Annotated in this window: 64 protein-coding genes (2 of these 64 only partly in view); 4 read left to right on the forward strand and 60 right to left on the reverse strand. The window is 43.5% G+C overall.

Going from position 1 to position 57,671, the window contains the following annotated elements:
• A protein-coding gene (locus NSU16_RS10995) for a DUF2515 domain-containing protein (protein WP_339190820.1) crosses the window boundary here: on the reverse strand, positions 1–826 show its 5' portion. The gene continues 137 nt to the left of window position 1, outside the view; only the first 826 of its 963 coding nucleotides appear in the window; its start codon is at positions 824–826; the stop codon falls past the left edge of the window.
• A 40-nt stretch (positions 827–866) separates the two neighbouring features.
• On the opposite strand from NSU16_RS10995, the gene recU reads away from it, so the two are divergent.
• Both recU and NSU16_RS11005 read left to right on the forward strand, forming a co-directional pair.
• Positions 867–1,487, forward strand: coding sequence for a Holliday junction resolvase RecU (recU, locus tag NSU16_RS11000; RefSeq protein ID WP_010334705.1), 621 nt, complete (start codon positions 867–869; stop codon positions 1,485–1,487).
• A gap of 21 nt (positions 1,488–1,508) precedes the next feature.
• On the forward strand, positions 1,509–4,256 hold the full coding sequence (locus NSU16_RS11005) for a PBP1A family penicillin-binding protein (protein WP_339190823.1): 2,748 nt from the start codon (positions 1,509–1,511) through the stop codon (positions 4,254–4,256).
• A 73-nt stretch (positions 4,257–4,329) separates the two neighbouring features.
• On the opposite strand, the gene NSU16_RS11010 is transcribed toward NSU16_RS11005, so the two are convergent.
• The 18 genes from NSU16_RS11010 to NSU16_RS11095 all read right to left on the reverse strand — a co-directional run bounded on the left by NSU16_RS11010 (position 4,330) and on the right by NSU16_RS11095 (position 20,558).
• The gene (locus NSU16_RS11010) at positions 4,330–4,824 is read right to left on the reverse strand and encodes a YpoC family protein (protein WP_339190827.1); all 495 of its coding nucleotides are present in this window, start codon (positions 4,822–4,824) and stop codon (positions 4,330–4,332) included.
• Entirely contained in the window at positions 4,821–5,480 is a 660-nt protein-coding gene (nth, locus tag NSU16_RS11015) for an endonuclease III (protein ID WP_010334708.1), read from the reverse strand. Before nth ends, NSU16_RS11010 begins: the two co-directional genes overlap by 4 nt.
• Positions 5,481–5,498: 18 nt before the next feature.
• Entirely contained in the window at positions 5,499–6,197 is a 699-nt protein-coding gene (gene dnaD / locus NSU16_RS11020; RefSeq protein ID WP_168748110.1) for a DNA replication protein DnaD, read from the reverse strand.
• 96 nt (positions 6,198–6,293) lie between these two features.
• Complete coding sequence (asnS, locus tag NSU16_RS11025) at positions 6,294–7,586, reverse strand: asparagine--tRNA ligase (protein ID WP_229147101.1); 1,293 nt, start codon at positions 7,584–7,586, stop codon at positions 6,294–6,296.
• Between the two features lie 140 nt (positions 7,587–7,726).
• On the reverse strand, positions 7,727–8,908 hold the full coding sequence (gene aspB / locus NSU16_RS11030; protein WP_010334711.1) for an aspartate transaminase AspB: 1,182 nt from the start codon (positions 8,906–8,908) through the stop codon (positions 7,727–7,729).
• Between the two features lie 22 nt (positions 8,909–8,930).
• Positions 8,931–9,416, reverse strand: coding sequence for a cell wall elongation/penicillin-binding protein regulator TseB (gene tseB, locus NSU16_RS11035; RefSeq protein ID WP_010334712.1), 486 nt, complete (start codon positions 9,414–9,416; stop codon positions 8,931–8,933).
• A gap of 8 nt (positions 9,417–9,424) precedes the next feature.
• Positions 9,425–9,595 carry a YpmA family protein gene (locus tag NSU16_RS11040; protein WP_003225588.1) on the reverse strand — a complete coding sequence of 57 codons (171 nt, stop codon included), beginning with the start codon at positions 9,593–9,595 and terminating at the stop codon, positions 9,425–9,427.
• 141 nt (positions 9,596–9,736) lie between these two features.
• Positions 9,737–12,532: an ATP-dependent DNA helicase DinG gene (dinG, locus tag NSU16_RS11045; RefSeq protein ID WP_339190829.1), complete on the reverse strand. Its 2,796-nt coding sequence runs from the start codon at positions 12,530–12,532 to the stop codon at positions 9,737–9,739.
• A 125-nt stretch (positions 12,533–12,657) separates the two neighbouring features.
• Entirely contained in the window at positions 12,658–13,041 is a 384-nt protein-coding gene (gene panD, locus NSU16_RS11050; protein WP_168749453.1) for an aspartate 1-decarboxylase, read from the reverse strand.
• A 2-nt stretch (positions 13,042–13,043) separates the two neighbouring features.
• Positions 13,044–13,904: a pantoate--beta-alanine ligase gene (gene panC / locus NSU16_RS11055; protein WP_339190832.1), complete on the reverse strand. Its 861-nt coding sequence runs from the start codon at positions 13,902–13,904 to the stop codon at positions 13,044–13,046.
• A gap of 1 nt (position 13,905) precedes the next feature.
• A complete protein-coding gene (gene panB / locus NSU16_RS11060) occupies positions 13,906–14,739 on the reverse strand; it encodes a 3-methyl-2-oxobutanoate hydroxymethyltransferase (RefSeq protein ID WP_010334716.1) in 834 nt (277 codons plus the stop codon).
• A 240-nt stretch (positions 14,740–14,979) separates the two neighbouring features.
• Positions 14,980–15,963 carry a biotin--[acetyl-CoA-carboxylase] ligase gene (locus NSU16_RS11065; RefSeq protein WP_101860376.1) on the reverse strand — a complete coding sequence of 328 codons (984 nt, stop codon included), beginning with the start codon at positions 15,961–15,963 and terminating at the stop codon, positions 14,980–14,982.
• Positions 15,948–17,141, reverse strand: coding sequence for a CCA tRNA nucleotidyltransferase (locus tag NSU16_RS11070; RefSeq protein ID WP_286058383.1), 1,194 nt, complete (start codon positions 17,139–17,141; stop codon positions 15,948–15,950). The genes NSU16_RS11065 and NSU16_RS11070 overlap by 16 nt, the downstream gene beginning before the upstream one ends.
• A gap of 4 nt (positions 17,142–17,145) precedes the next feature.
• Entirely contained in the window at positions 17,146–18,279 is a 1,134-nt protein-coding gene (gene bshA / locus NSU16_RS11075) for an N-acetyl-alpha-D-glucosaminyl L-malate synthase BshA (protein WP_168748115.1), read from the reverse strand.
• Positions 18,276–18,986: a bacillithiol biosynthesis deacetylase BshB1 gene (gene bshB1 / locus NSU16_RS11080; protein ID WP_168748116.1), complete on the reverse strand. Its 711-nt coding sequence runs from the start codon at positions 18,984–18,986 to the stop codon at positions 18,276–18,278. The genes bshA and bshB1 overlap by 4 nt, the downstream gene beginning before the upstream one ends.
• Positions 18,979–19,392: a methylglyoxal synthase gene (mgsA, locus tag NSU16_RS11085; protein ID WP_010334719.1), complete on the reverse strand. Its 414-nt coding sequence runs from the start codon at positions 19,390–19,392 to the stop codon at positions 18,979–18,981. The genes bshB1 and mgsA overlap by 8 nt, the downstream gene beginning before the upstream one ends.
• Positions 19,393–19,407: 15 nt before the next feature.
• A complete protein-coding gene (gene dapB / locus NSU16_RS11090) occupies positions 19,408–20,211 on the reverse strand; it encodes a 4-hydroxy-tetrahydrodipicolinate reductase (RefSeq protein ID WP_168748117.1) in 804 nt (267 codons plus the stop codon).
• An 11-nt stretch (positions 20,212–20,222) separates the two neighbouring features.
• Positions 20,223–20,558 carry a nucleotide pyrophosphohydrolase gene (locus tag NSU16_RS11095; RefSeq protein WP_004398044.1) on the reverse strand — a complete coding sequence of 112 codons (336 nt, stop codon included), beginning with the start codon at positions 20,556–20,558 and terminating at the stop codon, positions 20,223–20,225.
• Between the two features lie 139 nt (positions 20,559–20,697).
• Here NSU16_RS11095 and NSU16_RS11100 point away from each other — a divergent pair, with 139 nt between their 5' ends.
• Positions 20,698–21,570 (forward strand): YitT family protein, encoded by an 873-nt coding sequence (locus tag NSU16_RS11100; RefSeq protein ID WP_010334721.1) that lies wholly within the window; start codon positions 20,698–20,700, stop codon positions 21,568–21,570.
• A gap of 43 nt (positions 21,571–21,613) precedes the next feature.
• Here NSU16_RS11100 and ypjB read toward each other — a convergent pair whose 3' ends face one another.
• The 36 genes from ypjB to NSU16_RS11280 form a co-directional block, all read right to left on the reverse strand.
• Positions 21,614–22,408, reverse strand: a complete 795-nt coding sequence (ypjB, locus tag NSU16_RS11105; RefSeq protein WP_339176947.1) for a sporulation protein YpjB — start codon at positions 22,406–22,408, stop codon at positions 21,614–21,616.
• Positions 22,409–22,476: 68 nt separating this feature from the next.
• Positions 22,477–23,070, reverse strand: a complete 594-nt coding sequence (locus NSU16_RS11110) for a DUF1405 domain-containing protein (protein ID WP_268449419.1) — start codon at positions 23,068–23,070, stop codon at positions 22,477–22,479.
• Positions 23,071–23,180: 110 nt separating this feature from the next.
• Positions 23,181–23,948 carry a menaquinol-cytochrome c reductase cytochrome b/c subunit gene (locus tag NSU16_RS11115; RefSeq protein ID WP_010334724.1) on the reverse strand — a complete coding sequence of 256 codons (768 nt, stop codon included), beginning with the start codon at positions 23,946–23,948 and terminating at the stop codon, positions 23,181–23,183.
• A 32-nt stretch (positions 23,949–23,980) separates the two neighbouring features.
• The gene (gene qcrB / locus NSU16_RS11120; protein ID WP_003225560.1) at positions 23,981–24,655 is read right to left on the reverse strand and encodes a menaquinol-cytochrome c reductase cytochrome b subunit; all 675 of its coding nucleotides are present in this window, start codon (positions 24,653–24,655) and stop codon (positions 23,981–23,983) included.
• A 1-nt stretch (position 24,656) separates the two neighbouring features.
• Complete coding sequence (locus NSU16_RS11125) at positions 24,657–25,160, reverse strand: ubiquinol-cytochrome c reductase iron-sulfur subunit (RefSeq protein ID WP_010334725.1); 504 nt, start codon at positions 25,158–25,160, stop codon at positions 24,657–24,659.
• Between the two features lie 141 nt (positions 25,161–25,301).
• Complete coding sequence (locus tag NSU16_RS11130) at positions 25,302–25,748, reverse strand: YpiF family protein (protein WP_010334726.1); 447 nt, start codon at positions 25,746–25,748, stop codon at positions 25,302–25,304.
• A gap of 58 nt (positions 25,749–25,806) precedes the next feature.
• The gene (locus NSU16_RS11135) at positions 25,807–26,346 is read right to left on the reverse strand and encodes a ReoY family proteolytic degradation factor (protein WP_003225551.1); all 540 of its coding nucleotides are present in this window, start codon (positions 26,344–26,346) and stop codon (positions 25,807–25,809) included.
• A 69-nt stretch (positions 26,347–26,415) separates the two neighbouring features.
• Positions 26,416–27,687: a tetratricopeptide repeat protein gene (locus tag NSU16_RS11140; protein WP_326217932.1), complete on the reverse strand. Its 1,272-nt coding sequence runs from the start codon at positions 27,685–27,687 to the stop codon at positions 26,416–26,418.
• A 351-nt stretch (positions 27,688–28,038) separates the two neighbouring features.
• Positions 28,039–29,325, reverse strand: a complete 1,287-nt coding sequence (gene aroA, locus NSU16_RS11145; protein ID WP_339190839.1) for a 3-phosphoshikimate 1-carboxyvinyltransferase — start codon at positions 29,323–29,325, stop codon at positions 28,039–28,041.
• A gap of 11 nt (positions 29,326–29,336) precedes the next feature.
• A complete protein-coding gene (locus tag NSU16_RS11150; RefSeq protein ID WP_029441341.1) occupies positions 29,337–30,452 on the reverse strand; it encodes a prephenate dehydrogenase in 1,116 nt (371 codons plus the stop codon).
• A gap of 47 nt (positions 30,453–30,499) precedes the next feature.
• Positions 30,500–31,582 carry a histidinol-phosphate transaminase gene (gene hisC / locus NSU16_RS11155; protein ID WP_286058379.1) on the reverse strand — a complete coding sequence of 361 codons (1,083 nt, stop codon included), beginning with the start codon at positions 31,580–31,582 and terminating at the stop codon, positions 30,500–30,502.
• Between the two features lie 11 nt (positions 31,583–31,593).
• Complete coding sequence (trpA, locus tag NSU16_RS11160; RefSeq protein ID WP_010334730.1) at positions 31,594–32,397, reverse strand: tryptophan synthase subunit alpha; 804 nt, start codon at positions 32,395–32,397, stop codon at positions 31,594–31,596.
• Complete coding sequence (gene trpB / locus NSU16_RS11165; RefSeq protein WP_339190843.1) at positions 32,390–33,592, reverse strand: tryptophan synthase subunit beta; 1,203 nt, start codon at positions 33,590–33,592, stop codon at positions 32,390–32,392. The genes trpA and trpB overlap by 8 nt, the downstream gene beginning before the upstream one ends.
• Entirely contained in the window at positions 33,573–34,226 is a 654-nt protein-coding gene (locus NSU16_RS11170) for a phosphoribosylanthranilate isomerase (protein ID WP_168748128.1), read from the reverse strand. Before NSU16_RS11170 ends, trpB begins: the two co-directional genes overlap by 20 nt.
• A gap of 4 nt (positions 34,227–34,230) precedes the next feature.
• A complete protein-coding gene (trpC, locus tag NSU16_RS11175; RefSeq protein WP_168748129.1) occupies positions 34,231–34,983 on the reverse strand; it encodes an indole-3-glycerol phosphate synthase TrpC in 753 nt (250 codons plus the stop codon).
• Entirely contained in the window at positions 34,976–35,992 is a 1,017-nt protein-coding gene (trpD, locus tag NSU16_RS11180) for an anthranilate phosphoribosyltransferase (RefSeq protein ID WP_339190844.1), read from the reverse strand. Before trpD ends, trpC begins: the two co-directional genes overlap by 8 nt.
• On the reverse strand, positions 35,964–37,511 hold the full coding sequence (trpE, locus tag NSU16_RS11185) for an anthranilate synthase component I (protein WP_339190847.1): 1,548 nt from the start codon (positions 37,509–37,511) through the stop codon (positions 35,964–35,966). The genes trpD and trpE overlap by 29 nt, the downstream gene beginning before the upstream one ends.
• Before the next feature lie 216 nt (positions 37,512–37,727).
• Positions 37,728–38,111, reverse strand: coding sequence for a chorismate mutase (gene aroH, locus NSU16_RS11190; RefSeq protein ID WP_339190850.1), 384 nt, complete (start codon positions 38,109–38,111; stop codon positions 37,728–37,730).
• Positions 38,108–39,196 carry a 3-dehydroquinate synthase gene (gene aroB, locus NSU16_RS11195; RefSeq protein WP_168748132.1) on the reverse strand — a complete coding sequence of 363 codons (1,089 nt, stop codon included), beginning with the start codon at positions 39,194–39,196 and terminating at the stop codon, positions 38,108–38,110. The genes aroH and aroB overlap by 4 nt, the downstream gene beginning before the upstream one ends.
• The gene (aroC, locus tag NSU16_RS11200) at positions 39,196–40,368 is read right to left on the reverse strand and encodes a chorismate synthase (RefSeq protein WP_268449433.1); all 1,173 of its coding nucleotides are present in this window, start codon (positions 40,366–40,368) and stop codon (positions 39,196–39,198) included. The genes aroB and aroC overlap by 1 nt, the downstream gene beginning before the upstream one ends.
• A gap of 74 nt (positions 40,369–40,442) precedes the next feature.
• A complete protein-coding gene (locus tag NSU16_RS11205) occupies positions 40,443–41,213 on the reverse strand; it encodes a protein-glutamate O-methyltransferase (RefSeq protein WP_339190854.1) in 771 nt (256 codons plus the stop codon).
• 226 nt (positions 41,214–41,439) lie between these two features.
• On the reverse strand, positions 41,440–41,889 hold the full coding sequence (ndk, locus tag NSU16_RS11210) for a nucleoside-diphosphate kinase (RefSeq protein ID WP_168748134.1): 450 nt from the start codon (positions 41,887–41,889) through the stop codon (positions 41,440–41,442).
• 115 nt (positions 41,890–42,004) lie between these two features.
• Positions 42,005–42,967, reverse strand: a complete 963-nt coding sequence (gene hepT, locus NSU16_RS11215) for a heptaprenyl diphosphate synthase component II (RefSeq protein WP_024121868.1) — start codon at positions 42,965–42,967, stop codon at positions 42,005–42,007.
• Between the two features lie 24 nt (positions 42,968–42,991).
• A complete protein-coding gene (gene menG, locus NSU16_RS11220; protein ID WP_029441346.1) occupies positions 42,992–43,693 on the reverse strand; it encodes a demethylmenaquinone methyltransferase in 702 nt (233 codons plus the stop codon).
• 5 nt (positions 43,694–43,698) lie between these two features.
• Positions 43,699–44,454, reverse strand: a complete 756-nt coding sequence (gene hepS / locus NSU16_RS11225) for a heptaprenyl diphosphate synthase component 1 (RefSeq protein ID WP_268449435.1) — start codon at positions 44,452–44,454, stop codon at positions 43,699–43,701.
• Positions 44,455–44,620: 166 nt separating this feature from the next.
• Positions 44,621–44,848 (reverse strand): trp RNA-binding attenuation protein MtrB, encoded by a 228-nt coding sequence (mtrB, locus tag NSU16_RS11230; protein ID WP_024121871.1) that lies wholly within the window; start codon positions 44,846–44,848, stop codon positions 44,621–44,623.
• A 21-nt stretch (positions 44,849–44,869) separates the two neighbouring features.
• On the reverse strand, positions 44,870–45,442 hold the full coding sequence (folE, locus tag NSU16_RS11235; protein WP_010334745.1) for a GTP cyclohydrolase I FolE: 573 nt from the start codon (positions 45,440–45,442) through the stop codon (positions 44,870–44,872).
• Between the two features lie 174 nt (positions 45,443–45,616).
• Positions 45,617–45,895, reverse strand: coding sequence for a non-specific DNA-binding protein Hbs (gene hbs, locus NSU16_RS11240; RefSeq protein WP_003153447.1), 279 nt, complete (start codon positions 45,893–45,895; stop codon positions 45,617–45,619).
• A 370-nt stretch (positions 45,896–46,265) separates the two neighbouring features.
• Complete coding sequence (gene spoIVA, locus NSU16_RS11245; RefSeq protein WP_010334746.1) at positions 46,266–47,744, reverse strand: stage IV sporulation protein A; 1,479 nt, start codon at positions 47,742–47,744, stop codon at positions 46,266–46,268.
• A gap of 182 nt (positions 47,745–47,926) precedes the next feature.
• The gene (locus NSU16_RS11250; RefSeq protein ID WP_339190858.1) at positions 47,927–48,661 is read right to left on the reverse strand and encodes a hypothetical protein; all 735 of its coding nucleotides are present in this window, start codon (positions 48,659–48,661) and stop codon (positions 47,927–47,929) included.
• A 21-nt stretch (positions 48,662–48,682) separates the two neighbouring features.
• On the reverse strand, positions 48,683–48,886 hold the full coding sequence (locus tag NSU16_RS11255) for a DUF2768 domain-containing protein (RefSeq protein WP_024121873.1): 204 nt from the start codon (positions 48,884–48,886) through the stop codon (positions 48,683–48,685).
• 337 nt (positions 48,887–49,223) lie between these two features.
• Positions 49,224–50,261 carry an NAD(P)H-dependent glycerol-3-phosphate dehydrogenase gene (locus tag NSU16_RS11260; protein WP_339190859.1) on the reverse strand — a complete coding sequence of 346 codons (1,038 nt, stop codon included), beginning with the start codon at positions 50,259–50,261 and terminating at the stop codon, positions 49,224–49,226.
• A 17-nt stretch (positions 50,262–50,278) separates the two neighbouring features.
• Positions 50,279–51,589 (reverse strand): ribosome-associated GTPase EngA, encoded by a 1,311-nt coding sequence (gene engA / locus NSU16_RS11265; RefSeq protein ID WP_010334750.1) that lies wholly within the window; start codon positions 51,587–51,589, stop codon positions 50,279–50,281.
• A 153-nt stretch (positions 51,590–51,742) separates the two neighbouring features.
• Positions 51,743–51,937: a hypothetical protein gene (locus NSU16_RS11270; protein WP_010334751.1), complete on the reverse strand. Its 195-nt coding sequence runs from the start codon at positions 51,935–51,937 to the stop codon at positions 51,743–51,745.
• Positions 51,934–52,827, reverse strand: coding sequence for a YIEGIA family protein (locus NSU16_RS11275; protein ID WP_010334752.1), 894 nt, complete (start codon positions 52,825–52,827; stop codon positions 51,934–51,936). The genes NSU16_RS11270 and NSU16_RS11275 overlap by 4 nt, the downstream gene beginning before the upstream one ends.
• On the reverse strand, positions 52,824–53,426 hold the full coding sequence (locus NSU16_RS11280) for a hypothetical protein (RefSeq protein WP_339190861.1): 603 nt from the start codon (positions 53,424–53,426) through the stop codon (positions 52,824–52,826). The genes NSU16_RS11275 and NSU16_RS11280 overlap by 4 nt, the downstream gene beginning before the upstream one ends.
• Positions 53,427–53,503: 77 nt before the next feature.
• On the opposite strand from NSU16_RS11280, the gene NSU16_RS11285 reads away from it, so the two are divergent.
• Positions 53,504–53,635 (forward strand): YpzI family protein, encoded by a 132-nt coding sequence (locus NSU16_RS11285; protein ID WP_010334754.1) that lies wholly within the window; start codon positions 53,504–53,506, stop codon positions 53,633–53,635.
• 49 nt (positions 53,636–53,684) lie between these two features.
• Here the strand turns inward: NSU16_RS11285 and fni are convergent, their stop codons facing one another.
• The 5 genes from fni to NSU16_RS11310 form a co-directional block, all read right to left on the reverse strand.
• Entirely contained in the window at positions 53,685–54,734 is a 1,050-nt protein-coding gene (gene fni / locus NSU16_RS11290) for a type 2 isopentenyl-diphosphate Delta-isomerase (RefSeq protein WP_339190864.1), read from the reverse strand.
• A gap of 12 nt (positions 54,735–54,746) precedes the next feature.
• Positions 54,747–55,895 carry a 30S ribosomal protein S1 gene (rpsA, locus tag NSU16_RS11295; RefSeq protein ID WP_268505042.1) on the reverse strand — a complete coding sequence of 383 codons (1,149 nt, stop codon included), beginning with the start codon at positions 55,893–55,895 and terminating at the stop codon, positions 54,747–54,749.
• A gap of 236 nt (positions 55,896–56,131) precedes the next feature.
• A complete protein-coding gene (gene cmk, locus NSU16_RS11300; RefSeq protein WP_010334757.1) occupies positions 56,132–56,806 on the reverse strand; it encodes a (d)CMP kinase in 675 nt (224 codons plus the stop codon).
• Between the two features lie 78 nt (positions 56,807–56,884).
• Positions 56,885–57,061 (reverse strand): YpfB family protein, encoded by a 177-nt coding sequence (locus tag NSU16_RS11305; RefSeq protein ID WP_010334758.1) that lies wholly within the window; start codon positions 57,059–57,061, stop codon positions 56,885–56,887.
• Positions 57,062–57,107: 46 nt separating this feature from the next.
• Positions 57,108–57,671, reverse strand: the 3' portion of a protein-coding gene (locus NSU16_RS11310; protein WP_268505041.1) for a flagellar brake domain-containing protein. Its footprint extends 93 nt past the window's final position; the window shows 564 of its 657 coding nt (coding positions 94–657); the start codon falls outside the window, past its right edge; it ends in the stop codon at positions 57,108–57,110.

Below are 57,671 nucleotides of genomic sequence, written 5' to 3' on the forward strand. Positions count from 1 at the left end.
AATCTGTTTTCTTTCCGTCTAATGAGTGAGTTAATTCAGGGTAGCATGTCCTTAGCATAGGAGATGTTCTTTTTGTGATTCCGATCATTTTTTCCATATCAAAACGGGAGCCCGTATGCGGCACTGTGTGCAAAAAGTCATAAAAAGAAGAAAACAGTTCCGGGCTGAACAGCAATTGTGACAGCTGTTTACCGAGCTTAATCCTCTCTTCGGTTTTAGAAAAACGCTTGGCCGAAACACCGTAAAGAATGCCGTCTGAAGATGGAAAAATAACGGTGTTAAAATGAAACCAGTCACTTAAATAAAAAGGAATCGTGCCAAAAACGTTCTTTTTGAACGAAGGATTTTGTATAATAGGTGTTTGGATAGTGTTTTGTTCATTTATAATGAGAGCATACATGAGCCGCTCCGTGTTTCGTTCATGCCAAAAACGGGTCCACTCTTCTGTCATAAATTGTGATACGCCAAGCAATTGCAGATAGCTGAACAGGGGCTTCCCGATTTTTACAGACCAGTGGTACAAAAGAAGCTGCGGATAGGCATCTGAAAAGATGAGCCAATTCGCTCTCTCATAGGCCAAAAAGAACCACCTTTGCTGTGACTCACGCAGACCAAGCTGAAACAGACTGCCCTTTAAATCAGTCATTGACCAGCCGGCATTGCGTGAAACGAAGGAAGCTAAGAGCGACCATTTAATTTCCGGATGACAGTCATAGAATGCCTTATAAGCATTCGTTCTTGAAATATTATCGGCGTTTTTGACTGCCGTCTGCCGCTCAATCCGGCGAAGAAGTTTTCTGATGGCCTGTTGTTCTTGCACGTTCATTCACTTCCGTCACTAATAGTTTAATAAGGAGGATGAGAAAGTGATTCGGTATCCTAACGGAAAAACGTTTCAGCCGAAACATCCGGTTTCATCCCAAAGCAGTCATAAAAGAGCGCCATCTTACAGTAATCGCGGAATGACCCTCGAAGATGACTTAAACGAAACGAATAAGTATTATCTGACAAACCAAATTGCCGTGATACACAAAAAGCCGACACCTGTTCAAATTGTAAATGTCCATTATCCAAAAAGAAGCGCTGCAGTCATAAAAGAAGCCTATTTTAAGCAATCATCGACAACAGATTATAACGGAATTTATAAAGGGCGGTACATTGACTTTGAGGCGAAAGAGACAAAAAACACAACCTCTTTCCCCCTGCAGAATTTTCATGACCATCAAATTGAGCATATGAAGCAGGTAACGGCTCAAGACGGTATTTGTTTTGTTATTATATCCGCTTTCGGCCAGGTTTATTTTTTAGAAGCTGATAGGCTGTTTTATTTCTGGGAAAGAAAAGAAAAAAATGGCAGAAAATCCATTCGAAAAGATGAGTTAGAGGAAGCAGCTTATCCGATTTCTCTTGGATACGCGCCAAGAATTGATTATATTAGTATTATTGAGCAGCTTTATTTTTCGCCATCATCAAGTGCGAAAGGTTGATTAACGAAAGGTTGAGATGTTATGTCAGATCAATTTACGAGCCGTGAAGCTCGGCGTAAAGCAAACAGCAAGTCGAGCCCTTCACCGAAAAAAGGCAAGAAACGAAAAAAAGGCGGATTATTTAAAAAGACGCTATTCACTTTACTCATTCTGTTTGTTTTAGGCGTAGTCGGTGGTGCCGTTACATTTGCCGTCATGGTTTCTGATGCGCCATCACTGGACGAAAACAAATTGAAGACGCCTTATTCATCGACAATTTATGATAAAAACGGAAAAGAAGTCGCAGAAGTCGGTGCTGAAAAGCGTACCTACGTCTCGATAGATGAAATACCTGATGTCGTAAAAGAAGCCTTTATCGCGACAGAGGACGCACGTTTTTACGAACACCACGGGATTGACCCTGTCCGTATCGGAGGCGCCTTAGTCGCCAACTTTAAAGACGGCTTCGGAGCTGAAGGCGGAAGTACCATCACCCAGCAGGTCGTCAAGAACTCCCTTCTGTCACATCAGAAAACGCTAAAACGGAAGGTGCAGGAAGTCTGGCTTTCTATACAGCTGGAACGTAATTATTCTAAAGATGAAATTTTAGAAATGTATTTAAACCGAATTTATTTTTCTCCTAGAGCCTACGGAATCGGAAAAGCGGCGGAAGAATTTTTCGGCGTCACTGATTTAAGCAAATTGACAGTGGAACAGGCTGCGACACTTGCGGGTATGCCGCAGAGTCCGACAGCGTACAATCCGGTTAAAAACCCTGATAAAGCGGAAAAAAGACGGAACATTGTACTCAGCCTGATGAAAAAGCAAGGATTTATTTCTGATTCTGAATATACTAAAGCCAAAAAAGTGGCGATGAAAGACGAAGGCGTTGTTTCACAGAAGGAATATGAAAAAACAAATTCAAACAAATACAGTGCGTTTGTCGATGAAGTCATGAAAGAAATAGATGAAAAATCTGATGTCGATCCATCTGCTGACGGATTAAAGATCTATACAACACTAGATACAAAAGCACAAGACACTTTAGATGAATTAATGGATGGGGACACTGTCGGATTTACTGAAGGCATGCAAGGCGGCGTGTCGCTTCTTGACACAAAAACCGGTGAAGTCCGGGCAATCGGTTCCGGAAGAAATTCAACGGTTGGGGGCTTCAACTATGCCACACAAGGAAAAACTCAGCCTGGTTCTACGATAAAACCAATTCTCGACTACGGACCAGTTATTGAAAATAAAAAATGGTCAACTTACGAGCAAATTGATGACTCAGCTTACACGTATTCAGATGGAACACCTATCCGTGACTTTGACCGACGATATAAAGGGCCTATGTCCATGCGGGAAGCACTGGCACAATCCCGTAATATCCCAGCTTTAAAAGCATTCCAAGCAGTCGGAAAAGACACTGCAGTGGATTTTGCTAATGGATTGGGACTCGGTTTAAATAAGGAAAAAGTGTATGAATCCTATTCTATTGGAGGATTCGGAGATGACAACCCGGGTGTCTCTTCACTGACGATGGCAGGAGCATACAGCGCATTTGGAAATAACGGAACGTATAATGAACCGCATTTTGTGAAGTCTATTGAATTTAACGATGGAACAAAGCTTGACTTAACACCGAAATCAAAGTCAGCAATGAGCGATTATACAGCCTTTATGATTACAGATATGCTGAAAACAGCTGTTAAGACAGGTACTGGACAGCTTGCACAAGTACCTGGAGTCGAGGTAGCCGGTAAAACTGGAACAACAAACTTTGATGAAGATACTATACAAAAGTACAATATCGCCTCTGGCGGTGTGCCTGATTCCTGGTTTGTCGGGTATACACCTCAGTACACTGCTGCTGTATGGACAGGTGTAGATTCAAAAAACAAGTTAGGGAAAAAATCTTTAAATCATACAGAACAACAAGTTGCAAAACGTCTATTTGCACAGCTCATCGCCCAAGTCGATGACGGAAGCGGATCATTTGAGAAGCCTGACAGCGTAGTGGAAGCCACTGTAGAAAAAGGCTCTAACCCGGCAAAACTGGCAGGGCCGAATACGCCAAGCGCTAAAAAGCTCACAGAGTATTTTGTAAAAGGTACGACTCCTACTACTGTTTCTAAAACATATGAGAAAGAAGAAAAAGAAGAAACAGCAAAACTGTCTGGTTTAAGTGTGAAATATGATAAAGACAATCAATCATTGACATTAAGCTGGAATTACGACGGAGATGCGACCTTTGCTGTTAAGCAATCTGTTGATGGCGGCAGCTACTCTGAAATTCAAAACAGCTCTGCAAAAGAGGCAGTCATTTCGGGCGTGCAGCCAGGCTCTGTATACAAATTCGAAGTGACAGCCGTCAGTGATGATGGCAAAAGTTCAGCGTCGACATCCTATGAAGTGCCAAAAGCCGAAGAGGATGAAGATAAAAAAGACCAGCAGCAAACGGATGATGAAAATCAAGATGATGAGAAGACTCAGGATGACACACAAACTGATGATTCTCAAACAGATGACAGTCAGAAAGATCAAGATCAGACAGATGATTCAACAAACGATCAAGACAAAAAACAAGACAACACGAACACCAACCCGTCTGACAACAGCAACCAAGACCCATCTAAAGATAACAGCAGCAATAACAATGGCCGCAAAGAAGAAGATGCGTCAGATGGTGACTCAACAGACGATTCAACAGGAACGGATACAGATAAAAACAAAACGAATACATCTGGCAATACACAAACGAATTCATCATCAACTGAAAAAACGAATTAAAGACAAAGCCATCACCCTTTTAAAGGTGATGGCTTTTTTCTGCACAATAAAGCCTCCCTTTTTAGGGGAGGCTTTATCGTTTCATCGCGTGATACTTATAAAAATGCTTTTTCATTTCTGTAAAAAGTTCATCTAGCTGGATAAAGCAATGATATTGGGTCGGCTTCAGCAGAATAAACTCCACTCGTTCAGCCCAATTAATCGGCTTAGCCGGAAATGATTTTTTTGTCAGTTCTGACCAATTCAGCGACATTACCCGCTCACCCGCTGTCCAATGAAACGAAACAAGTAAACATACAATCCCTTTAAGCATGTCGTTTTGATCACATCTGGACTTTCTTGTTTGAAATACGGGGAGAAGTGATTCTTTTGTTTCTTCCCACACTTGAAATAGATACGGAACGTACTTGGCGCTGTTTTCCCACGGCAATATGTCTTGCGTGGTCTCAGAGAAGTCAAAATACAAAGGATTGACCCTTAATGCTTCCTTGATATCGGTGAAGTCAATGTGGCATAGACTGCGCAAATATTGCTCATAAGAAGCTAACAATTCATTCGCTGCCGTCATCGTTTCACCAGCCCTTTTTTATCTCTCTTCTGCCCTTCTCTGCACAGAGAAAGCAATGGACATTCCGCACAGCGCGGCGATTGTGCCTTACAATGATATCTACCGAAGAATATGAGGCGATGATGAGTAACGGACCAATCTTCTTTAGGAACCTTGCGCATCAGCGTCTTTTCGACTTCCAGCACAGAATCCTTCCATCGGCAGATGCCCAGACGCTTGCTGACCCTTTCGACGTGTGTATCCACTGCAATGGCTGGTACGCCAAAGGCAACAGATACGACAACATTGGCAGTTTTCCGGCCAACTCCTGGGAGTTTCACTAGCTCATCACGGTCCTTCGGTACTTCTCCGCCATAATCTTCAATAATCATTTTGCTCAGCTTTTGAATATTTTTTGCTTTATTACGGTACAAACCGATTGATTTGATATCCTGCTGGAGCTCTTCCAGAGAAACAGATAAATAGTCTTCCGGCCGTTTATATTTTTGAAATAATGTTTTGGTCACCCTGTTTACAAGTGCGTCTGTACATTGCGCAGATAATGCGACTGCCACCACTAATTCAAAAGGATTGGAATGAACAAGTTCACACTCCGCGTGGGGAAACATGTCGCCTATCTTCTCTAAACAGAATTCAATTTGTTTTAGATTTAACACGATTGTCACCTTTTCACTTTATTGTTCAAGCCAATTGTAAAAAGGAACCTGCCTCTTATACTCTTTTTGCGGCTCATTCTGTTTTGTTTGAACACGCCGGAATTTTTGGCTGTGGATTTTGGCCTGCTCCACTGTTTTCAGCCCGTTTTTCTTCCATTCAAATAAAATCCGGTCAATGTAGCGAAAGCTGAGTTTTCCTGATAATACAGCCTCTTTTAAAGCGTGCTTAATCAGCTGTGCATCATGCTGATCCTGATCCTGCCAAATGGCCAGTGTTTCACACTCTAAAGGAGATAATGGTCTAGCAAACTCTTCTTCAAAAATCGTATAAAGGCTTTTTTGTTCCCCTTCTGCTCTTCTTTCTTGTGTTTGATTCTGGGCAAGCTCTATATACTCATAGAGCTTGCCCCATAAAGGCTGGAGTGAATATTTCTCAAACTTGATTCCGTTTTGGTCTTCGCCTTCCTCAATAAACAGAAATCCCTTTTGAATAAACATACGCAATCTGTTTGTGCATTCTTCAACAGAAATCGTCATGCCTTCCTGCAGTTCATGCGGTGTAGGAAAATAAGATCCCTTTTCTAAATGCATTTTGATTTTCAACAGCAGAATCAGTTCTGTTTCATTAAGTCCAAGCTGTTTATAATGGGTCAGCAGAAGATTGGGGATCGTCGACATCCCCATCTCCTGCATATCAATAAATTGCTGTTTTTTCATCGTTACACCTCTTACTGTAAAGGTTAGTGTTTTTCCCCTTTACTGTAAAAAGTCTCCCTTGCAGGAGACTCTTTTTTCTTGTTTCATTTACATGTATTACGGATACAGACGGTTCAACAGTCTTGGGAACGGAATTGTTTCACGCACGTGAGGCGCTCCGCTGATCCAAGCGACTGTACGCTCTAATCCAAGGCCGAATCCGGAATGTGGAACTGATCCATATTTTCTAAGTTCAGCATACCATTTATATGCGTCAGAATCCAGTCCATGTTCTTTAAGACGCGCTTCCAAAAGTTCCATATCGTGAATCCGTTCAGAACCGCCGATGATTTCTCCGTAGCCTTCAGGCGCGATCAGATCTGCGCAAAGCACTACATCTTCACGGTCAGACGCCGGCTGCATATAGAACGGTTTTAAGGACGTCGGATAGCGAGTAATGAAAACAGGCTTGTCATAGTGCTCTGCAATCGCTGTTTCATGAGGCGCTCCAAAATCGTCTCCCCACTCGATATCGTCAAAGCCTTTTTCTTTCAGAAAGTCAATCGCTTCGTCATACGTGATTCTTGGGAACGGCGCTTTGATTTGCTCTAGTTTTGACGTGTCTCTTCCTAGCGTGTTTAATTCAATTTTGCAATTCTTAAGAACTGATTGCACGATGAATGAAACGTAATTTTCCTGTACTTGAAGGTTTTCTTCAAATTCTACAAACGCCATTTCCGGTTCGATCATCCAGAATTCGATTAAGTGACGTTTTGTTTTCGATTTTTCTGCTCTGAACGTCGGTCCGAAGGAGAATACTTTTCCTAATGCCATCGCCGCAGCTTCCATGTACAGCTGTCCGCTTTGAGACAGGTAAGCATCTTCATCGAAGTATTTTGTCGCAAAGAGCTCAGTTGTTCCTTCAGGCGCGCTCCCAGTCAAAATCGGCGGATCTACTTTTACGAAGCCTTCGTTATTAAAGAATTCATAAGTCGCACGAATGATTTCATTGCGGATTTTCATGATCGCATGCTGGCGCTTTGAACGAAGCCATAAATGTCTGTGATCCATCAAAAATTCCGTACCGTGTTCCTTAGGCGTAATTGGATAATCAGTCGCTTCGTGAATGACTTCAATATCTGTCACAGCTAATTCATAACCAAGCGGAGAACGCTCGTCCTCTTTGACAATTCCTTTTATATAGAGTGACGTTTCCTGCGTCACAGATTTAGCCGTTTGGAAAATGCTTTCTTCAACCTCCGCTTTTACAACGACACCTTGAATAAAACCAGTACCGTCTCTCAGCTGTAAAAACGCGATTTTCCCGCTTGAGCGCTTATTAGCGACCCAAGCTCCGATCGTTACTTCCTCACCTACGTGCTTGTACACTTGGTTGATTGTTGTTTTCAAAATATTTCCCTCCAAAACAAGAAGACATTCGGAAGCTTTTGCCCCGCGAACTCTTTTATCATCACTTTATTATACCCGGTCTTAACTGACCGGGTCAATGCAGATAAAAAGCGGCTTTTTGTCAGCCGCTTTCTGATCTGTTAGCTATGTTTTTCTACAAAACGTTTGATTCGTTCCACCGCTTTTTCAAGAAGGTCTAAGGATGTTGCGTAGGACAACCGGACATTATCAGGAGAGCCGAATCCGGAGCCTGGAACAATCGCGACCTTTTCTTCTTCAAGAAGCGCTTTGACAAATTCATCTACATCTTTGAAACCGCATGTTTGAGCTGCTTTTTTTGCATTCGGAAATAAGTAAAAAGCACCTTCCGGCTTCACGCAGCTGAAGCCCGGGATTTCAACGAGCTGATCATAAATCGTGTTTAATCTATGCTCAAATGCTTTTCTCATCTCTTCCATTGGCTCAGAAGGTCCGTTGTATGCGGCAATCGCTCCGTATTGTGCGACAGATGTCGGATTTGACGTGCTGTGGCTTGCAAGGTTTGTCATCGCTTTGATGATCTCTTCTGCTCCAGCCGCATAACCGATTCTCCAGCCTGTCATGCTGTGTGATTTTGATACGCCGTTGATGACGATCGTTTGCTCTTTCAATCTGTCAGACAGCTGGGCGATGGAAACGTGTTTCTTGCCGCCGTATGTAAGTTTTTCATAAATTTCGTCAGATACGATCAGGATGTCATGATCAAGGCACACTTCGCCAAGCGCAGCCAGCTCTTCTTCCGTATACATAACGCCAGTCGGATTGCTTGGTGAATTAATAACGATTGCTTTTGTTTTTTCTGTGATCGCTTTTTTCAGCTGCTCAGGAGAAATCTTAAAGTGATTTTCCTCAAGTCCTTCTACATAAACAGGCTGACCGCCAGCAAGTTTCACCTGTTCCGGATAGCTTACCCAGTACGGCGTTGGAATAATCACTTCGTCTCCTTCATCCAAAATCACTTGGAAAAGGGTATACAGTGCATGTTTGGCACCAGTACAGACAATCAGTTCAGACGGTTTGTATTCAATATTCTGGTCACGTTTAAATTTCTCTGCAATGCTGTTCTTTAATTCAGCCAAGCCGCCTGAAGGCGTATATTTCGTATGTCCTTCGTTCATTGAGCGTACAGCTGCATCAATAATGTGCTGCGGTGTATTGAAGTCGGGTTCACCCGCTCCGAGGCCGATGACATCATGGCCTGCCGCTTTCAATTCTTTCGCTTTCGCTGTAATTGCCAGTGTTGTAGACGGTGTTAATGCGGATACTCTTTTTGCCAGTTTCAACTTGAACTCCCCCTAATTCGTCTTAAGGCGTGATATTTTTGAGAATCTTTCCAGTTGTAAAGTCCACATAACTTAAACTGTATTGTCCTTCTTTGTCTAAGTACGTTACTTCCCAAAGCAGGACGTTCCCTTCTCTTGCCAGGTGAACCTCTTTTTGCTTTGAAACCAGGCCTTCATCTTGTATGATTTTCGCCGCTTTGTCCTCGGTGATCCCCTCTTTTGCTTCTTTTGAGAGAATTTTTGCTTTTTTATCAGCAGGAACCCACACATATAATTTGATGCCTTTTTTGTCGGTTCCCTTTACGATATAATATTTTTCTTTTCCGACAAATGTTTCGACTTGATCAACGCTGGTGAGGTCGGTTTCTTTTTTCGCTTCAGCAGCTGCTGCTTCATGCCCCTTTTCCTTTTGTGCCATGGCTGATTTATAAATGCTTGCCGAGACAAGAAGTACTGCTAAAAAAATAATACCAAATATGGCGGTAAATATTAATGCTTTTTTTCTCATCTTCTCACCTACGTACGATAAATGGTAAAAACGGCTTGGTTTTTGTTTTCTTCATCAAGTGCAAGACCGAACATCAGATTATCTCTTTTCAGTGTCCGATTCAGCGTGTCTACAATTTTATAAAGGTCATCCGAATGCTCTACATTAATTGTTGAAAGAATTTCGATTTTGCTTTCCATTTTTTCATCCTCCAAATTGAACAAATATTGTTAGTCATACTCCTTTTCAGGACGCGCCATACTAGTACCACAGAGCGGAAAACCGCTTTAACAAATAAAACACGTCCTACTCCCACACCGGAAAGCCGCTTTATGCGGCTTTTATTCACTTTTCCCGGCAACATAAGCTTCAATCTCACTGTCAGTCACTTCAGATATTGCGGATGTCGGCAGTGCATCAAGAAACAGGCGCCCGTAACCAGCGGTTTTGACCCGTCTGTCTAATATGACAATCGTTCCTTTGTCTCCAGCTGTCCGGAGCAAGCGTCCAACTCCTTGTCTGAACGTCAGCACCGCTTCCGGCAGTGAGACCGTTTGAAACGGATTGCGCCCTTTTTTTCTCGCCAGCTCACATTTTGCAGCGTGCAGCGGATGATCCGGAGCCCGGAAAGGAAGTCTTACAATGATCACTGTCGTCAGCTCATCTCCAGGGAAATCAACGCCTTCCCAAAAGTGATTCGTTCCAAGCAAGATGGCCTGATTTGCTGTTTTGAACGTTTTCATCAGTTTTCCCGGACTGCCGCCGGTTAAGCCCTGAGCCAGAAGCTGAATGCCGGAAACACTCATGGCGGGCTTTAGTTCCTGATGCACTTTTTTCAGCATGTCATGAGACGTAAACAGCACAAGGATTTTCGGCTGTTGTTCTTTTGCCATCAGTTCGATATAGCGTGCGGTATCCTGTATAAATTCAGTCTGCCCCGTATCTTGAATCGATTTTATTTCTTTTGGAATCATTACCTGCATCCGCTCATCGTAAGAAAAAGGAGACGCGATCCTCATTGTGCGGGGGAAAAAGTCGCTTAACCCCAAACGCTCAATGATAAATTGGAACGAATTTTCTATCGTTAGAGTTGCAGATGTAAGAACAACACTGTTTTTCCGCGCAAAAAACTGATCAGCAAGAAGCTCGCCCGGTTCCAGCGGCTGTGCATATATAGCTACAGCATTTTTCGCACCTTTAGCATCTATTTCAATCCAAACCGCTTCATGGCCATCTGAGCCAAAGAACAGCTGATTGAGAGTCTGTGCGTACTCCCCCAAGTCATTCATGCTTCTATTATATTCATCGGCCAAGAAAGCATTTTTGCTTTTCATGGCCGTCAGATGTTCTTCCATCAGAGCCGTTTGGGCCTCAAAAAGCTGCTGCAAATGCGCCAGCATAGAGCAGAGCCTTTCCGCTCCGTCTGTTAATACGGACCATCCTTTATCGTGAGTTTTTTTGTTCACGTTAAAGACAAGACGGTTTAAGTCTTCTTTAGGTTTTCTTCGTTTGACAAAAGAATGCACAGAGCTGAAGAAAGCATCACTTTCCGCCTGAATATGCTGGAGCCACTCCTCCATTTCAAAAAATGAATCCACCGGCAGGCTGTGGCGCTGAAAAAGCTGTCTCATTTTTTTCAGCAGTCCCTGCTCTTTCAGCGTTCCGATTCTGCTCAATTTTGTATGCAGTTCTATGTAAGTTGCTCTTTTTCCTAAATGTTCGCTTGCGGCACGTTCAAAATGGTGTGCTTCATCAATAACAAAAGTCCCGCTATCCGGGAGTCTTTTTTTTCTGCTTGCCTCATCGGTAAGCAGAAGAGAATGATTCGTAATCACCAAATCAGACCGCATGGCACTTTGTTTGGCCCGTTCATAAAAACCGATCACTTGATCCCTCTGATTTCGTTTATAAGATTGATCATCATATGCCAATCTGTCCCACAGCAGCTTACCGCCTGACGGCAAATTCAGTTCTGCTACATCTCCCGTGTTTGTCTCTGTCAGCCAAACAAGAAGCTGGGCTTTTGTCAAAACGGCATCATAGTTATCGTCTTCTTCATGAAGCACCTGCTCAAACTTATAAAGGCACAAATAATGCGATTGCCCTTTTAAAATAGCCGCAGTCACCGAAAAAGGGAACATATCTTTGATGATCGGCAAATCCTTCGTCAAAATCTGCTGCTGAAGAAGAGTTGAATACGTGCTGATGACGACTGGCTTTTTTGACTTCTTAGCAAAAAGTGCAGCCGGAATCAGGTAGCCGATTGTTTTTCCGATGCCCGGAGCAGCTTCAATCAGTGCATGTTCACGATTGGCAAAGGCCTCAGCCACTTCTTTCATCATCAGCATCTGGCCTTCCCTTTTTTCGTAATGGGGCATGAACTCAGAGAGTGCTTTTTCATTTCCCGCTGTCCAATTTTCAATCTCAAATAGAAATGCTTCATCTTCCTTGAGACGTTCAATCTCTGGTTCAGGTTCTCTGACAGAAAAAGAGGAAAAACGTGTATAGCCTGGCATATCTGTATGTCTGTTTTCATAAATGAACATATCTAACAAATGCGTCAGATCACTGATAAAATGCTGTGACAGCCTTCTTAACTGCTTTAATGTCGGATAAGGAAGCCGCCTAAGCTTTTCAAGAATTTCCAAAAAAATAAGTCCTGTGACTTCAGCGTCGCTGTCAGCTCGATGCGGCTGATCATGCCGCAGCTGAAGCTCTTCGCTTAATTCAGTCAGCTTATATCCCTCAAATCCCGGAAATGCGATACGGGAGAGCTCGACAGTATCCAGCACTTCACAATCTGGAAGCTGGAAACCCGCTTTATGCAACTCATGCTTCACAAACCCGAGGTCAAAATGGATATTGTGTGCGACAAAGTAAGCGCCGTCAAGCAAATGAAACACTTCTTCAGCCACTGCTTCAAACGGCGGCTGATCCTCTACCATTTGATTTGTGATTCCCGTAAGCTGTTCAATAAAAACCGGAATGGATTTATTTGGATTAATATATTTTGAAAACCGCTCAGTAATTTGTCCATTTTCAATTACAACCGCTGCAATTTGAATGATTTTATCGCCCTTTTTTGGCGAATTCCCTGTTGTTTCTACATCTATAACAACGAACCGTTGCTTTTTCATTAAAATGGACACCTCAATTCTTGCATACGACAAAAGTGTAACACGTTTTGTACGGAAATGGAGCGGCAAAACCGTTTTACGCTGAAAATCTTAAAAGAAAACCCCCGGTAAAGGGGGCGGTATATCTACAAAATGGTGCTGGCAGGTTCTTGTCCAAGCATTTGTTCAATTTTGTTTTGGTCATTCAAAACGGCAACTTTCGGCTGATGTTTTGCCGCTTCTTGATCAGACATCATTTTGTAGGAAATAATAATCACCTTATCGCCTTTCTGTACAAGGCGTGCAGCAGCTCCGTTTAAACAGATGACTCCGCTCCCGCGCTGACCGGGAATAATGTATGTTTCCAGGCGTGCTCCATTGTTATTATTCACAATTTGCACTTTTTCATTAGGAAGCATTCCTACCGCATCAATAAGATCTTCATCAATTGTAATGCTGCCCACATAGTTAAGATTTGCTTCTGTAACCGTTGCCCTATGAAGCTTTCCGCTCATCATCGTGCGATACATCATTATATTCTCTCCATTTCTCGAATATCAATAATGATATTGTCTATTAAACGCGCTTTTGTAAATGCAACTGCTACAGCCAGAATAATCTTTCCTTCCACCTTGTTCACAGGCTCAAGCTCCGGATAGGAATAAAGCTCAACATAATCAATGTTGCCGCTTGTCGTTTCAATGATGTCTTTTGCAGCTTTGATGACCGCTTCAGGATTTCTCTCACCTGCTCTGATCAGCTCGGCACTCGTCTGAAGGGCTTGGTAAAGCTTAGGTGCTTCTCTTCTTTCCTCAGCCGTTAAATACACATTCCGGGAGCTTTTAGCTAACCCGTCTTTCTCTCTGACCGTATCTACAGCAACCAGTTCAATATCCATGAAGAAATCACTGATTAAACCATCAACAACTGCCACCTGCTGTGCATCCTTTAAACCAAAATAAGCGCGTGTCGGTTTAACAAGGTTGAACAGCTTCGTCAGCACGATGGCAACTCCGTCAAAATGTCCTTCTCTTGAACGCCCGCATAAAACATCTGTACGTCTCTCAACATGTATCGTTACATTTTTTTCACCGGGATACATGTCACTGACATCAGGGGTAAAAAGAATATCCACGCCGATGTTTTCCGCATGGGCGGCATCACGTTCCAGATCGCGCGGATACGCTTCAAAATCCTCACCGGGACCGAATTGCGTCGGATTTACAAAAATACTCATCACGACGGCGTCATTTTCTTGTCTGGCTTTGTCTGCCAAGGTTAAATGCCCTTCATGAAGAAATCCCATCGTCGGAACAAATCCGATTGTTTTGCCTTCTGACTGATATTGTGTAATGATTTCTTTCAGCTGTGAGATATCTGTAATCTGCTTCATCTTATTTTCCTCCGTACAAGCCTTCCAGGACTGACTGATTCATCTGAAAGGAATGCTTTTGTTCAGGGAAAGCACGACGTCTTACATCATGGACATATCCACTGATTGCTGTTTCTATAGTGCCGTCAATTTGCGTATATTGTTTCACAAATTTAGGTGTTCTAACAACACCATGACCGATAATATCATGATAAACAAGAACCTGTCCGTCCGCTTTTACACCAGCTCCGATTCCAATGACAGGGATGGTTAATGTCTCTGCGATTTTTGCCGTGAGTTCTGCAGGCACACATTCAAGCACAAGCATCATGGCTCCCGCTTCCTCACATTTTATACTGTCTTCTATTAATTTCTTTGCGCTTTGTTCATCTTTGCCCTGGACTTTATATCCGCCTAATACACCGACTGATTGCGGTGTCAGCCCTAAATGACTCACAACAGGAATGCCACCGAGCGTCAAGGCGCGGATGGATTCAAACACCCCTTCACCGCCCTCCAGCTTCAGCGCGTCAGCTCCGCTTTCCTGAACGATAGCTGCGGCATTTTTCAGCGTATCCTCTTTAGACAAGTGGTAGGACATAAACGGCATGTCGGTTACGATAAATGTATTTGGCGCACCTCTTTTGACCGCTTTCGTATGATGGATCATATCCGCAACTGTCACGCCGACAGTTGAATCAAGGCCTAGCACGACCATTCCTAGTGAATCGCCGACTAAAATCATATCCACTCCCGCTTGTTCAGCAAGCTTTGCTGCCGGATAATCGTAAGCCGTCAGCATGACAATCGGTTCTTCATTCTCTTTCATTTTTAAGAAATCAAGTTTTGTTTTCACTTTTTCTCCTCCTCATTTTTAGAGGAGATGAGCTGCCGTTTCTTATCCAAGCCAAAAAACCTTCCGCTACACGAGAAGGATTCTTCACTTTCTAAAGTTCGGCGAGTTTCATCCCTCTGTCCCAGTCCTTTTTGGATCAAGGCAGACTGCTACAATGTCTATCTATTTTTTATGAATAGGTGCAGTTCGCAGGCGATACTGCCCAATGGAAGTATATCAAAATCAACAGGGTTGTACCAACTACAATGAACTCATTTCGATATCTGCCGAATAGATTTTTTTTATGCCTTCCTTCGTTTCTAAAAGAAGAACACCCTCTTCGTCTATTCCTAAGGCTTTCCCATAAAATGTTCCGTTTAGCGTTCTTGCTCTTAATTCACTGCCGATTCCAAGCGCATAGCTTTCCCACAGAAGCTTAATTGGCGTGAAACCATGCGTCAAATAGTCGCGGTACCGTTTTTCAAAAGAAAGCAAAATATGCTGCATAACGCTCGCCCGATCTATTTTTTCCCCGGCTGCCAAGCTAAGGCTCGTCGCGATTTCCTTAAGCTCCTCGGGAAAATCGCCGGCCTCTTGATTAACGTTTATGCCTGTACCGATAATGACTGAACGGACACGGTCTTCTTCCGCCTGCATTTCAGTTAAAATGCCCACTGCTTTTTTTCCGTGAATTAATATATCATTAGGCCATTTAATATCCGTTTGAAGGCCTGTTGCCTCCTCTATTCCTTGCACAACAGCTACCGCAGCAAGAAGCGTAAGCTGCGGTGTTTTTTGAAGCGGAATGTCTGGACGCAAAATCAGACTCATCCAGATGCCTGTTCCTTCTTGAGAATGCCACACCCTTGACATCCTCCCTCTGCCGGCTGTTTGTTTATCCGCGACAACGAGAGTGCCCTCCGGCGCGTTATCATTAGCAAGCTCATGAGCCTTTTTTTGAGTGGATGAAAGGACGTCATGATAAAAAAGATGCTGCCCCATCACTTCTGTTTTCAGCCCAAAACGAATTTCACTTTCACTGAGTTTTCCAGGCTTTTTGATGAGCCGATACCCTTTTCTTCTGACAGCTTCCACTTCATAGCCTTCTTTGCGAAGCTCCTCAATATGCTTCCATACAGCTGTTCTCGAACATCCGAGAGCATCACTGATTTTTTGGCCGGAAATAAACTCGCTTCCGGCCTGAGAAAATAATTCAATAAGATCGTTTCTTAAGGTTGATCGCATGTTTTCAGCCACTCCTCTATGTGTTTCTTCTGATTGGAGAGCTTTCCCGTTACAACAGCCTGCTCTATCCGCTGTAATTCTTCAGACACCCATTTTCCAGCGGGCTGGTTTCGCAGTGCAAGTAAATCCCGCCCTGTGATGGCAAGATCCTTCAAGCTTTTGATGGGCAGGCTTTGATAAGCTTCTCGGACTTCCTTCAGTCTCTCACCGTTCAGCTGCTTGGTTTGCCGGAGCATTGATATTTTGACCGCGGATAAAAGCGCTTTTTCACCAGCCTTGTACATAGACATAGCGTCAAGGCTCTGGCCAAACGTGTCGGCAATGTGAGCGGCTTCCTTCATCACTTTTCCAGGAAGCTTCCAGGCTTTCAGGAAAAGCATCGCATCTTTCAATTCTATCTGAAGATCAATTAAAAGTGCTGCCCACAGTTCCTCACGAGAAGTGAGAAAAGAAAACGGAAACTCGCTCGCCGTAAGCAGGTTCTCTCGTTTGTGATAAAAACCGGGCAGTTCTTTATAAAGCCCCGTATGTACAAGCATTTGAATGGCCTCTCGGGACGCTTTTCCCAGTAAAAGCTTCTCGAACTCTATTGTTTTTCGTTCGACTGATACATGTGACAGAAGTGTTTTCTCTTTTATGATCGCTTCTTCTGTTTCCTTCGAAAGCGTAAATCCGAGCTGGCTCATAAATCGCACCGCTCTCAGCATGCGAAGCGCATCCTCCTGAAACCGGTCCTCCGGTTTTCCAACCGTTCGAATCAGCTGCTGATCTATGTCTTTCTTTCCGCCAAAATAATCAAGAACTTGACCGTCAGCTGTCATAGCCATCGCATTAATCGTTAAATCCCTGCGTTTTAAATCCTCTTCTAATGATGTAATAAAGTGTACTTCTGACGGCCTTCTGTAATCTTCATAATCTGATTCAGTCCGGAATGTAGTGACTTCATAGGTATCATCTTCCCAGAGCACAATAATTGTTCCGTGCTCTTTGCCGACATCAACCGTCCGCTTAAAAAGCCGTTCTACTTGGTCCGGTGCCGCATCTGTCGCAATATCGACATCTCCAATTGTTCGTTTCATATAGCTGTCACGAACTGCGCCTCCGACAAAGTAAGCTTGGTGGCCTGCTTCAATTAATGTGCGGAGCACGGGAAGTGCTTTGATAAAATCTTGTTCCATGTCATCACTCCGGTTCTGCTAAATCGGCATATATCTGTTCATACTGGCTGACAATCTTTTGTGACGAAAATTCATTATTGAGCATTTCCATGGCCGCTTCGGTAAACTGCTTGCTCAGCTGTTCGTCTTCTAAAATGCGAACCGCTTTGGCTGAAGCGGCTTCGACATCGCCGACATCCACCAAAAACCCGCTCACATTGTTTTTTATCACCTCAGGGATACCGCCAATATTCGTTCCGATGCAAGGTACTCCGCATGCCATCGCTTCAAGCAGGACAAGGCCAAAACTCTCTTTTTCAGACAGCAGCAGCTTCAAATCACTGATTGAATAAAGCTCCTCTACACGGTCTTGATTTCCAAGCATCAGCACTTGTTTTTCCAGCCCGTATTTTCTGACAAGCTCACAGGCGACTGATTTTTCAGGGCCGTCTCCGACTAAGAGCAGTTTTGCTTTTGTTTTGCCGGCTATATTGCGAAACACCCGGATGACATCCTGCACACGTTTGACCTTTCTGAAGTTGGACACATGGATCACGACTTTTTCATCCGGCAGTATGCCATGTTTCTCTTTAATGGCCGCTGTGTTTTTCTTAAGATAGACACGTTCATCTATGAAATTATAAATCGTTTCTATTTTTTTCTCCGGCTTAATTAAATCGTACGTTTCAGCAGCAAGGGCTGATGAGACCGCTGTCACCCTGTCTGAAGCCTCTATCGCAAAACGGATAAGATCTTTTAAAGAGGGGTCGTAGCCTAATACTGTAATATCCGTTCCATGCAAAGTTGTCACGATGCCGATATTCCGTTTCAGCATCTGCTTTGCGAGATAAGCGCAAACCGCATGCGGCAGAGCGTAGTGCGCGTGGATGATGTCTAAATTCTCCCGTTCTGCAACCTCAGCGATCTTGCTTGCCAATGTTAAATCATACGGCGGATATTTAAATACGGCATATTGGTTTACTTCAACTTCATGAAAGTGAATATTAGGATGGTATGTATTTAATCTGAACGGGATGCTTGATGTTATAAAATGGATTTCATGTCCCTTTTCAGCAAGCTGTTTCCCGAGTTCTGTCGCAATGATACCTGAGCCGCCGACGCTCGGATAGCATGTAATGCCTATTTTTAGTTTTTTCATTGTTCGCCCCCAAGCACATCATGATCCAGCATCAGCATTCGATTGGAAAAGAAGCCCTCAGCGTACCCTACACCCGCTTCTTTGCCGAACAGCTTTTCTCTTGCTTCAACGATCTCGATATAACCATTCGTCAATGGTGTTGAAACAGAATTTTGTGACGGTACAAACTGGCTTTTGTAGGCATTGAGGCTTTTCTTTTTATCCTCAATTGTATCCGAGATATCAATAACAAAATCAGGCTGATGAAAACCATTTATCATATAATAGTAGACCTTACTTACTTTATGCGCAGGCAGGCTGTTTTCATCCTTATATTTATGAATTCCTGCTGAAAAGATCGCTTCTTCAACCAGTGCGGCAGCATTGCCGTGGTCCGGATGACGATCCTTTTTATATGGCATAAACACCGCTTTCGGCCGGCAGGTTCTAATGATTGTGACAATCGCCCGAATCGCATCATCACTCTTCATCAGCCCGCGGTCAGGGAGCGTCAACTGAATTCTTTTGTCCACACCTAATATACGGGCTGCTTCGGCCGCTTCTTCTTTTCGCAAACTGACTGTTCCGTTCGAAGATAACTCAGCTTCAGTCAAATCACATATCACAGCTTTTTTTCCCTGTTTGACAAACTTTGCTATTGTACCGCCCATACCGATCTCGACATCATCACTATGAGCGCCAAAAGCAAGAACGTCAGCATTATACATGAGGTTCTTCTCCCCGAAGAAGATTGCGGAATTCAAAAACGCCTTCATTTAGTGTGCGAACAAGAATTTCTGCAGTTCCCATATTGGTGGCAAGCGGAATCGAATAAACATCACATAAACGGATTAATGCCGAGACATCCGGTTCATGCGGCTGTGCGGTCAGCGGGTCGCGCAAAAAGATAACCAGGTCAAGTGCGTTAGCGGCAATTAACGCGCCGATTTGCTGGTCTCCACCTAAAGGGCCGGATTGAAAACGCTGAATTTTAAGGCCGGTCGCCTCTTGAATTTTCAATCCCGTTGTTCCCGTTGCATATAGATCATGATGACTCAAAATCTCTTGATAAGCGGTTGTAAATTGGATCATATCCTGTTTTTTCTTGTCATGCGCGATCAAAGCAATTTTCATCATTTATCCCCCTGTCTAATCAATGATATTTTCCAATCCGTACACAAGCTGATCAATCTTCATGACTTGTTCTACAGACAGTTTTACACCGGACATGAAGGAAGCACGGTTATAAGAATCGTGACGGATCTGCAGCGTTTGGCCGTCCATGCCGAACATCACTTCCTGATGGGCGATCAACCCTGGAAGACGAACACTGTGCAGACGGATTCCGTTTAGTTCCGCACCTCTTGCTCCTGGGAGGATTTCTTTTTCATCTGGATGCCCTTGCTGTTTTTCTTTTCGAACTTCAGAAATCATTTCCGCTGTTTTGAGAGCCGTTCCGCTTGGCGCGTCAAGCTTCTGATCATGGTGCAGCTCAATAATCTCAACATCATCGAAGTAGTTGGCAGCCATTTTTGAGAATTTCATCATGAGTACCGCACCCAATGCAAAGTTTGGAGCGATGATAGCCCCGATCCCTTTTTCTTCTGTCAGAGTTGTAAGTTCTTTCAAATCAGCTTCAGAGAAACCGGTAGTGCCCACTACAGGACGGACACCGTGTTCTAATGCAACTTTTGTATGTACTTTGCCGATTTCGGGTGTTGTTAAATCAATTAATACATCTGGTGTTGTTTCTGTAAAGCAGGCATGGATATCTGTGTAAATAAGAGCATCAGACTCCACAGCCATCACATCAGATAATTTGCGCTGATCGTATGTATGGTCTACTGCTCCGACCAGGTCAAAATGAGGTGTTTTTTCAGCCAATTTAACAGCTTCTTGCCCCATTCTTCCCCGCGGTCCTGCAATGACTACTTTAATTGTTTCGTTTGACATCTTGATCTCCTCTACTTTCCTTCTTCTTTTCTTGTCCAGCGGTCTTTATCTCTAGTATTAAATTTATGCATGACTCGGTCGTGGGCTTCCTCCAATGAAATATCAAGAGAGTTGGCTAAACAAACCAATACAAACAGCACATCGCCCATTTCCTCTTCCATGCTTTTATCATCTTCAGTCGCTTTTTTTGGTTTTTCTCCATAACGATGATTGACTTCTCTTGCAAGCTCGCCCAGTTCTTCGGTTAATCTTGCCATCATGGCAAGCGGGCTGAAATACCCTTCTTTAAATTGGCCGATATAGCGGTCCACCTCAGCCTGTATATCTTTCATTGTTTTATCACTCACTGCACGAAACCTCCTATCATCCTCTTACATGTTAGCTAATTCGGATACGTTTGACAAATGTTTAAGCACGTTTGCTGTTTTCTTTTGCATCCACTATAATATAAACGCTATCTAATGGAAGGAAAAGGGGTTTTGTGTGATGCTTGGAGAAATTAGATTAAAAAACATAATTTTTATTTTAATCGGTGCAGCAATTTTTTCATTTGGCCTGGTTCATTTTAATATGCAAAACAATCTGGCAGAGGGTGGATTCACGGGAATTACACTATTGCTTTATGCCCTTTTCCATATTAGTCCTTCTATTTCAAACCTGGTTTTGAATATCCCGATCTTTTTTATCGGCTGGCGTTTGCTGGGCAGGACGATGTTTGTATACACACTAGTCGGTACTGTAGCACTGTCTTTATTCCTCAGCATTTTTCAGCGATATGAAATACATATGCCCCTTCAGCATGATCTTGCGCTTGCCGCTTTATTTGCCGGCGTATTCATTGGAGCCGGCTTAGGCATTATTTTTAAGTACGGCGGGACGACGGGCGGGGTTGATATCATTGCCCGTTTGATCAATAAGTATTTTGGGATACCAATGGGCAGAACGATGTTTGCTTTTGATGCTTGCGTGATCATTTTATCATTGCTTACCTATCTCTCTTACAAAGAAGCCATGTACACATTGGTTGCCGTATTTGTGGCGGCAAGACTGATTGATTTTACTCAGGAAGGCGGGTATGCAGCTAAAGGTGCAACAATCATCTCTGCGAAAAACGATCAGATTCAGAAGAAGATTCTTGAGGAAATGGAACGGGGCGTTACCATTTTGAAAGGACAGGGATCCTACACGAAAGAGGATCTAGACGTACTGTATTGTGTAGTGCCGAAAAACGAATTGGTCATGCTAAAAAGTGTGATTAACTCCATTGATCCTCATGCCTTTGTCGCGGTCAGCGATGTACACGATGTGCTTGGAGAAGGATTTACACTTGATGAAAATAAAAATCCGCTCCCGCGCTAATGTTTTTTGGATGACAGAAGGCGGCTTCCGCCGCCCCTCTTACTCATTTTGGGTAATCCCGTTTTTTCAGTTTCTTTTTTTCCGCTCTGTATTTTCTGTAACCGACATAAGTAAGTGCAGTAATGATGATACCTCCTGTAGTGATCATCACCCATAACAAAGACGGATCTGCATCATCCTCTTCCACCCTGTCAAATACACTCTTCAGGTCGTTCTGGAGTAGGGATAGCCGTTCAAGCTTCGTACTCTCGGTCATTTGCTGAAATCCCTCTTGCTCGATCACTGCAATATGTTTTCCGACTGTATCAAGCTGATCTTCTGATATATCGATTGTAAGACTTGGATAAATCAAATCATACAAGCTGATAAATTCATTCCACTTTTCATGAAAGCTCGTACTTTCATTTTTTTGGACATCCTGCTTAAGTGCGGCAAAGACCTCCATAATCGGCTTCTCCAGTGACCCCCAAAGGGGATCAGACTGATTGTCAACAGCATCCATCAGCATTCTGAACTGTGCGGCTGCTCTGAGCTTTTGTGTGTCTGATGCATCAGCCTGTTTCAAACTCCGTACCATATCGTTATAGCCCAAAGTAATTTGGCGAATTTGGGCTCCGGTTAACATGCTGTCTTGCTTCTGCTTTTCAGCGGATTTTAATGTTTTTTCAAAATACGATAAGACTTGTAGCGCCTCTTCATATTTCAATTGGCGGGTCATTTGAAAAACCGTATCGGATAAATCATTCAATTCCTTGAGGCTTCCCCGCTCTTCAGCCTTGGCATTCCCATTATAAAAAATAAGAGCTATCAACAAACAGATCGTCAGCTTTCGTTTCATGCAGGTCCCTCCCACTCTCTCTCCTTACAGAATATGAAGGAAAGGACAAGGATAGACCAAGATTGTCTTTACGTCAGTTGAAGCTTTGTTTGCTTTTTCGATATGACAAGATAGAAGGCAAGCCCGATTGAAAAGATGCTCAGCCAAAACGTTCCATATCCTATGTCAGTCATATATTCAGAAAGCATGGAGTATTGAGGCATCATCCCAAACAGGTAATCAATGACATCATTATGAAGCGTCCAGACCGCAGCTATAACAAGATGCCATAATGAAAACCGAAAATACGGGCTGTACAGCACTCCTTGGACAGCCATAGCAAAATGCGAGGCAATCAGCATATAGCCTTCCCATGGCAAATCCCCCGTTACAGCCAGCACGAGAATATTCATGACGACCGCCCACAAGCCATATTTCACGAGCGTGACTAACGCAAGCGCTTCAAAAAGCGGAGCATTCCGCTTCATGAGAAAGGCCAGCAGCACAAACAAGAAGAAAAACGTTGCTGTCGGACTGTCCGGAACAAAGATGAGGAAACGGGCCGGCGTCTCTAAAAGCTGAGGCAAGTACCAATAGTAGCCGTAAACCGTCCCCAGAAAATTGATGGCTAAGACAAGAATAAGCATCGTTCGCTGTCCTAATACATATTGAAACCATTTCACATCAAATCAACTCTCAGTCTGTAAAAATAATGTGTCCATATAAAAAAGCTGACGCCTGGTCAGCTTTTGATAATAAAAGTATATCCTTCCATCTCGCAATTCACAATACGTTATTTTGCGGTTGTTTCGGAAATGAATTTCGCAAGTTCTTCAAGCTGCTTATCATTTCCTTTGAACACACCTGCCGGCATTTGGCCTTTTCCTTCAACGGCGATCTTTTTGATTTCTTCCGGCTTCAGTCCGGTGTCTACCAATGAAGGCCCAGCCGCTCCGCCTTGAAGATTATCCCCGTGACATGAAATACAGCCCTGCTCCTGAAAAATTTTATATCCTTCGGCACTGGTATCGATATCCGCTTCTTTTGTGATTTTCCCCTGCTCCTCCGCCTTTGCCCAATCGTGAGTGGCTACAGACTGCCAAGTCAAAAATACAGCCGCGGAAATAGCTAAGAGCATCATCCCCACAGCCACAGGACGCTTCCAAGGCCTTCTTTCCGTTCCCCTGTCGAGAAATGGCGCCAAAAGCAGAGCACCAAAGGCGATCCCCGGCATAATCATAGCGCCGACCACCGTAAAACTCCCTGCGGCGTATTCATATTTCAAAAGCTGATATAAGAAAAGAAAATACCAGTCCGGCAGCGGAATATAACCTGTATCAGTCGGGTCCGCCATCCGCTCCAAAGGCGGCTGGTGTACAATCGTCAAAACAAGAAAACCGATCAGAAAGACAGCTCCGACCATCCATTCCTTTAATAAGAAATTTGGCCAGAAGGCTTCTGTTTTACCGGGATACTCTGAGTAATCCTTCGGTATATTCGGCTTTTTCTCAGCCGGTATCCTTGAGTCTCCTACAAATTTCATCCCTTTGCCCCGGTGCATGTCATCCCCTCCCTTTTATTCGCAGATCAAGTTTAAAGCGGTCCTGAAATTCCCTGCTTGCGGATCATAATAAAGTGTGCGGCCATCAATCCAAACAATGCGGCAGGAAGAAAGAATACATGGATCGCAAAAAACCTAGTCAGCGTTTGGGCGCCTACAATATCCGGATGCCCTGCCAGGAGTGTTTTGACTTGCGTCCCGATTAAAGGAGTGGCTTCAGCGATCTGCAGTCCAACTTTTGTGGCAAACAGAGCCTTCATATCCCAAGGAAGCAAGTAGCCTGTAAACCCAAGCCCGAGCATAACAAAAAAGATTAACACACCGACTATCCAGTTCAGTTCCCGCGGCTTTTTATACGCCCCTTGGAAAAAGACCCTTAGCGTATGTAAAAACATCATCACAATGACCAAGCTGGCGCCCCAATGGTGCATCCCCCTGACAATCTGGCCGAATGCGACTTCATTTTGCAAATAATATACCGATTCCCAAGCATTTTTAATATCAGGCACATAATACATCGTTAAAAACATCCCGGACAACACTTGGATAACGGTTACAAAAAACGTCAGTCCCCCAAAGCAGTACACAAACGCAGAGAAATGATGGGCGGGATTCACATGTTCCGGCACTTCGTGATCGGCAATATCCCTCCACATCGGTGTAATATCAAGCCGTTCATCTACCCAGTCATAAATTTTGTTCAGCATGTCACCCTTCCCCCTTAGGCTTTGCTTTTCCAAGATACAGGAAGCCGTCTTTAACTTCTTGCTCGTAATGATCAAGAGGCGCAAGCGGCGGCGTGCCAGGGACATTGGTGCCGTCTTTTTCATAGAGTCCGTAGTGGCAAGGACAGAAAAATTTATTCGGGTTTTTAGGATCGCTGTTCCAGTTCACCGTACACCCCAAATGCTTGCAAATTGGTGAAAGTGCTACAATCTCATCCCCATTTTTGAAAACCCAAGCTGATCTCGATTCTTCCGACTCATACCAGGCATCGACTTGATTAATTTTGAAATCAAAGCGCTGCGGCTCTTTCGTCAGCTCATCTACGCTGACAACCTGAACCATGTCCTGCTTTCCTGTCGATTTTAATACCGGGTCGAGTGCAAAGCGAACCATAGGCATGAGCATACTAGCCGCCATAAACCCCCCTACGCCTGTTAGCGTATAATTTAAAAATTGACGTCTCGATATATCATGTCTTCCGCCCATCTCTTCTCCCCCCTCAAGGTCAACCCTGCAAACTGACTAAAATAGAAAATATTTCATAACTCTAGACACCCTCATAATATATGAATCTCTCAGCAAGGTCAATATAGCCAAAATATTGTTTATGAGGAAATGTAAGTGTTTTTACGAAGCGTTCCATAACTGTAACAAAACGTTCAAAATTTCAGCTGTGCGTTCATCTAATATTTTTCTTTTTAGGGAGTCATTTAAGTGCTCTAACGGTACAGAAGGCGCAACAATAATTTTCCCTAATGACTCTTCGCTTCTCCAATGATCATCAGCTGTCAGCAATAGAACATGCTGAAAATCTGATTTGACCTCCTCCTGTAAATCTTTCAGCCCTTGAACGGTATTTTCATTTCTATCAACATATGTATAAGCAGGCAATAAATATACCCGTCCTTTTAACTGCCTTTCCAATTCTTCCGCAAGAAGCTGCGTAAATTCGCCTCTCTCTGCCGCTATTTTTATTTGGCTCCCCATTTTAATGTTAATTAATGGTATGACAGCGGTATCAATGTAATCTTTAGATTGTAAGTAGTCCTTGGCATCAGGCATTTTCCACCTCATCATCGTTCTCCCCTTTTTACGACAACAAGCCTTGCATTACGCTGCAAGGCTGGTCATGTTATGTGAGCTGATTCAATTGGCGCGATAATTGTTCAAATGCTTCTTTATCATGACGATCAAGCGCATCGTCAATGTCTTTTAATAATTTTTCTCTTTGGAATGTAGAAATGGCGTGCTCCAGGATTTGTTCAGCCAGCCCCTGATCTTTTTTGTTTTCAAACAGATCTTTCGGAATGTGAGGGTTGGACTCCAGCACCGCCGCATACTCAGGAGAACTGTAGGCTGAACGGAAATTAAGCTGGATAAACAAATCCTGCTGTTTATTTAATCTAATATCATGAAAAGATTTTTCCGCGTCGGTTGTCATGACATTCTCTTTATAAAACCGAAACGGAACTTCTTCAACACAATGTGTTGACATTATAATGCCTCTCGGGCAAAATTCTGCCTGCTCCACAAAATGAACCTTTTCCATTAAAGAATCGTGGCTCATTAAGTAGTTCAAGATCCATACGCACTCTCTGCGTTTTAGCTGATAATGGTTTAAAAACCAACGGATAAAATCCTTTTTCTCATTGACAGAAACAGGGGTCTGCATGTAATTCCCTCCTCTATCGATCGTATAATCTATACTTATATGTTCCACATAAGCGGTTTAAATTCCTGCTTATCTCGAAAATTCATCCTCGATCCGCAAGATTATTTCTTCCAGCTCTTCATTTGCTCCGTCTATTTCGAGTACCTTTTTCAATAGCGGCAGCGCTTCTTGTTGAAGGCCTTCTTCTAATAAAAAGGTTGCGTATTCGTATAAGAAATCTCTGTCCTCACGATAGTGAAGAAAAGCAGCTTCAAAGGATTGTTTTGCTTCTTCGTACTGCTCTAATTCGGTGTAAGCGCTGGCCAGATACCAATTGTATTTCGGATCTTCTTCCCCGTAGCCGCGCACCTCTTGAATTAGATCAATAATTTGCTCATAATCCTCTTCCTTGTGATACACAGCAAGGAGAGTATGAAGTGCTTCGACGAAGCCAGGATCAAGAGCAAGCGCTTCCTGAAGAAGTTGTTTCCCGTCTTCTGATTTCCCGATCTTTAACGCCATCTTTGCGGCATAGAGGAAAAGCTCTTTGTTGTATTCATCATATCTGATACCCTCTTTTGCCGTATTTAATGCCTCTTCATACATCCCTTCAGCCTCATAGCTTTTTGAAAGCGGCATATAAAGTGATGAATAGGATGGATCAAGCTCTTTTAAATCGGACAGCTGTTTAATAGCCGTTTTGATCAGTCCGGCCTGTGAGGCTGTAAATCCATAGCCGAAAATTGTATTAGGGTCAGGATTTTCATCTACAGCTTTTTCATACCACGGAATGGCCTCCTCAAAATCTCCTGATGCACTTAGCGATTCTGCCAGCCTTTGGTGGACATTAACGCCTCCGATCTCACTCTGCTCCCCAGCCGTTCTTTTAAAATATTGAACAGCTTTTGCATAGGCTCCTTGCGTAAAGTAAAGCTCGCCTAACGCAAAATCAATGATTGGTTCATTTTCAAGAATAGACTTTGCCTGTAAAAGCTTTTGCTCACTTACTTCGAACAGTCCCTGCATCTGATAAAGATCAGCCATGAGCAGCAGGCTTTCCGGATAAGATGGGTCTGATTCCGGGATCGTTTCCAGCACAGCCAGCGCTTTTTCTTCTTCGTCAATATCTATTAAAAGTTCAGCATAAAAATTCGTCAGTTCTGTTTCATTCGGATATAGATCATGCAAATCACTGATCAGTGAGATCGCTTTCTCTACATTTCCCCACTCGTAATAAAGCTGTGCTGCGATGGCTTTATCTTCATCATGAAGCTGTGTTTCGGCCTTCGAGAGGGTGTTGAGTCCCTTTTCTGTTTCTCCTGCTTCAACTAATTTTATGGCTTCTTGAATTAATGTATTCAAATCGGACCGGTCCTTTCTTTTCCTAACAACATCAACCATACATAAAAGTCTTATTTGTTCAGGGGTTAATCCTATCATAATTCAGGTGAAAAGCCCTCGGCAAATAAGATGCTTACACTGTACGTCAAGGAATTTCTGAGTCTTATTAGTTTATCAAAAGATCCTGCGATAGCAAATAAAAAAAGGAAGATAGCCCTCTATTACAGTAAAGCAGCCTTTGACCTGCCGACTTGTAAGTAAAGCCCCCTCCCTCTTTTGAATTTTTATATTCCTCTATAAGACAGGCTATGTTTTTTTCCTTCAGTTTATGACTGATAAACAACTCGCACAACAAATCCTGAAGCATGAACTTCAGGATTTGTTTGAAAGCTTATTTAAATGATCAAAGAAGTTTGGATATGACACATGTATGGCGTCGGTCTGTCCGATCTCAATTACCTCTTCTGTTAAACAGGAAGCTATACCCAGCATCATGCCGATCCGATGATCTCCATGACTGGATACTTTCGCGCCGCCTTTCAGAGTTTGTTTGCCGTATACCTTCATTCCATCTTCGGTCGGTTCAATCTCAGCACCGAGCTTTCGAAGCTCTGAAACAACCGTGTCGATACGGTTCGTTTCTTTCACTTTAAGCTCTGCGGCATCCTTAATAACTGTTGTTCCTTCCGCCTGAGTCGCTAGGAGCGCAATGATAGGTATCTCATCAATTAAACGCGGAATAATATCTCCGCCAATTTCAACCGCTTTAAGAGATGACGTTTCAATGATCAAATCTCCATAGGGCTCTGCGCTTTCCTCAACAGACGGTATAATTTCAAGCTTTGCCCCCATGTTTTGAAGCACGTCGATGATACCGGTACGAGTCGGATTTAACCCAACGTTTTTCAGTACAATTCTGCTGTTTGGAATCATTGCGCCAGCTGCAAGGAAAAACGCCGCTGAAGAAATATCTCCGGGAACAAAAATATCTGCAGCCGTAAGCTGCTGGCCGCCTTTTATGGAAACACTTGTCTTGTCCTCTGCCAGTTTCACTCCGAAAGCAGACAGCATCCGTTCAGTATGGTCTCTGGATTTATGAGGCTCGGTGACGGTGGTAGTCCCCTCAGCCTGCAACCCGGCAAGCAAAACAGCCGATTTAATTTGCGCGCTTGCCACAGGTGATACATAGTCAATGCCTTTTAATGTACCGCCGCTTACTGATAGCGGTGTGAATTCTCCGCCGGCTCTGCCGTCAATTTTAGCGCCCATTTGTTTCAGGGGCTCTGTTACACGTTTCATTGGACGCTTCGCAATGCTTTCATCCCCAGCTACCGCGCTGTAAAAAGGGCGGCCCGCAAGGATCCCGAGCATCAGACGAATCGTTGTGCCTGAATTACCGACGTCTAACAGGCTTTCTGGCTCACGCAGGGAATCAATCCCTTTCCCGTGAATGACTACATCACTGCCGTTACGCTCAATTTGAACACCCATCTTCCTAAAGCAATCGATGGTGCTCAGACAGTCCGCTCCCGGCAGAAAATTTTTAACAGTTGTTGTGCCTTTCGCAAGCGCACCAAACATAACAGAGCGGTGAGAAATGGATTTATCACCGGGTATATGTATTTCTCCGTTTAACGCCTGCACCTTTTCTCTTTTCATTGTTTTCCACCTCAATCAGCATAAAAAGTTTCATATTCCGCCCGGGCTTCTATGCACTGTTCGGCCCGTTTGCGGTCATCATCGGATTGAAAACTGATCCTTAAAATTCCGTTAATATCTTCTCTCGTTTCAATAATGCGGATATTCGTTATACTAATGCGTTCCGCAGCAAGTATAGCCGTTATCTCTGAAATTACACCAGGATGATCCGGCACGTCTACGTATAAATCATAAAATGCCGGTATAGCGCCCTTCTGCCGGAGAGGCAGTCCGTCACGGTAGTCCTTTGCCGTTTTAAAATAATTGAATAGTTTTTCGGCATCCCCATGCTCAACATATGCCCGGATCGTTTCAATTTCACGAGTCCACTCATCAAAACGATCTAAAATCTTATCTTTATTATGTAAAAGAATATCACGCCACATTGCAGGACTGCTTGATGCAATCCGGGTAATATCCCGAAAACCGCCGGCTGCAAACCGCTTCACAAGCGGATAAAGCTCTTCCGAGTGATGGGTCTGATGCACAAGACTGGCTGCAACAATATGCGGAAAATGGCTGATCACGCTCGTTACGCCATCATGCTCTTCAGGCGACATTTCTACAAATTGGGCATTCGTCCCTTGCAGCAAATATTTTAACTGATCAACGGCTTGTCTGTCCGTTTTATGGCCTGGGGTTAAAATATAAAACGCATTTTCAAACAAAAATTCCTTTGCGGCAGCAACTCCTGATTTATGCGAGCCTGCCATTGGATGCCCTCCGACAAATTGGTAGCCGGCAGGCAGCACTTGATCGGCGTAATGAACCACTTTTTGCTTTGTGCTTCCTACGTCAGTAATCAAAAGCGAATGCTTAATTCCTGAATGAGCCAGTTCATCAAGCATAAGCAGCGTTTGCGCAACAGGTGTGGCGATAATAACGGTTGCAGCTTTTTTCGCGCCGTCAATAAACGAATCAGCACTCTCATCTATCACACCTAATTTTAAAGCAGCCACCACCTGCTCATCTGAGATGTCGACCCCAATAATGCGTTTTTCCGGATGTTTTTTTTTGATGGCTAACGCAATAGAACCGCCTATCAATCCGAGACCGGCGAGCAATATTGTATCTTTGATTTGATTCATTCGTCATCACCTGTTCATAGACTAAAGAGGTGATACTTGATCACCTCTTATAAAATTTCAGCTAAAGTTGCAAGAATTTCCTCGTTTTGCTCTTTCGTCCCGATCGTAATCCGGAGTGAAGTCGGGAATCCTAATGCATTTCCTGATCGGACTATATAACCTTTTTGCAGCAATGCCTGAAACAACTCATCAGACGGGCGGTTAAAGTCTATTAAAACAAAGTTTGTCTGTGAAGGATAGCACTTTAATCCGTGGGTTTTCGCAAAATCATAATACTGCTGAAGGCCTGCTTGATTTTTCTCGATGCAAGAGGCGATAAATTCTTGATCGTCCAGCGCTGCAATCGCTGCTGCCTGCCCAAGACGGCTGGTGTTAAACGGCTCTCTGGCCGGCTCTATTTGGCGGATCAATTTTTCGTCAGCAATGCCGTATCCAACTCTAAGCGCCGCCAGACCGTAAGCCTTTGAAAACGTGCGCAATATCATAAGATTGGGATACGTATTCAAAAGCGGTATGCTTTCCGGGTAATCCTCAGCTGTTACATATTCATAATATGCTTCGTCAAGAACAACGAGGACACGAGAAGGAACACGCTCCAGAAATGAAATCAATTCTCCTTCAGCTGTATAAGTGCCAGTCGGGTTGTTCGGGCTGCAAATCCAAACAACTTGAGTCTGTTCGTCAATCGCTTCAAGCATCCCGTCTAAATCATGAGAGCCGTCAGCACGAAGGGCAATTTCACGAACTTCAGCGCCTTCAATCACCGCATTATGCTTATATTGCGGAAAAGTCGGGGCTGCTGCAATCGTGTTTGTTTTGTCGTTTAAAAAAGCCCGGCATAAAATTTGGATGATTTCATCTGAACCATTGCCGAAAATAAGTGATGTTTCGCTGACATTGAGGTGCTCACTAAGCCTTGTCCGCAAAGCGGCGCTATACCCATCGGGATATAACGCAAGCTGTTGAATTTCATGATGAAGCGCCTCTTTTGCAGCTTCCGAACAGCCATACGGATTTTCGTTTGATGCAAGCTTCACGACTTTATCCAAACCATATTCAGCTTTTACTGCTTCAATTGGTTTTCCCGGCTGATAAGGCTTTAGTTGTTTTAAATGTTCTTTGATACGCAAATCCAGTCACCTCATTTTAAACTGTACAAACCGCCAAACATCTTCGCGTAATCTTCAAACTCCTGCACTGCACGATCTCTCGTCTCAATGCTGATGAGCCGATCCTTTAATTCTTCTATCTTTTTGACGAGCGCACTTCCCACTACGACACCGTCGCAGATTTCATTCATCTTGACCACCTGCTCGCGGCTGGAAATACCAAACCCTACAGCAACCGGCACAGAGCTGAGATTCTTCACTGTCCGGATAAATGGATAAGCTGATGAATTGAACTCATTTCGGACACCGGTCACACCTAACGAAGATACACAGTAGACGAAGCCCTCGGCTTGTTCAATAATGGTCTTCAAACGGCTTTCGCTTGTCGGTGCAACTAAAGAAATATACGTTACCTCGTGGGTTTTGCATTCCGCTTGAAGGCTGGCGCTTTCTTCTAAAGGCAGATCCGGAACAAGCAGGCCGTCTATATGATTTTCCCGCAGTAAAGCGAAAAAGTATTCTTTGTTCAATTGTAACACAGGATTATAATACGTAAAGAGGATAATAGGAATATTAACGCCACTTTTTTTCATTTTTCCGCCTAATTCAATCGCCTTTACAATATTCATCCCATTTTCAAGTGCCCGTTTTGAAGCCCGCTGAATCACCGGACCGTCTGCCAGCGGATCTGAGTATGCTACACCAATCTCAAGTGCCGTGGCTCCCGCTTTTTGGAGAGACTTAGCCAGTTCGATTGAAACTTCTGGCAACGGATCACCCGCTGTAATAAACGGAATAAACAGTTTTTCCGACTGGGCCTGGTCTATGTTAAACATCCGCTTTCACCTCATCTTCCAATACGTTCATTAATGTGTTGACATCCTTATCTCCTCTTCCTGATAAACAGACGAGGATAGTTTGATCTCGGTCCATCTCTTTTGCGATTTTGAATGCCTTCGCTAATGCATGAGCAGATTCGATCGCTGGTAAGATTCCTTCTTTTTCTGACAATAGTTTTAACGCATCTACTGCTTCTTCATCAGTTATGCAATCGTATGTGACACGGCCGCTTTTATGCAAATAGGCGTGCTCCGGACCAATTCCCGGATAGTCAAGCCCTGCTGAAATTGAATAAGGCTCAATAATTTGACCGTACCCGTCTTGAATGAGGTAAGTGAGCGAACCGTGAATCACGCCTATGGTTCCTTTCGTAATGGTAGCGGCATGAAGCGGGGTATCAATTCCTTTCCCTGCCGCTTCAGCACCGATCAGTTCAACATCTTCGTCTAAAAATGCCTGAAACATGCCTATCGCATTACTTCCGCCGCCTACGCAGGCAACGACTTTATCAGGCAGCGTTCCCTCAATATTTTGCAGCTGATCCTTCGCTTCCTCTCCGATCATTTTTTGAAATTCCCGGACAATTTGCGGGTAAGGGTGTGGCCCGACAACCGATCCGATCATGTAAAAATGATCCTCACAATGCTGAACCCAATAGCGGATGGCCTCATTTGTCGCATCCTTCAGTGTCCCGTTTCCGCTTGTAACCGGCACAACCTCCGCTCCAAGAAGCTTCATTCGGAATACGTTCAGAGACTGGCGGGCGACATCCTCCTCACCCATAAATACAATGCAGGAAAAACCAAACTTTGCAGCAACTGTCGCGGCGGCTACCCCGTGCTGCCCGGCACCTGTTTCTGCAATGATTTTCGTTTTGCCCATTTTTTGTGCAAGCAATGCCTGGCCTAAAGCATTGTTGATTTTATGAGAACCTGTATGGTTTAAATCTTCTCTTTTCAAATAAATTTTAGCGCCGCCTAAATGCTCTGTGACCCGATCGGCATATGTTAATGCGGTCGGCCTGCCGGAATATTCCGCTAACAGCTTCTGATATTCCTCCCGAAAAGCGGGATCATCCTTTATTTCCTTAAATGCTTTTTCAATTTCTTCTAGCGGCTGCATAAGAGTTTCCGGAACAAACTTCCCGCCAAAATCGCCGTATCTGCCTATTTCATTTGGATATGGATACATATCGTTTCATCCTTTCTTCTAAGAGCCTAATCAGGTTGACATCTTTTTGTCCGTTCTTTTCTATTCCGCTGGCAAGATCGACTCCGCCCGGTTTCCATTTCAATAAGTCTGCGATTGTGTCGGGATTCACACCGCCTGCGATGAAGCACCGTTTCCCCGTTTGTTCAGCTTTCTGCTGATATTCCGGCACACACTCCCAAGCAAAAGCCACTCCTGTCCCGCCTCTTGCACCTTTTACAGATGAGTCAATCAAAAAACCGTCTACACAATCGTTAAAGCGGTCCATATCCTGAATTGCTGTGCTGTTATGATGGAGCGCCTTCCATATTTCACAATGTGTCAGCAGGCGAAGGGCTTCAGCATCCTTCGGTGTCTCATCACCGTGAAGCTGGATGACGTCTAGTTGCAATTCGTATGCTATACGGGCAATCGTTCCCATTGTTTCATTCACAAAAACGCCGACAATCTGTTTTCCGGTGCGAACTTGGCTCAGCCACTTTTTCACATCTGCAGTGGATACTTTTCGTTTACTGTCAGCAAAAATAAAGCCCAGATAATCTGCCTGTGAATCCGCTGCAAGCCGCAGATCCTGCAGCGACCGTATACCGCAATACTTTAATGCCGGTTTTTTCATCTCTTCACTCCCCATACAAAGCATGGATTGCTTTTTGCTGTGAATGTTGTCTCATCAATGACTCACCGATCAGAACAGCTTGGGCCCCATGTTCCTTAACAAATGTTAAATGTTCTAGAGTACCAATGCCGCTTTCACTGACAAGCAAGCATTCTTTCGGAACGAGGGATGCAATCTGTTTCGTCTGTTCGAGTGAAGTTTCAAATGTTTTTAAGTTTCGATTATTAATACCGAGAATATCAGGGGTGAATACCTTTACTATTTGTTCAAGCGTTGTTTGATCATGAACCTCAACTAACACGTCCATTTCCTTTTCCTTTGCTTCGAGATACAACTCGTGAAGCTGTACGGGATCAAGCACTTCGCCGATTAACAATATGGCATCTGCTCCGATTCTCTTTGATTCCTCCACTTGAATAGAATCAATAATAAAATCTTTTCTTAGCACAGGGATCGAAACAGCACGCTTCACGTCTGATAAATACCTGTTTTTCCCTTGAAAAAACGGAAAGTCAGTTAAAACAGAAAGCGCGTCTGCCTGCGCAGCTTCATAGTCTTTCGCAATCCGCTCAGGAACAAAATCTTCTTTAATGAGCCCTTTTGACGGCGACGCTTTTTTGACTTCGGCAATCAATCCGATAAAACGGTTTGCGTCAGCCAGCGCCTCTTTAAAAGACCGTTTTTCAAAGGGCTGCTCTTCTGGCAGGATAAGAGTTTTGACTTCTTCTTTTTTTTGATTGATTATGTTTTCAAGCATAGATCTCTTCCTCTTTCTGTTTCAGTCTGTCGAGCTGCGCTGCGGCACCTCCGCTTGTAATCGTTTCTAACGCAAGCTCCGTTCCTTCCTTCAGTGTTTCGACAATACCCGCCGTGTATATCGCAGCGCCGGCATTAAAGGCTGTAATATATAAAGCTGATCGGCTGCTTTTATTTTCAAAAATATTCTGAATCAAATGAGCGCTTTCTGTCGGTGACTGCACCTGTATATCTTCAAGTCTGCCATTTTTGAAGCCAAATTCTTCGGGTGAAACTGTATATTCCCGGCGCTCTCCATCCTTGATCTCAATCACATCGGTCGGTGATGTAACCGAAAGCTCATCTAAACCGTCACGGCTTGCTGCGAATAGTACATGCTTTGGCTGAAACATTTCCAGTGCGCTTGCCATCAATCCCGCTTTTTCAGCAGAATAGACCCCAATCACCTGACGCTTCGCCTGCAAAGGATTGCTGAGCGGTCCGAGCAGATTAAAAATCGTTCTGAATCCGAGCTCTTTTCTTGTGCCCGCTACATGTTTCATGGACGAATGATAAAGCGGCGCAAAGAGAAATCCCATGTTATTTGTTTCAATGCTGACTCTGACTTCCTCAGGTGTGGTTTGGATTGGAATCCCAAGCTCTTCAAGAACGTCGGCGCTTCCGCTTTTAGAAGATACGGAGCGATTGCCGTGCTTAGCAACTTTAGCTCCTGCTGCTGAAGCAACGATTGCCGATGCCGTTGAAATGTTAAAGGTAGAGATGCCGTCACCGCCTGTTCCGCATGTGTCAACCACATCAGGAAGTCCGTCTACTGTAAGGGCATGTGTCCGCATGGCCTTCACAAAGCCCGCCAGCTCCTCTGCAGTTTCGCCCCGATGAGCCAGGATTGACAATATACCACCCATTTCAGAAACAGTCATTTCTGCTGTCATCATCATATTCATAAGCGCTTCAGCTTCAACCGCAGTAAGTGTCTTTCCGTCAACGCACATTTGCAGAAATTGGTTCATCCGCTTCATCCCCCTTGCTACGAAACATGTCTTCAGCAATATGAATTGTTTTCAGCAGTGCGCCCGCTTTGTTGCAGCTTTCCTCATATTCAGCTTCCGGCTCAGAATCAGCAACAATACCTGCTCCAGCCTGTATCGATGCCACACCGTTTTTTACGCTCATGGTGCGGATCGTAATACAGGAGTCGATATTCCCGTCAAATCCGATGTAGGCGATGCAGCCGCCGTATGTCTCCCTCGGTGTCGGCTCCAGTTCATTTAAAAGCTGCATGGCACGGATTTTTGGGGCCCCGGTTAAAGTTCCCGCGGGAAAAGCCGACATTAGCGCATCGACAGGGTGAACGCCCTCTTTCAGCCTTCCTGTGACGACTGAAATGATGTGCATGACATGTGAAAATGAAACAATCTTTGTGAATTCCGGCACAGCAACCGATCCATACTCCGCCACTCTGCCGATATCGTTTCGAGCTAGATCAACGAGCATATAATGCTCTGCTTTTTCTTTTTCATCTTTCATGAGCTCAATTTTGAGTTTTTCATCTTCCTTTTTGTCTGCGCCTCTTTTTCTTGTTCCGGCAATCGGATGGATTTCCAAATGCCCGTCTTGAACATGGATTAACCGTTCCGGAGAGCTGCCGACAATCTCTCTGTCCGGGAGTTTTATATAGTACATATAGGGCGAGGGATTGACGATTCGCAGCACTCTGTACAATTCGAAGGAATCTGCTGTTATCGGAATCTCAAATTTTTGCGACAGAACACCTTGAAAGATGTCGCCTGCTTTTATATATTCTTTGATCTTTTCTACATCTGCCATAAACGCTGATTTTTCGTAGTTTGAAGATACTGTATCGAAACTAGGTGTCTTATATGACTCAGATGAAAGAAACAGTTCTTGGATGTTTTTTTGATCCATCATCTTATCAATGAGGCCTTGGAGCTCTCGGTGATTTTTATTGAACACAGCAATTTTTTCAGCTTCAGTTTCTTGTCCATTCAATCGGGCATACTGAATAAAGTGGACGTTTTTTGTTTCATGATCATATGCAATTAATGTGCTGCAAACAAACAGCATACACTTTTCAAATTCCGTTTCCTTTCTGTGGCGAGGAACAGATGGTTCAATCATCGGAATCATATTATAGCTTAAATACCCGACAGCTCCGCCGACAAAGGGAATGGCAAGCTCTGGCGTTTTGATTTTGTATGCTGCAGTCATCCAATCCAGAACCTCTTTCAATTCTTTTCCAGTGTAAAGGGATCTGCCATTCTCATCTTGAGCAGTAAAATCATTTTGCTGTTCTTTGATCGTGAGAAATGGCTGAAGGCCGATGAACGAATATCTGGACCAATTTGATGTGTCATCCTTGCTTTCTAGAAGGTAAGTGATCTTCCTGTCCAGCTGCTCGATCATTTGGATAGGTGTCAGTGTGTCAACTGTGAATGTCTCCACAATCGGTATGGTGCGGTAGGACATGCTGTCCTCTAAAAATGCAGAAATGTTTGATTGGAAATTCATTGCTCTCACTCCTTATGGCAAGGAGAATGAGAAGAAGGCATGAGAGGGAAAATCAGAATATAACAAATAAACCCAAAAGAAAGGCTTCTTTTGGGTAGAATAAACATACATGTCTCAGCTCAACTAGACTCATTCTCTGCTACCCTATTCTCTAACTCAACTCATTCACTAAGCTTTATACACACTCTTGTGTATTTCTAAGCTGTTCCTATCGTATTACAATTCATTATTTTTTGTCAATGATAAATCGGGTCTTAATATGACCGCTTTTTCCAAATAGACATGTCTGATTTGATTCTGAGGAACATCAGTCTGAACAGTCATCATGACCCTTATACATTTTTTCAGCCCGCCAGTAACATCCATTTCCTGCATGCATGTCACCGGTACATACTGCCAGCCAGAAAGCTCGCGCACAGCTTTTGCCGGAAAAACAGAGTGCAGGTCAGGCGTCGCCGATAGAAGCATTTGAACAACATCTTCCGGCTTTGTTTTGTTTTCTTCTATCATTTTCTCTAACAGCTGTTTGGTTTTTTGTAAAATTTCTTCTTCAGTGTCCTGTTCTACTGTAGTTGCTCCGCGAATTCCACGAATCATCATGATGTCTCCTCCATTCGCCATTTGTTCAGCCAGCTCTCAAGTTCATCTCTCGAAAACGTATGGTCGGCGACTTTTCCTAACTCTTTGAGAACGATGAATTGAATCATACCGCCGCGGGTTTTTTTATCATTCATCATACGGTCTAAAAGCACGGAAGTTGCCGTTTCTTTTTTTATGCGGCTTGGATAGCCCAGGTTCTTAAACCAGCTGACTAAACGATTTCTGTCCATTTCACAGCCGGCTTCCTGTTCACTTATATATAAAGCAAACTGCATACCGAGTGCTACCGCATCACCGTGGGTAATCTGTCCGTAGCCATACTCCGCCTCAACTGCGTGGCCAAGCGTATGCCCAAAGTTAAGAAAGGCTCTGATTCCTTCTTCCTTTTCATCCTGCTGAACGACAGACGCTTTAATCGAAATGCCTTTAAAAATCATATCATTCAGCTGCTCGCTGGTAATATCGTTCAGTGAGTGAATATCCAGCAGGTCTTTCAGGAATGCTTTGTCATAAATAAAAGCATGTTTAATCACTTCTGCCATCCCAGACCGAAGCTCTTTTTCCGGAAGGGAACGGAGGAAGTCCGTATCGTAGAGCACGGCTTTTGGCTGATAAAATGCGCCGATCATATTTTTCCCAAGCGGATGGTTTACCGCTACTTTTCCTCCGACCGCGCTGTCATGCGCCAAAAGCGTTGTAGGCATTTGAATGAAATCGATGCCGCGCATAAAAGTGGCAGCCACAAATCCAGCAAGATCTCCTACAACACCGCCTCCAAAAGCGATGATGCATGAGGAGCGATCCATATGAAATCGAATCGCTTCACTCTGCAGTTTCGTATACATATCCATTGATTTCGCCTGCTCTCCGCTCGGCACCGTCACTTTTTTGACAGGCCATTTTTCTTCCAGCAGGTGAAGCATTTCATCACCGTACAGGCGATCCACTTCTTCATCGGTAACAAGCATAATGCGTGTGAATGGCCTGTTTAGCGAGGTTAATAGTTCGCAAGCCTTTTTTCTGATTCCTTGTCCGATAAATACAGGATATGAAGAGGAAGCGGTTTGAACATGCAGTGTTCTCATTAAAATTCCCTCGACAGTTTTCTCATATTCTCCACGTTTTCTCTAATGCGGTCAATTTGGTCTAAGCCGAATTGTTCAACAACAGCGTTGGCAATTTCCCATGCAACAGCAGCTTCGGCCACTACACTTGCCGCTGGCACTGCGCAGCTGTCTGAACGTTCAATGCTTGCAGAAAACGGTTCTTTCGTTTCAATATCCACACTTTTCAGCGGTTTATATAATGTCGGAATCGGCTTCATGACTCCGCGGACAACGATTGGCATTCCTGTCGTCATGCCGCCTTCCAAACCGCCAAGTCTGTTCGTAGCACGAGTATATCCTTTTTCTTCGTCCCAAATGATCTCGTCATGAACCTCGCTACCATTTCTCCCGGCCGCTTCAAAACCGATGCCGAATTCCACACCTTTAAATGCATTAATAGATAGTACTGCCGCAGCAAGCTTGCTGTCCAGTTTACGGTCATAATGAACATAGCTGCCCACGCCCACCGGCATTCCTTCAACAATCACTTCCACAATTCCGCCGATGGAATCTCCGTTTGCCTTCGCTTCGTCAATGGCATCCATCATTTTTTTGCCTGCTTCTTCATCGTAGCATCTGACAGGAGACTCTTCAGTCACACGCTTCAAGTCATCAATTGAAGTATAATCCGTTTTTTCAGCCTTAACTGCCCCGATCTGTAATACGTGGCCCGCTACCTTAATGCCAAGTTCAGAAAGGATCTTTTTAGCGACAGCGCCTGCCGCCACTCTTACGGTCGTTTCACGTGCTGAAGAGCGCTCAAGCACATTTCTCATATCACGGTGGTTATATTTAATCGCACCGTTTAAATCTGCGTGTCCCGGTCTCGGTCTGGAAATTTGGCGTTTCATTTCCTTTTCTTCTTCTTCTGTAATCGGAGCCGCACCCATAATTTTAGTCCAGTGTTTCCAATCGTTATTTTCTACCACAAGAGCAATTGGTGAACCAAGTGTGCGGGCATGGCGCACCCCGCTCATAATTTTCGCCTGGTCCTTTTCGATCTGCATGCGGCGCCCGCGGCCATGGCCTTTCTGGCGTCTGGCAAGCTCAAAGTTAATATCTTCCTCAGTTATGTAAAGCCCCGCAGGCACACCTTCAATAATGGTTGTCAATTGGGGGCCGTGTGATTCACCGGCTGTTAAATATCTCATGACTTCTTCTCCCTTCATCGCATTAACGCTTTTAAGTAAAACTACTATAACATATTTTTCGGTAAAAAGTCAGTCTATCTTTTTTGATAAAAGAATGTATCCGCGGGAGAAAGGCCGAATTTCTCAGGATTAAAAATCTGCTCTGTGCTGCCGACAAAGAGAACCCCATTCTTTTTTAAGCTATGTGCCATTTTTAAATACAGTTCTTCCTTTGCGTTTTCTGTAAAATAAATAAAAACATTGCGGCACACAATCAAATCAAAGTCTTGCTCGTAGTGATCCGCAAGCAAATTATGTTTTTGAAACCTAATGTTCTTCTTTATGTCATGTTTCACTTCATAGCTCTTATCAGCGTTTTGAGTAAAATAACGATCCTTCACAGAAGACGGCACTTCTTGCAAAGACCGCTCCTGATACACGCCTTTTTTCGCTTTTTCCAATGCTTTATCATCTATATCAGTGGCCAAAATCTGATAGCCTGGGAGACCTTTCTGCTGATCTAAAATCATTGCGAGCGTATACGGCTCCTCCCCTGTAGAGCATGCCGCGCTCCATATTTTTAAAGGCTTCGAATGTTTGATTAAAGGCAAAATAGCCGTTTCAAGAACTTCCCATCTTTTATAATTACGATAAAATTCTGAAACATTAATCGTCATTCTGTCTAACGTTTCATTTAAAAGCACCTGATCCTTTTCTAATGCCGCTGCAAAATCCTTAAAGCTTTGAAAACCTTTCTTCTCATAAAGGGATGTCAGCCTTCTCTTCATTTGCGCTTCTTTGTATAAAGTTAAATCAACTCCGGTTAATTGCTTCCATTTGGTTGTAAATACGCTGTATGTATTCATCTCTTCTCTCCTAGTCTCGCTGTCTTTTGTCCTAGTATAGCTTGTTTTATCAGGAAATTGTATTGTTTCAAATAAAAAAATCAGCTTTTCAGCTGATTTCAGATAATTGGTAAAGACATGGTTGGCCCCCCTGCCGTTTACCCATATATTCAAGTCAATGTAAACCTTTACAAAAAAGCCGAAACCAGCGATATGGATATGCCAGTTTCGGCTTTTTCAGCAATGATTAATAGATCCAGCCTGTCATGAGTTGTTGATATGATACTAACTCTTCATCCTTAAAGAAAATATGAATCTCACGCTCAGCGCTTTCAAGAGAATCAGAGCCGTGAATAATATTTTTTCCGACAAACATGCCGAAATCCCCGCGAATGGTGCCTGGCAATGCTTCTTTAGGGTTTGTTTTTCCAATCAGCTGCCTGGTCACTTCAACGACATTTTCGCCTTCCCACACCATCGCAAAAACAGGTCCGGAAGTAATAAACTCAACAAGTTCTCCAAAGAAAGGCTTCCCTTGATGTTCAGCGTAGTGTTTCTCAGCCATTTGTTCGGTTACTCTCATCAGCTTTGCGCCAGCTAATTGTAAGCCCTTACGTTCGAATCTAGATAAAATCTCCCCGATCAGCTGCCGTTGGACACCGTCCGGTTTCACCATGATAAAAGTCTTTTCCATCACATTCTCCACCCCATCATATGTATGTATAGGCTTTCACATTGCACACCGAAATCGTAACATCTTTCAGATAATTAATCAATCCGGGGCGGAGAAATTTCTTAATATCTACAAAAATTTAAAATTTTCTTTTGCCGATATATTTTGCGATGGCTGCAAGAGAAGAACGCGCACGCCCTCTCGGAAGCGTGTTAAGCTTTTGGAAAGCTTTTTGCAAATACATCTCGCTTACTGCCATCGATGCTTCAATTGCATCTGTTTTTTTAATTTCTTCAATAATAGGCGCAAGCTGTTCTTGTGTCGTCTCGCTGTTAATTAACTTAAGCTGATTCTTTAAAGCTGGGTTTTTTAATGCATATAGGACAGGCAATGTAACATTTCCTTGAAGCAAATCGCCTCCAACCGGTTTACCCAGTTCTTCTTCAGTTGAAGTAAAATCAAGAATATCATCAATAATTTGATAAGACATCCCGACATAATATCCAAACCAGTAGAGCGCCTTATGAATCTTTTCTTCAGCTCCGGACGCAATAGCCCCCAGCTGGCAGCTGACAGCGATAAGAAGCGCAGTTTTTCTTTTTATCCGCCGCAGGTATGTTCTGAGATTCTGTTCCATGTTGTATTTGTCTTTGATTTGTTCAATCTCTCCGAGACACACTTCAACAATGGTCTGCGACAAAATCCGGTGAGCTTTCGGCTCATTAATTCTCGTCATCATTTCAAGAGACCCGGCAAGCATATAATCGCCTGTATACATCGCAATCCGGTTATCCCATTTTGCTTTGATCGTCGGCTTTCCTCGGCGAAGCTCCGCATCGTCAATAACATCATCATGAACCAACGATGCCATATGAATCATTTCCAGAGTGACAGCCACATATTTAATCTTATTGATATCGTAATCGCCAAACATGCCGGAAAGCAGAACGAAGACAGGCCGAATCCGTTTGCCTCCTGCCTGCAATAGATGAAGACCCGCCTCGCTCAAAAGCGGATAATCGGAGCGAACGGTTTGTTCAAGCTCCCTTTCAATTACATCAATATCGTCATTTAAAAAAGAGTAGGCCATTTTAAATTTCATATCATTCACCCAACATCTGTGTTTTCATTTCCATCCGATATGCGTGGCAGCGACTCCGCCAGTAAACGAATGATATTTGACATTTTTCAGACCCGCCTCTTCAAACAGGCCTGCCAGTTCCTTCATACCAGGGAATTCTCTGGCTGACTCTTGGAGCCATGAGTATTCTTTATAGCTCTTTGCAAACAGCTTCCCGAAAAACGGCATAATATACTTAAAGTACATAAAATAAGCCTGTTTAAATCCAAACATTTCAGGCTGTGAGGTTTCCAGGCATACCACTTGTCCGCCAGGCTTCACCACACGTCTCATTTCTTTCAGTACAGTCAAATAATCAGGTACATTACGCAGTCCGAAACCAATTGTTACATAATCAAATGTATTATCATCAAAAGGGAGCTCCATTGCATTTCCGTGCAGCAGTTCGATTTGACTGAAACCGCCGTCTTTTACTTTCTGTTTGCCAACGCTCAGCATGTTTTCGCTAAAATCCAAGCCCTTTATCTCACCGGTTTTGCCGGCTGCTTTTGCAAGAGCAATCGTCCAGTCGGCTGTTCCGCAGCAAACATCGAGAGCTTTGGCGCCTTCTTTTACACCCATAATGCGCATCGTTTTATCACGCCATTTTTTGTGCTGCTGAAAACTGATGACAGAGTTCATTTGGTCGTAGTTTTTATATATTTTTTCAAATACTCCGTGTACCCGCTGTTCTTTTGAGTCCTGCATAATGGTTACCCTTCTTCCACTTTCTGATGATAAGTTTGATCTTGGCTGATTGTTTTCAGGCGGTTTAATAAAATATGTTGAATAGGTGAGCTTAGAGGTAAAAGTGACTCAATGCTGTTCTTTGCTTTTTTAAAACACTCTTCCAGCATCTCTTCTTTTGTTTTCCCCAGCTGTATAACACTGCCGAGCACATCTAAAAATGTATCATTTCCGTTCATAAGCCGCTTATATACAAAAAAATCACTCGATAGCTTCTTCCAGCGCGGGAGATTGAAATGTTCAGACACCCGATGGAATAAAGCTGATTCAACGATGCCGACACTTTCGAAAAAATGGTTCTCGTCCTTTATGGATCGATCATACAGACGAATTTTATGTTCATTGATTTCTTTAATTGCTGTAGCGAGCGTTCTAATCATATAGATATCCTTCATTTCAGAGAGTAATGAATAGTACAGTCCGCTGAAATAATCGCCCGCAAGAACAGTCAATTGGCGGTTCTTGTTTTCGTCTCGTTTTATGACTCTGGCTGTCGTTACTTCATCATGGGTATCAAGGGCGCTTTGTACAAGCATCGCTGTTACAATATAGTTTTCTCTGTCATTGTGTTTTATGTCGGCTTCCTCAAATAATGCATGAAAAAGAAGAAGCTTATCCTCATCAATCTTAGGCGCAGAAATATGCTTCGCTAAATAGGGATGAGACAGCTTTTGTTTTATTTTCGTGTTTAGATTGGCTAAAGTTCCGTAGATGTCTTGCAAAAATATCACCCTTGTCCCCAAATTCACATTTATTTCTAAATCATATGTATGAGTTTTATTTTGTCATAAGATTACGCAGGTATCATTATAGCATAAAAAAAACAAATTGGCTGTATCCACCCGCTGTTTGAGAGCATTTGCTTTGAAAACAGCGGGGACAGCCAGCTTATTTTTTTTCGCTTTTCATTTCTCCGTATGCGGTTTGAATGAGCGCCTCTCCTCTGACTTTAATGGCAGAAGTATGCTCTGTAAACTGAGCAATGATCACTTCTCCCTTGTCGAGTTTTTCGGAATGGTGAAACTTAGTGTCCGTTCCCCTTGTCAGGCCGATCACATTCACTCCATCCTCAATTGCCTTAATGACGACAAAATCGCTTGAATGCTTTTCGTTCATTTATAGCACCCTCTATCTTTATTAGTCCTGGCGTTTAATATGTTCCAATACTTCTGAACGTGCAGCAGCATCATCTTTGAAAATGCCTCTGACAGCTGAAGTGACTGTTTTGGCGCCCGGCTTTCTTACGCCCCGCATTGTCATGCACATATGTTCCGCTTCAACAACAACCATTACGCCATGCGGATCAAGCGTTTCTACGATGCTTTCTGCAATTGTAGAAGTGATGCGCTCCTGAAGCTGCGGGCGCTTTGCAACTGCCTCAACGGCACGCGCCAATTTGCTGAGCCCTGTGACTTTTCCGCCCCGCGGTATATATGCAACATGTGCTTTTCCGTAAAAAGGAACAAGGTGATGCTCACACATAGAATGAAACGCGATATCTTTTACAAGAACAAGCTCTTCATGGTCTTCCCCGAAGATAGTCTGGAAATGTTCTTTAGGATCTTCATTCAAGCCGGAGAATACTTCGGCATACATCTTTGCGACTCGTTTCGGAGTATCAAGAAGCCCTTCTCTGTTTGGGTCCTCTCCGATCGCTTCTAAAATTTGACGAACAGCTTGTTCGATTTGTTCTTTATTAACTTCTTTCATGTTCTGTGTCCTCCACCAATGAATACATTTAATTTCGATTCTAGCACATATGCCCCGCTAAAAGCAAAGTGAATGCACACGCTCCTAAAAAATGAAAAGCCCCTTAAGAAGGGGCTTTTCTGTGAAGAAATATAGTGTATGTAAGCTAGATGCATACACGATCTATATTCACAATTATTTTCCGGCAACTGCGTCTTTAAGCGCTTTACCTGGTTTGAAAGCAGGTACTTTGCTTGCTGGAATTTCGATTTCTTCACCTGTTTGAGGGTTGCGTCCTTTACGTGCAGAACGTTCACGCACCTCGAAGTTACCAAAACCGATCAGTTGGATTTTATCACCGTTTTTAAGTGCATCTAAGATCGTATCAAAAACAGAGTCAACTGCTTTTGTCGCGTCTTTTTTAGACAATTCGCTTGCTTCCGCAACCGCATTAATAAGTTCTGTTTTGTTCATGCCTTTCACCTCCTCCCAAAAGGAATACTCAGTTCGTTTATTATCATTTCTTCACAGTTCAGTCTGATTCTAAACCTGCCTGAGAAAAAAATCAGACAAGCAAGAGAAAGACAATTAAACGGCTTTTAAGAAAAACTGCACTCCAAGGAAGGTTTGTCCATCAGAGTGAAGAATTTCTGTATGTAGAGTAACACATATAAAAAGCCATATCAAGCATTTTAAAGCGTCAATCCCTTGCTCGTCAAGGATTTAACGTGATTTACCGAACAAATATTCCTTTTTTTCCTTTTTTCATCCTATTCCTTGATCCTTTTCCAATATTAAGAGCAAAGAAAAAAGACCTCCTATTCTATAAAGAGGTCTTCCCGCATTACAGGATAATGGCGATTAAGCCGCCTGATCCTTCGTTTATGATTCTTTCTAATGTTTCTTTTAATTTATATCGTGCGTTTTCAGGCATCAGTGACAGCTTTGCCTGAATCCCTTCTCTCACAATAGAGCTGAGTGATCTGCCAAAAATGTCAGAGTTCCAAATTGAAAGCGGATCATCCTCAAAGTCCTGCATTAAGTAGCGTACCAGTTCCTCGCTTTGTTTTTCAGTTCCGATAATCGGCGCGAATTCGCTTTCGACATCCACTTTGATCATATGGATTGACGGTGCGACAGCTTTCAATCTCACGCCAAACCTGGAGCCTTGCCGTATAATTTCCGGCTCATCCAGACTCATGTCAGTTAAAGCAGGCGCTGCAATGCCGTATCCCGTCTGTTTGACCATTTTTAAGGCGTCAGACACCTGGTCATATTCCGTTTTCGCATGGGCAAAATCCTGCATCAGCTCTAGCAAGTGGTCTCTGCCCCTGATTTCAACGCCTACCACTTCTTTTAAGATTTGATCATATAAATGGTCCGGCGCATACAAATCAATTTCTGCAACCCCTTGGCCGAGCTCAATCCCTGCTAATCCGGCACTTTCAATAAACTCAAACTCGCTGAATTGACCGACAACCCTGTCGACATCACGGAGCCGTTTAATATCCTTAACAGTTTCCTTTACTGACTCCTGATAACTCTCGCGAAGCCAATGGTTTTCTTTCAGCACCATGACCCAGCTTGGGAGATTTACATTTACTTCAAGCACCGGAAACTCATAAAGAGCCTCTCTGAGAACATTGAGTACATCGTTTTCACGCATACTTTCTACACTCATTGCCAAAACAGGGATATCGTATTTCTCGCTTAAATCCTGGCGCATCGCCTCTGTTTCCGGGTGATACGGTTTTACTGAGTTAATGACCATAATAAAGGGTTTTCCGACTTCTTTCAGCTCTTCAATGACTCTTTCTTCTGCCTCTATATAGTCACTTCTGGCGATATCACCAATCGTGCCGTCTGTCGTAATGACCACTCCGATGGTCGAATGCTCTTGAATCACCTTCCGCGTTCCGATTTCAGCAGCCTCATGGAACGGGATTGGTTCTTCGTACCAAGGCGTATTAATCATCCGCGGGCCGTTTTCATCCTCGTATCCTTTTGCACCCGGCACTGTGTAGCCTACACAATCTACTAATCTTATATTGACATCGAGTCCGTCTGATACATGAACAGACATCGCCTGATTCGGAACAAATTTAGGCTCTGTAGTCATAATCGTTTTTCCGGCTGCGCTTTGCGGCAGTTCATCCTGCGCACGTGCCCGGTCTGCTTCATTGCTGATATTCGGGAGCACCACAAGCTCCATAAATTTCTTAATAAACGTGGATTTCCCTGTACGGACAGCACCAACGACTCCTAAGTATATATCGCCTCCTGTTCGTTCAGCGATATCCTTGAAAATATCGACCTTTTCCAAGTGATCCCCTCCCGGACTTCCTATCCTTATCAATTTTATTAACCTTTTTCAATCAAACACAGGACACTATATGTGTATGACGTTGTCCTATTTCAATATGACATCTTTAGAAAATTTTCCATCCTTAATCTATTAAAGTATAAGAAAACCTTTCTCCCTATTTGTATGCAAGGGAGAAAGGTTCATTCCTTTTTTATATCATTTTCTAAAAAAACAGGTTCTTGTTTGTCATTAACGGTATATTTCACTGAAAATGCGGGGACGAAAGGCGTCTCTTCCCATATCATGTCCTGTATTTCCGTGCCGGGTTTAAACGTTTTTTTGCTTTTTTTGAGACAGGAAACGAGCTCTGTCCGATAGTCAGCATAAATTTCTCCGTCTCCGTCAATCATAAGCGGCAGGGAATTTCCTGAGATTGGGCTTGTGACAGAAAGAGAGTCAGCCTCCCCTAGTTTTTTCCCATCAAGTGTAAACAAGTCCCGCGCTAATACATCCTGATATGGCGGATATTTATGTTCTTGACGGTACATTTGAACGCGCAATTTGATATCACGTATTTTTTCAGCCATCTTTACATCAATCAGTTTAACAGTCGGATTGTCCTCTACATCGACAAGCACGTATTGATAGTCTCCGCCGCTTTCATATGCCGTGCTTGGAGGTTCGGCCATATATCTCGGCGCTAAACGGTTAAAATCTATCGGATATTTTTGATAAAGCGGTGTTGACATATCTTTTGTTTGAATCGGTAGCAGTCCTCCGTTTGCCTTTTGAAATTCATCAACGGCAGATTGAACCAGCTTTAATTGGTCCTGATATGGAGTGGCTTGTACACTGCTTTTCCGCTCATGTGGATATAAACATCCTGATAAGAAAATCACTGCTACAAAGAGCATAGCGCACTTCAGTTTAACCATACAGCACTTCCTTTTACAGCTTTATTCATTAACAGGGCCGCTGAATACCACCACAAATACAATAATTCCTGAAATCAATACACACATGTAAGCAAACGATGAAACCGCAATCTTCAGAAAACGGTTTCGGCATTTAAAACGGCTTAAATAGATGCATGCTACGGCCAGAAACATCAGCCCCATGGAACCAAGAGCAAACCACATTTTGATCAATGCCAGACTCAAATAAACCGCGCCCCCTCCGACATTTGTTTTGTAAGCGTTATATTTTATTTTAATATACAGGGCTTGAAAAGATCAACCAGATTTTCCATCCTTTGATAGAATAAAAAAAACTGAAGCAAAGAGGGGGACTTTGCTTCAGTCAAGTTGACTATATTCACCTACGTTTAAGAAACACTCTCTTGGACTTCGATGCTATAGTATGCGACGTTGCATACAGATGCATCCTCTCTTGCCTAAATCGGCAAAATGTTTCAGGAGATCCCAAGGTCTGGGTATTCTTCTGTGTTTCGGGCTTTCGTGCAATTAGAATATGCGGACTTTTATTCCGTTGCCACTTTTATTTTACTTGGTTATCAAATGTATTCACCAAGTCCTCCATCTCGTGGGTTTTCCCTCTCGCCATTAAGGATTCAACAGCGGTTTCTACCTTTTGTCCATTAAATAGGACTTGATGGAGGGCTTCTGTAATCGGCATTTGCACCTGATATTTTTCTGAAAGCTGGTAAGCCGCTTTTGTCGTGCGCACTCCCTCAACGACCATTCCCATTTCATCAAGAACGTCCTCAAGCTTGTACCGTTTTCCGAGTAAATTGCCGGCACGCCAGTTTCTGGAGTGAACACTTGTGCACGTAACAATCAGGTCGCCGACACCTGTCAAACCGGAAAACGTTAGCGGATTGCCGCCCATTTTTGTGCCGAGTCTCGCAATTTCAGCAAGACCACGCGTAATCAAAGCAGCCTTGGCATTATCGCCGTATCCTAAGCCGTCTGTGATGCCAGCAGCAAGGGCGATAATATTTTTCAGGGCGCCTCCGATTTCTACACCGATAATATCAGGATTTGTGTACACCCGAAAATTGTGATTTATAAATAGATCCTGCACCTCTTCTGCAGCCTGCATGCTCTTTGAAGAGGAAGTGACGGTTGTCGGATGCCGGAGTCCTACTTCTTCAGCATGGCTCGGCCCGGAGAGCACAACAATGTCCTTTCTGACATCACTCGGGAGCTCAATTTCCATAATTTCAGAAATGCGCAGGAGTGAATCCGGTTCTATCCCCTTACTCACATGAACAAAGACTGCTTTTTTCGTCATAAAAGGCACTGCCTGTCTCAATACTTCCCGAATCGCTTTGGTTGGAACAGCAACTATGATGAAATCTGCGTCTGTAACAGCCTCCCCGATTTCCGTTGTTGCCTGAATCGATTCAGGAAGCTTGACATCCGGCAAATAATCCTTATTTTCGTGCAGATCATTTATTTGTTGGATCAGCTCCGCACGATGCCCCCACATTCTCACATCATGGTTGTTATCAGCTAACACTAAAGCCAGTGCCGTTCCCCAGCTTCCCGCTCCAAGCATTGTGACTCTTTTCATATTTGCTTCACACCTTTTTATTTTCTAGCTCTTGCAAATATTTTGATTGGTGTACCCTCAAAACCGAACGCGTCTCTGATTCGGTTTTCTAAAAATCGTTCGTATGAAAAATGCATCAGTTCCGGATCGTTTACAAACACAACAAAACTCGGCGGCTTCACCGCAACTTGAGTCGCATAATAAATTTTCAAGCGCGACCCGTTATGAGTTGGTGTCGGGTTCATTGCTACAGCATCCATAATGATGTCATTTAAGACATTCGTCTGGACACGAAGTGAGTGATTTTCACTCGCTTTAATGATTGCAGGCATTAGCGTATGAATCCGTTTTGTCGTTAATGCTGACATGAACAGAATCGGTGCATAGTCAAGGAATTGAAAATGATCGCGGATATTTTGTTCAAATTCTTTCATCGTGCTCTCATCTTTATCAACAGCATCCCATTTATTCACTACGATCACGACAGCCTTGCCTGCTTCATGTGCGTATCCCGCGATGCGCTTGTCCTGTTCGATAATGCCTTCCTCACCGTCAAGCACCACCGCAACAACTTCAGAGCGGTCGATGGCTTTCAGTGCCCGCAGCACGCTGTACTTTTCAGTCGTTTCATATACTTTACCTTTTTTTCTCATGCCGGCAGTGTCTACAATGACAAAATCTTGCTGGTTATAAGTAAATGTTGTATCAACGGCATCTCTAGTCGTTCCCGCCACGTTACTCACAATGACACGATCTTCGCCAAGAATCGCGTTTACCAGAGAAGACTTCCCTACATTCGGGCGTCCGATTAGGCAAAATTGAACGACTTCATCATCGTATTTTGTTTCAGGGATGTTTTTGAAATGCTCTGCTGCGGCATCCAATAAATCACCGAGTCCCAGCCCGTGTGTTCCTGAAACCGGATAAGGTTCACCAAAGCCCAACGAATAAAAATCATAAATATTCGCTCTCATTTCTGTGTTATCCAGTTTATTTACCGCTAAAACAACAGGCTTTTTCGTGCGGTACAAAATTTTCGCTACTTCTTCATCAGCAGCTGTCACACCTTCACGGCCATTCACCATAAAAATAATGACATCCGCTTCATCCATGGCGATTTCAGCCTGCTCGCGTATCTGTGTTAGAAACGGCTCATCACCGATATCAATACCGCCCGTATCAATCAAATTAAAATCATAATTCAGCCATTCAGCCGAGCTGTATATCCGATCCCTTGTCACTCCAGGGGTATCTTCTACTATTGAAATTCTCTCACCCGCAATCCGATTAAAGATTGTGGATTTTCCTACATTCGGTCTCCCGACAATGGCTACGACAGGTTTACCCATAGTACCCTTCCTTTCGATCCAGCCGCTTTCATTTTTACATAAATTCTCAACCGGTTATTTAAATCATCTCATTCACTTTTATGAAAAGAAACCCTTCAGAGGAAGGGCTTAACTCATTTATTATATCAGTTTTTACTGGGATCACAACTATTCTTAAAAATGTTTCACGATCAAATAGACATCTTCCCCAATTCTATGGGCAATTCCGTCAAGGATCGCCTCAAGGTTTTTAGCGAAAAGCTCCATCTCTTTTTGGTCATCACAAAAAAAGATAGGTGTCCCTCCCGAAGCCCGGTTCCGGTTTGTTGTGATGACAGACAAAATCACTTTCGTCAGCGATTCACTCATCCTATCACCTTATCCTGTTTTTTGATAAATTCCGTAGGCATTCTGATTGCATTTTCCAAGGTCGGAACATTGCTGATAATCTGAACAGCTGTATCCGGGTGATGAATTTGCGGCAGGACAAAAACACCCACTCTTCCGTCATTAAGATCCCGTTTCGCAATTGGCGTCAGGGACGGCTCCCCTGAGTCCCGATACACTCCCAGCACATTGGAAACATCAAATAATATGGCCTGACGCTGACCTAGGTTGGCAATGGTTGCAGCTGAATTAAAATTTTTAGGTGTTAAAATAAACCCCATGCCATGCTTTAAAATCAGCTCCTGTTTCTCTGGAAGTCCAATGTTCATCATATAAATATTATCAACAAAAAGACCCGGCCCTTCAAAGTGAGGCTCTATGTACTCGATATCCACAATATCTTTCAATACACTGCCGGACATAAATTTCATTGCCAACAAAAAACAAACAACAGCGGTTATAACCGCAACCCAGATTGAGAAAAACACGTACGCCGATGTTGTCAATAGAGCAGTAAAGATTACGATATAATTTCTGCTTTCAAATGCAATGGCGATTCCTTCAATATAAGTGCTTCCTCTTGAAACAAGTTCGTACGAATCCATTTGCGTCAGCGTATTCCGCTCCATATTTCTGACATCTCTGAATTGAGTGGCTGCAAGAGTCAAAAACGTGATAGCCGTAAACTCCTCCTGCAATAGCGCAGGCATAATAATTGCCCCTAACCCTGCTGCAATAAGCCCAAGTGCAATATGAATGACTTTACCATGAATATAGGTTGGATACTGGCGGTAATCTGTTTTCAGCATATACAGCCTTGTGGCGACTCCTGCTACGACCCCCGCAATAATCGGATAGATGTAATCGCTCATGACATTTTAGTAGCTCCTTTGTTTGATCTTTTGCCTCTATGGCCAATTTGACTGGCAAGCTGTTCATATTTTGATATACCAAACAGCAATATCATCCCTGCAGAACATGCGTTAAGCCATTGAAAACCTCCAACAGCCGTATGCCCTGCCAATTGTTGAATGACAAAAGAATACACTAGTTCCCCTTGGCACATTCCAAGGACATATAAGGCAAGCTGCTTCTGAAAATTCCTTTCAACAGAAGCAGTCAAAAGCACACATAATACAACAGCGGCCCACTCAGGTTTTATGATGAACCAAACTGGATCATATAATGCAAAAAGATAAACAAACGCATACCCGGACACAAGCGTCAGGTGGACCATGATATAGCGAAATCGTTTATACATCCCGAAATATCCGGAATAGACGCATCCGCAAACGAAAAACATCACGTATGCCGCATTCAGTGAAAAATATAAAGTAAAGTGATGTATGCTTAAGATGATATTAGTCAAAATAAATAATGAGACGGCAAATCGACTTTTCGTCTTTCCAAGAATAAAGGTTGTCAGTACCCACAAAAACCACATTGACCAATAATAATAAAATTGTTCCATATCGCTTCCTCCATACTCCCAGTATGGAGTCTAAACACTTTTTTTAAACAAACCGCCTCACGTAAAGGAGAATGATCATGGGAAAAGACAGACAGGAGAAAAAACTTAAGGCTTCTGGCAGAGTGGAATCAGACCGAGACCAATCGATTCACTATGACGGAGCCACCAGCCTTGAACAAAACGGTAAATTCAAAAAGCGTAAATCATAATACAAAAAGCCCAAAACTCACACGGTTTTGGGCTTTCCTTATCCAACTATCAACGTACATTGTAATTGGAAGTATGAATGCCTCTCTCTGTCAGCCAGTGATGAGTCTCACCTTTTATGACAAGAGGAGCCTTTTGCAAATCAGAAATTGTTCTGGTGCCGAGCACAGTCATAATCATTTTTAATTCCTCTAGGATCAGCTGAATCTCTTCTAGCAGCCCTTCTTCGCCTTTTTCAGTCAGCGCCTTTAAGAAGTGCCCTGCCATTCCTATACAGGAAGCCCCGAGAGCTATCGCCTTCGCGGCATCAAGCGCATTTTGAAGGCCGCCAGACGCAATCATTGGTTTATCAGGAAACTCAGAGCGGATTTCCGCCAGGCTCGCTGCTGTTGAAATACCCCATGAGTTGAAAAAGGTGATCTGCCGCTGTCTTCGGAGATTTTCTATTTTCGAGAAATTTGTCCCTCCGTAACCGCCGATATCAACAGCTGCCGCACCTGCCTCATACAGCTTTTTTGCTGATTCTTTGCTCATTCCGAAGCCTACTTCTTTTATTATGACAGGCACTTTGACTTCGCTGCAGATTTGTCCAATACGGGAAAGAGCTCCGCTAAAGCTTCTGTCGCCTTCTGGCATGACAATTTCCTGAATGACATTCAGGTGAATCTGCAGCGCGTCCGCCCCAATCATTTCGACAGCTTCCTTCGCCTGACGGGCTGTCGCCTCGCTTCCGAGATTGGCAAAAATCAGCCCATTCGGATTTTCCTTTCGGACGATTTCATACGAATAGCGTTCAGACGGGTCTTTTAACGCCGACATTTGCGAGCCGACAGCGAGAGGGATACCAGCTATTCCAGCTGCTCTAGCAAGCGCCTTATTAATTTCATATGTAAGTTCTCCGCCGCCGCCAGTCATTGCATTGATAAAAATCGGCGAACTGCTTGAAAGTTCGCCGATTTTTGTGGAAATATCTACTTGTTCTAATGCAAGATCGGGCAGACTGACATGAACAAACGTAATATCATCAAGACCCGTCTCCCGCTTTTGGCCGGTAGACAGGGCATGATTGATGTGTTCTCTTTTCCGTTCTGCTCGAGTCACGTTTATCACCAATTATTTTAGTTTATTAAGCTTATCTCCGATCAGATCTCCAAGCTGGAAGCCAGTGCTTGTTTCTTCCTTCGCCTGATATTGGCGGTAATCCTCTTGATCGGCTTTCGGCGTTTCTTCAAGCTCACGCATGCTTAATGAAATGCGCTCTTCATTTTCATTCACATCAAGAACCTTCACTTTTACAGTCTGTCCTTCTTCAAGAACTTCATGCGGCGTGCCGATGTGTTTATTAGAAATTTGAGAAATATGAACGAGACCCTCCACGCCAGGAAGAATTTCAACAAACGCACCGAAGCTCACGAGGCGCTGAACCTTTCCTTCAAGCACATCACCCGGTTTGACTTTCTCGCCAATTTGGCTCCAAGGCCCAGGCAACGTTTCTTTAATAGATAAAGAAATACGCTCATTATCCCGGTCAACCGATAATACTTTCACTCTTACTTCCTGTCCCTCTTCCACAACGTCAGACGGCTTTTCAACGTGGGAGTGGGAAAGCTGTGAAATGTGCACAAGCCCGTCGATACCGCCGATATCAACAAACGCGCCAAAGTCAGTCAGGCGCTGCACTTTACCATCGAGTACACTTCCAACCTCTAGAGACTGAAGAAGGTCTTGTTTTTTATTCGCCTGCTCACTTTCAACAACCGCACGGTGTGAAAGGATGACGCGGTTTTTATCACGGTCAAGCTCTACTACGAGCAGAGACAGTGTTTTTCCTTTATAGTCGGTAAAATCTTCTACAAAATGCGCTTCTACAAGTGATGCCGGAATAAAGCCTCGAACGCCGATATCAACGACAAGACCGCCTTTTACGACATCTTTTACTTCAGCTTCAAACACTTCTTTTGTTTCAAATTTTTTCTCAAGGTCTTCCCAAGCGCGGTCTGCATCAACAGCACGTTTAGATAAAATCAAAGCATCGTCTTCCACTTTTGTTACTTTCAGGTCAAGCTCGTCGTCTACTTTTACGACATCCGATGCTTTCTCTACATGAAGACTTGATAATTCACTGATTGGAATAATACCGGACTGTTTGACATTGATAATTTCAACATCCACATGCTTGTCCTCTACCTTTGTCACAATCCCTTTTACTACATCTCCAACCTCTGGCACTTGAACATCAATTTGATTCATTTCCTCTGTCATTTGAATAACCTCCTTGGTCCAAACCTACACAGCTTAATTAAAAACGGTTTGAAAGCTGAACACGTATCATACATGTCCGCTTTTAGCCGAATATGTATTAAAGAATCATCCAAAAAAGATTTTGAATGATCAATAAAAAGTTTTATTAGTATTAACTTCTAATAAAAGGACAGGTTTGTCAAGCAATAACATTCTTTCTTTGTTGAAAAATTCAAAAAAAGTGGCCTCCGCCGGTATCAGCGGGACTTTTGCTCCACTACATCAAGGATTTTTTCAGCAACTTCCTGAATGGAGAGAGAAGTCGTGTCGATTTCAAGCGCGTCATCTGCTTTTCGAAGCGGAGAAACTTCACGCTCTGAATCGAGTTTATCTCTTCTTGCAATTTCCTCAATTAATGTTTCATAGTTGACATCGTAGCCTTTTTTTACATTTTCTTCATAACGGCGTTTCGCTCTCTCTTCAACAGACGCCAAAAGAAAGATTTTCACTTCAGCATTTGGGAGTACGTGAGTTCCGATATCACGTCCATCCATGACAACGCCGCCTTTTTCGCCGAGCTGCTGCTGGCGTTTCACCATTTCTTCCCTGACGCTTCTGTGCTTGGCAGCAATTGAGACCTGATTGCTGACTTCGTCTTTTCTGATGTCCTCAGTCACATCTGTGCCGTTGACAAGCACCTTTTGTCCTTCTTTGGTTGTGATCAGTTCAATATCTGTTTGCTTTAACAGCTCAGCCAATTTTGCCTCATCTGTCAAATCAACTTTTTCTTGTAAAGCCACATACGTAATGGCCCGATACATCGCTCCCGTATCAATATATATGTACGATTTTTTCTCAGCCACAATTTTGGCAACGGTGCTTTTCCCCGCAGCAGCCGGGCCGTCGATCGCAATCGATAATTTCTTTTCCATAATTCCTCTCCTTGCTCTTTTCTCCTCTATGGATTGTATCATGAACTTTATGAAAAAGGGTGAAAAATTCCTGAATAATTAATGTTTAATGGTTTCTACCCAATCATTAACCTCCATTTTATCAACCCCTTCATATTGAATCACTTTTGAGACATAAGGTTCAATATGCTGATAGTGAAAAAGAAACTGGATACCAACTAAAATCACTGCCTGAATGAACAATAATTTGAGCAGCAGCCGTTCAAAGGTCTTCATCGGCCCACCTCCATTACAAATATAGTATGGAAGTGTTTGCCGATGTTTATTCCAACCGTGCTTTCCTTCTCTTGTTTAACTGGCGGCGGATGCAATACTGAAGAAGGAGCTGCTGGTCACCTGCTGAAATCTCCGAATACTCCAAGGTCATTTTACGTTTGCCGGTTTTTGAATCATCATAAACGCGTCTGACAACCGCGTCAGCCTCTACTTGATGCGTTTTCTCCTCTTCCTGAAGGCTGATGAAAAGGCGCAGCGTATCCCCGTGCTGAAAAGAATAGCCGCCTGTCAAAATCAAAGCGATACCGCCAGCGCTGATATTGTACGAGAGTGTATGAAACTTGTCTTTTTCATCTGCCGGCTCGACCAGCACATCCAATACCGCGTCAATTCTTACATATTGCCGGCGCTGAATTCGTTTCATTTTTTCACGGGGAGGCACTTCAAGGCGAATCATTTGAAGCTTGTCCTTCACTTTTCCCTTCATGCGGCTTGAGAAGCGGTAAGGCACTTCGTCTTTACCGACAAACTCTACCGTTACTTCAGTATCGTGATGTAATATCACGGTTCTTCCTGTGTGTACATCAACTGGATATGCGATCAGGAGCTC

Source organism: Bacillus sp. FSL K6-1003, from assembly GCF_037964945.1.
Taxonomy (GTDB): domain Bacteria; phylum Bacillota; class Bacilli; order Bacillales; family Bacillaceae; genus Bacillus; species Bacillus mojavensis.

Bases quoted from the DNA above. Each gene is read 5' to 3' on its own strand.
- NSU16_RS11005 (WP_339190823.1), top strand. From the start codon at position 1,509: ATGTCAGATCAATTTACGAGCCGTGAAGCTCGGCGTAAAGCAAACAGC.
- NSU16_RS11010 (WP_339190827.1), bottom strand. From the start codon at position 4,824: ATGACGGCAGCGAATGAATTGTTAGCTTCTTATGAGCAATATTTGCGC.
- dnaD (WP_168748110.1), bottom strand. From the start codon at position 6,197: ATGAAAAAACAGCAATTTATTGATATGCAGGAGATGGGGATGTCGACG.
- tseB (WP_010334712.1), bottom strand. From the start codon at position 9,416: ATGAGAAAAAAAGCATTAATATTTACCGCCATATTTGGTATTATTTTT.
- NSU16_RS11040 (WP_003225588.1), bottom strand. From the start codon at position 9,595: ATGGAAAGCAAAATCGAAATTCTTTCAACAATTAATGTAGAGCATTCG.
- dinG (WP_339190829.1), bottom strand. From the start codon at position 12,532: ATGAAAAAGCAACGGTTCGTTGTTATAGATGTAGAAACAACAGGGAAT.
- panD (WP_168749453.1), bottom strand. From the start codon at position 13,041: ATGTATCGCACGATGATGAGCGGAAAGCTTCATAGGGCAACGGTTACA.
- panC (WP_339190832.1), bottom strand. From the start codon at position 13,904: ATGAAGCAGATTACAGATATCTCACAGCTGAAAGAAATCATTACACAA.
- NSU16_RS11065 (WP_101860376.1), bottom strand. From the start codon at position 15,963: ATGCGATCAACCTTAAGAAACGATCTTATTGAATTATTTTCTCAGGCC.
- NSU16_RS11070 (WP_286058383.1), bottom strand. From the start codon at position 17,141: ATGGAACAAGATTTTATCAAAGCACTTCCCGTGCTCCGCACATTAATT.
- bshA (WP_168748115.1), bottom strand. From the start codon at position 18,279: ATGAAAAAACTAAAAATAGGCATTACATGCTATCCGAGCGTCGGCGGC.
- bshB1 (WP_168748116.1), bottom strand. From the start codon at position 18,986: ATGTATAATGCTGACGTTCTTGCTTTTGGCGCTCATAGTGATGATGTC.
- mgsA (WP_010334719.1), bottom strand. From the start codon at position 19,392: ATGAAAATTGCTTTGATCGCGCATGACAAGAAAAAACAGGATATGATC.
- dapB (WP_168748117.1), bottom strand. From the start codon at position 20,211: ATGTCAAACGAAACAATTAAAGTAGTCATTGCAGGACCGCGGGGAAGA.
- NSU16_RS11100 (WP_010334721.1), top strand. From the start codon at position 20,698: ATGCTTGGAGAAATTAGATTAAAAAACATAATTTTTATTTTAATCGGT.
- ypjB (WP_339176947.1), bottom strand. From the start codon at position 22,408: ATGAAACGAAAGCTGACGATCTGTTTGTTGATAGCTCTTATTTTTTAT.
- NSU16_RS11115 (WP_010334724.1), bottom strand. From the start codon at position 23,948: ATGCACCGGGGCAAAGGGATGAAATTTGTAGGAGACTCAAGGATACCG.
- qcrB (WP_003225560.1), bottom strand. From the start codon at position 24,655: ATGCTGAACAAAATTTATGACTGGGTAGATGAACGGCTTGATATTACA.
- NSU16_RS11125 (WP_010334725.1), bottom strand. From the start codon at position 25,160: ATGGGCGGAAGACATGATATATCGAGACGTCAATTTTTAAATTATACG.
- NSU16_RS11130 (WP_010334726.1), bottom strand. From the start codon at position 25,748: ATGAGGTGGAAAATGCCTGATGCCAAGGACTACTTACAATCTAAAGAT.
- NSU16_RS11135 (WP_003225551.1), bottom strand. From the start codon at position 26,346: ATGCAGACCCCTGTTTCTGTCAATGAGAAAAAGGATTTTATCCGTTGG.
- aroA (WP_339190839.1), bottom strand. From the start codon at position 29,325: ATGAAAAGAGAAAAGGTGCAGGCGTTAAACGGAGAAATACATATACCC.
- NSU16_RS11150 (WP_029441341.1), bottom strand. From the start codon at position 30,452: ATGAATCAAATCAAAGATACAATATTGCTCGCCGGTCTCGGATTGATA.
- trpA (WP_010334730.1), bottom strand. From the start codon at position 32,397: ATGTTTAACATAGACCAGGCCCAGTCGGAAAAACTGTTTATTCCGTTT.
- trpB (WP_339190843.1), bottom strand. From the start codon at position 33,592: ATGTATCCATATCCAAATGAAATAGGCAGATACGGCGATTTTGGCGGG.
- NSU16_RS11170 (WP_168748128.1), bottom strand. From the start codon at position 34,226: ATGAAAAAACCGGCATTAAAGTATTGCGGTATACGGTCGCTGCAGGAT.
- trpC (WP_168748129.1), bottom strand. From the start codon at position 34,983: ATGCTTGAAAACATAATCAATCAAAAAAAAGAAGAAGTCAAAACTCTT.
- trpD (WP_339190844.1), bottom strand. From the start codon at position 35,992: ATGAACCAATTTCTGCAAATGTGCGTTGACGGAAAGACACTTACTGCG.
- trpE (WP_339190847.1), bottom strand. From the start codon at position 37,511: ATGAATTTCCAATCAAACATTTCTGCATTTTTAGAGGACAGCATGTCC.
- aroH (WP_339190850.1), bottom strand. From the start codon at position 38,111: ATGATGATTCGTGGAATTCGCGGAGCAACTACAGTAGAACAGGACACT.
- aroB (WP_168748132.1), bottom strand. From the start codon at position 39,196: ATGAGAACACTGCATGTTCAAACCGCTTCCTCTTCATATCCTGTATTT.
- aroC (WP_268449433.1), bottom strand. From the start codon at position 40,368: ATGAGATATTTAACAGCCGGTGAATCACACGGCCCCCAATTGACAACC.
- NSU16_RS11205 (WP_339190854.1), bottom strand. From the start codon at position 41,213: ATGAATACATACAGCGTATTTACAACCAAATGGAAGCAATTAACCGGA.
- hepT (WP_024121868.1), bottom strand. From the start codon at position 42,967: ATGAAATTTAAAATGGCCTACTCTTTTTTAAATGACGATATTGATGTA.
- menG (WP_029441346.1), bottom strand. From the start codon at position 43,693: ATGCAGGACTCAAAAGAACAGCGGGTACACGGAGTATTTGAAAAAATA.
- mtrB (WP_024121871.1), bottom strand. From the start codon at position 44,848: ATGAACGAAAAGCATTCAAGCGATTTTGTCGTCATTAAGGCAATTGAG.
- folE (WP_010334745.1), bottom strand. From the start codon at position 45,442: ATGAAAGAAGTTAATAAAGAACAAATCGAACAAGCTGTTCGTCAAATT.
- hbs (WP_003153447.1), bottom strand. From the start codon at position 45,895: ATGAACAAAACAGAACTTATTAATGCGGTTGCGGAAGCAAGCGAATTG.
- NSU16_RS11250 (WP_339190858.1), bottom strand. From the start codon at position 48,661: ATGGTTAAACTGAAGTGCGCTATGCTCTTTGTAGCAGTGATTTTCTTA.
- NSU16_RS11260 (WP_339190859.1), bottom strand. From the start codon at position 50,261: ATGAAAAGAGTCACAATGCTTGGAGCGGGAAGCTGGGGAACGGCACTG.
- engA (WP_010334750.1), bottom strand. From the start codon at position 51,589: ATGGGTAAACCTGTCGTAGCCATTGTCGGGAGACCGAATGTAGGAAAA.
- NSU16_RS11270 (WP_010334751.1), bottom strand. From the start codon at position 51,937: ATGAGTGAATCGCTGACGAAAGTGATTTTGTCTGTCATCACAACAAAC.
- NSU16_RS11275 (WP_010334752.1), bottom strand. From the start codon at position 52,827: ATGAGCGATTACATCTATCCGATTATTGCGGGGGTCGTAGCAGGAGTC.
- NSU16_RS11280 (WP_339190861.1), bottom strand. From the start codon at position 53,426: ATGGAACAATTTTATTATTATTGGTCAATGTGGTTTTTGTGGGTACTG.
- NSU16_RS11285 (WP_010334754.1), top strand. From the start codon at position 53,504: ATGGGAAAAGACAGACAGGAGAAAAAACTTAAGGCTTCTGGCAGAGTG.
- rpsA (WP_268505042.1), bottom strand. From the start codon at position 55,895: ATGACAGAGGAAATGAATCAAATTGATGTTCAAGTGCCAGAGGTTGGA.
- cmk (WP_010334757.1), bottom strand. From the start codon at position 56,806: ATGGAAAAGAAATTATCGATTGCGATCGACGGCCCGGCTGCTGCGGGG.
- NSU16_RS11305 (WP_010334758.1), bottom strand. From the start codon at position 57,061: ATGAAGACCTTTGAACGGCTGCTGCTCAAATTATTGTTCATTCAGGCA.